This is a genomic window from uncultured Salinicola sp., from assembly GCF_937921195.1.
Classification (GTDB): domain Bacteria; phylum Pseudomonadota; class Gammaproteobacteria; order Pseudomonadales; family Halomonadaceae; genus Salinicola.
Genome location: NZ_CALFQK010000167.1, coordinates 57,672 through 100,439 on the forward strand (window position 1 = coordinate 57,672; position 42,768 = coordinate 100,439).

At 63.9% G+C, this 42,768-nt stretch carries 37 protein-coding genes (1 of these 37 cut by a window edge); 18 read left to right on the forward strand and 19 right to left on the reverse strand.

Going from position 1 to position 42,768, the window contains the following annotated elements; translation table 11 throughout:
- Positions 1-826: the 5' portion of a glutamate--tRNA ligase gene (gene gltX / locus Q0602_RS19225; protein WP_298846823.1), read on the reverse strand. The gene continues 653 nt to the left of window position 1, outside the view; only the first 826 of its 1,479 coding nucleotides appear in the window; it begins with the start codon at positions 824-826; its stop codon lies beyond the left edge, outside the window.
- A gap of 287 nt (positions 827-1,113) precedes the next feature.
- Here gltX and Q0602_RS19230 point away from each other — a divergent pair, with 287 nt between their 5' ends.
- Complete coding sequence (locus Q0602_RS19230) at positions 1,114-1,722, forward strand: helix-turn-helix transcriptional regulator (RefSeq protein WP_295039577.1); 609 nt, start codon at positions 1,114-1,116, stop codon at positions 1,720-1,722.
- A 167-nt stretch (positions 1,723-1,889) separates the two neighbouring features.
- A complete protein-coding gene (locus Q0602_RS19235; RefSeq protein WP_298846827.1) occupies positions 1,890-2,090 on the forward strand; it encodes a hypothetical protein in 201 nt (66 codons plus the stop codon).
- Positions 2,091-2,197: 107 nt separating this feature from the next.
- Here Q0602_RS19235 and Q0602_RS19240 read toward each other — a convergent pair whose 3' ends face one another.
- Entirely contained in the window at positions 2,198-3,391 is a 1,194-nt protein-coding gene (locus Q0602_RS19240) for an MFS transporter (protein ID WP_298846830.1), read from the reverse strand.
- 551 nt (positions 3,392-3,942) lie between these two features.
- Here Q0602_RS19240 and Q0602_RS19245 point away from each other — a divergent pair.
- From Q0602_RS19245 to putP, 5 genes are all read left to right on the forward strand, one after another.
- Positions 3,943-4,371, forward strand: a complete 429-nt coding sequence (locus tag Q0602_RS19245) for a hypothetical protein (RefSeq protein WP_295039573.1) — start codon at positions 3,943-3,945, stop codon at positions 4,369-4,371.
- A gap of 355 nt (positions 4,372-4,726) precedes the next feature.
- Positions 4,727-5,098: a hypothetical protein gene (locus tag Q0602_RS19250; RefSeq protein ID WP_295039571.1), complete on the forward strand. Its 372-nt coding sequence runs from the start codon at positions 4,727-4,729 to the stop codon at positions 5,096-5,098.
- Between the two features lie 24 nt (positions 5,099-5,122).
- The gene (locus tag Q0602_RS19255) at positions 5,123-5,893 is read left to right on the forward strand and encodes a helix-turn-helix domain-containing protein (protein ID WP_295039569.1); all 771 of its coding nucleotides are present in this window, start codon (positions 5,123-5,125) and stop codon (positions 5,891-5,893) included.
- 165 nt (positions 5,894-6,058) lie between these two features.
- Positions 6,059-9,250 carry a bifunctional proline dehydrogenase/L-glutamate gamma-semialdehyde dehydrogenase PutA gene (gene putA / locus Q0602_RS19260; RefSeq protein ID WP_298846836.1) on the forward strand — a complete coding sequence of 1,064 codons (3,192 nt, stop codon included), beginning with the start codon at positions 6,059-6,061 and terminating at the stop codon, positions 9,248-9,250.
- 230 nt (positions 9,251-9,480) lie between these two features.
- Complete coding sequence (gene putP, locus Q0602_RS19265) at positions 9,481-10,971, forward strand: sodium/proline symporter PutP (RefSeq protein ID WP_295039562.1); 1,491 nt, start codon at positions 9,481-9,483, stop codon at positions 10,969-10,971.
- A 76-nt stretch (positions 10,972-11,047) separates the two neighbouring features.
- Here the strand turns inward: putP and Q0602_RS19270 are convergent, their stop codons facing one another.
- On the reverse strand, positions 11,048-11,440 hold the full coding sequence (locus tag Q0602_RS19270) for a GtrA family protein (protein WP_298846838.1): 393 nt from the start codon (positions 11,438-11,440) through the stop codon (positions 11,048-11,050).
- The gene (locus Q0602_RS19275) at positions 11,437-12,441 is read right to left on the reverse strand and encodes a glycosyltransferase family 2 protein (RefSeq protein ID WP_298846848.1); all 1,005 of its coding nucleotides are present in this window, start codon (positions 12,439-12,441) and stop codon (positions 11,437-11,439) included. Before Q0602_RS19275 ends, Q0602_RS19270 begins: the two co-directional genes overlap by 4 nt.
- A 253-nt stretch (positions 12,442-12,694) precedes the next feature.
- On the opposite strand from Q0602_RS19275, the gene Q0602_RS19280 reads away from it, so the two are divergent.
- Positions 12,695-13,249, forward strand: coding sequence for an OmpW family outer membrane protein (locus tag Q0602_RS19280; RefSeq protein ID WP_298846851.1), 555 nt, complete (start codon positions 12,695-12,697; stop codon positions 13,247-13,249).
- A gap of 87 nt (positions 13,250-13,336) precedes the next feature.
- On the opposite strand, the gene Q0602_RS19285 is transcribed toward Q0602_RS19280, so the two are convergent.
- Positions 13,337-13,663 carry a YqcC family protein gene (locus tag Q0602_RS19285; RefSeq protein WP_295040533.1) on the reverse strand — a complete coding sequence of 109 codons (327 nt, stop codon included), beginning with the start codon at positions 13,661-13,663 and terminating at the stop codon, positions 13,337-13,339.
- 204 nt (positions 13,664-13,867) lie between these two features.
- On the opposite strand from Q0602_RS19285, the gene Q0602_RS19290 reads away from it, so the two are divergent.
- The 4 genes from Q0602_RS19290 (at position 13,868) to Q0602_RS19305 (ending at position 16,834) form a co-directional block, all read left to right on the forward strand.
- Positions 13,868-14,881: a DUF3549 family protein gene (locus Q0602_RS19290; protein WP_298846856.1), complete on the forward strand. Its 1,014-nt coding sequence runs from the start codon at positions 13,868-13,870 to the stop codon at positions 14,879-14,881.
- 4 nt (positions 14,882-14,885) lie between these two features.
- The gene (locus Q0602_RS19295) at positions 14,886-15,323 is read left to right on the forward strand and encodes a RimK/LysX family protein (protein ID WP_295040529.1); all 438 of its coding nucleotides are present in this window, start codon (positions 14,886-14,888) and stop codon (positions 15,321-15,323) included.
- A gap of 50 nt (positions 15,324-15,373) precedes the next feature.
- On the forward strand, positions 15,374-16,282 hold the full coding sequence (gene rimK / locus Q0602_RS19300; protein ID WP_295040527.1) for a 30S ribosomal protein S6--L-glutamate ligase: 909 nt from the start codon (positions 15,374-15,376) through the stop codon (positions 16,280-16,282).
- 111 nt (positions 16,283-16,393) lie between these two features.
- The gene (locus tag Q0602_RS19305) at positions 16,394-16,834 is read left to right on the forward strand and encodes a hypothetical protein (RefSeq protein WP_149437627.1); all 441 of its coding nucleotides are present in this window, start codon (positions 16,394-16,396) and stop codon (positions 16,832-16,834) included.
- Positions 16,835-16,862: 28 nt separating this feature from the next.
- Here Q0602_RS19305 and Q0602_RS19310 read toward each other — a convergent pair whose 3' ends face one another.
- The 7 genes from Q0602_RS19310 to Q0602_RS19340 form a co-directional block, all read right to left on the reverse strand.
- Positions 16,863-17,555: an ElyC/SanA/YdcF family protein gene (locus tag Q0602_RS19310; RefSeq protein ID WP_298846862.1), complete on the reverse strand. Its 693-nt coding sequence runs from the start codon at positions 17,553-17,555 to the stop codon at positions 16,863-16,865.
- A 123-nt stretch (positions 17,556-17,678) separates the two neighbouring features.
- Positions 17,679-18,248 (reverse strand): putative Fe-S cluster assembly protein SufT, encoded by a 570-nt coding sequence (sufT, locus tag Q0602_RS19315; RefSeq protein WP_298846910.1) that lies wholly within the window; start codon positions 18,246-18,248, stop codon positions 17,679-17,681.
- 46 nt (positions 18,249-18,294) lie between these two features.
- Complete coding sequence (locus Q0602_RS19320; protein ID WP_295040520.1) at positions 18,295-19,536, reverse strand: cysteine desulfurase; 1,242 nt, start codon at positions 19,534-19,536, stop codon at positions 18,295-18,297.
- A 1-nt stretch (position 19,537) separates the two neighbouring features.
- A complete protein-coding gene (gene sufD / locus Q0602_RS19325) occupies positions 19,538-20,875 on the reverse strand; it encodes a Fe-S cluster assembly protein SufD (RefSeq protein WP_298846914.1) in 1,338 nt (445 codons plus the stop codon).
- A complete protein-coding gene (gene sufC, locus Q0602_RS19330) occupies positions 20,872-21,624 on the reverse strand; it encodes a Fe-S cluster assembly ATPase SufC (RefSeq protein WP_149437619.1) in 753 nt (250 codons plus the stop codon). The genes sufD and sufC overlap by 4 nt, the downstream gene beginning before the upstream one ends.
- 74 nt (positions 21,625-21,698) lie before the next feature.
- The gene (gene sufB / locus Q0602_RS19335) at positions 21,699-23,141 is read right to left on the reverse strand and encodes a Fe-S cluster assembly protein SufB (protein WP_298846920.1); all 1,443 of its coding nucleotides are present in this window, start codon (positions 23,139-23,141) and stop codon (positions 21,699-21,701) included.
- Between the two features lie 108 nt (positions 23,142-23,249).
- Positions 23,250-23,729 carry an SUF system Fe-S cluster assembly regulator gene (locus Q0602_RS19340; RefSeq protein WP_298846923.1) on the reverse strand — a complete coding sequence of 160 codons (480 nt, stop codon included), beginning with the start codon at positions 23,727-23,729 and terminating at the stop codon, positions 23,250-23,252.
- 643 nt (positions 23,730-24,372) lie between these two features.
- Here Q0602_RS19340 and Q0602_RS19345 point away from each other — a divergent pair.
- The 6 genes from Q0602_RS19345 to Q0602_RS19370 all read left to right on the forward strand — a co-directional run bounded on the left by Q0602_RS19345 (position 24,373) and on the right by Q0602_RS19370 (position 34,548).
- On the forward strand, positions 24,373-25,785 hold the full coding sequence (locus Q0602_RS19345) for a UDP-glucose/GDP-mannose dehydrogenase family protein (RefSeq protein WP_298846926.1): 1,413 nt from the start codon (positions 24,373-24,375) through the stop codon (positions 25,783-25,785).
- Positions 25,786-25,943: 158 nt separating this feature from the next.
- On the forward strand, positions 25,944-27,896 hold the full coding sequence (locus Q0602_RS19350; RefSeq protein ID WP_298846929.1) for a glycosyltransferase: 1,953 nt from the start codon (positions 25,944-25,946) through the stop codon (positions 27,894-27,896).
- 27 nt (positions 27,897-27,923) lie between these two features.
- A complete protein-coding gene (locus Q0602_RS19355; protein ID WP_298846932.1) occupies positions 27,924-29,375 on the forward strand; it encodes an HlyD family efflux transporter periplasmic adaptor subunit in 1,452 nt (483 codons plus the stop codon).
- Between the two features lie 82 nt (positions 29,376-29,457).
- A complete protein-coding gene (locus Q0602_RS19360; RefSeq protein ID WP_298846935.1) occupies positions 29,458-30,360 on the forward strand; it encodes a polysaccharide lyase in 903 nt (300 codons plus the stop codon).
- Positions 30,361-30,388: 28 nt separating this feature from the next.
- Entirely contained in the window at positions 30,389-31,690 is a 1,302-nt protein-coding gene (locus Q0602_RS19365; protein WP_298846938.1) for an alginate lyase family protein, read from the forward strand.
- 104 nt (positions 31,691-31,794) lie between these two features.
- Entirely contained in the window at positions 31,795-34,548 is a 2,754-nt protein-coding gene (locus Q0602_RS19370; protein WP_298846941.1) for an SEL1-like repeat protein, read from the forward strand.
- A gap of 114 nt (positions 34,549-34,662) precedes the next feature.
- Here Q0602_RS19370 and Q0602_RS19375 read toward each other — a convergent pair whose 3' ends face one another.
- From Q0602_RS19375 to miaA, 7 genes are all read right to left on the reverse strand, one after another.
- Positions 34,663-35,955, reverse strand: a complete 1,293-nt coding sequence (locus Q0602_RS19375; protein WP_295038819.1) for an adenylosuccinate synthase — start codon at positions 35,953-35,955, stop codon at positions 34,663-34,665.
- A gap of 88 nt (positions 35,956-36,043) precedes the next feature.
- Positions 36,044-37,225 carry an ATP phosphoribosyltransferase regulatory subunit gene (locus Q0602_RS19380; protein WP_298846945.1) on the reverse strand — a complete coding sequence of 394 codons (1,182 nt, stop codon included), beginning with the start codon at positions 37,223-37,225 and terminating at the stop codon, positions 36,044-36,046.
- A 280-nt stretch (positions 37,226-37,505) separates the two neighbouring features.
- Positions 37,506-38,471, reverse strand: coding sequence for a protease modulator HflC (gene hflC, locus Q0602_RS19385; protein ID WP_298846948.1), 966 nt, complete (start codon positions 38,469-38,471; stop codon positions 37,506-37,508).
- Positions 38,471-39,700, reverse strand: a complete 1,230-nt coding sequence (gene hflK, locus Q0602_RS19390) for an FtsH protease activity modulator HflK (RefSeq protein ID WP_295035728.1) — start codon at positions 39,698-39,700, stop codon at positions 38,471-38,473. Before hflK ends, hflC begins: the two co-directional genes overlap by 1 nt.
- Positions 39,701-39,894: 194 nt before the next feature.
- Positions 39,895-41,217 carry a ribosome rescue GTPase HflX gene (gene hflX / locus Q0602_RS19395; protein ID WP_295035722.1) on the reverse strand — a complete coding sequence of 441 codons (1,323 nt, stop codon included), beginning with the start codon at positions 41,215-41,217 and terminating at the stop codon, positions 39,895-39,897.
- Between the two features lie 14 nt (positions 41,218-41,231).
- Positions 41,232-41,483, reverse strand: coding sequence for an RNA chaperone Hfq (hfq, locus tag Q0602_RS19400; RefSeq protein ID WP_110600638.1), 252 nt, complete (start codon positions 41,481-41,483; stop codon positions 41,232-41,234).
- A 127-nt stretch (positions 41,484-41,610) separates the two neighbouring features.
- On the reverse strand, positions 41,611-42,519 hold the full coding sequence (gene miaA / locus Q0602_RS19405; RefSeq protein WP_298846959.1) for a tRNA (adenosine(37)-N6)-dimethylallyltransferase MiaA: 909 nt from the start codon (positions 42,517-42,519) through the stop codon (positions 41,611-41,613).
- Positions 42,520-42,768 lie beyond the last annotated feature (249 nt).

Sequence of the window (42,768 nt, forward strand, 5' to 3'; positions counted from 1 at the left end):
AGTTGGTGACCGCCTGGGGTAGAAATCCCATCCGGCGGTAGTAGTTGATCGACGTCGGGTTCTTGCGCTTGGACAACTTCGACTTGTCCGGGTTGCGCAGCAGCGGCATGTGGCACAGTTGCGGCATCGGCCAGCCGAAATATTCGTACAGCAATTGATGCTTGGGCGCGGAGTTGATCCACTCCTCGCCCCTGAGGACATGAGTGATCCCCATCAAGTGGTCGTCGACCACATTGGCCAGGTGGTAGGTCGGCATTCCGTCCGACTTCATCAGGATCTGCGCATCGACTTGCGCCCAATCGACCTCTATCTCCCCGCGAAGCATGTCCTGGACGACACAGACACCCTCGGAAGGCACCTGCATGCGGATGACGTAGGGATAGCCCCCCGCTTCCCGTTTGCGCTGCTCGTCCGGATCCAGCGCCAGATCTCGCGGTTTCAACGCAAGATGCAACCCTGCCGCCCTTCGCTCTTCACGGAGTGCGTCCAGCTCTTCGCTGGTGCGGTAGCACTTGAAAGCGTGCCCGCTCTCGAGCAGGCGTTCGGCGTGCTGGGCATAGATGGCGCCGCGCTCACTCTGTCGATAAGGGCCATGAGGGCCACCGACATCCGGCCCTTCGTCCCAATCCAGACCCAGCCAGCGCAGGGAGTCGAGAATCATGTTCTCCGATTCGGCAGTGGAGCGCTGACGATCGGTATCCTCGATTCGCAAGACGAACTGCCCGCCATGCAGGCGAGCGAAGCAGAGATTGAAGAGTGCGATATAGGCCGTCCCGACGTGCGGGTCGCCGGTGGGCGAAGGCGCGATGCGCGTGCGTACCGTCATGAATTCCATTCCGTTGATGAACGAGCCACGTGATTGTACGCCTTCCCGAGGGGTGGCTGCAGCGCTTGCTGCCCATTCAGGAGGTCGGGAGCGGCCCCCAGAGGAAGATCGTCGGCAGCCCGGGGACGCGCCGGCGCGTTGAATTTGCGCCTTGACGATTCGCGCCGCTGGCCCAACGCTCTGTCCGAAAAACTAGACAAACATATGACAACAAGCTCGCAACCCGAAACATACTTCGGCATTGAGTGGATATCCTCACAGCACCAATACGCAGGCGAGATTCATGGATGGACGGGTTAGGACCACGAATCAAACAACTCCGCCTCCAGGCAGGCATGAGCAAGGCCGCACTGGCGAGACGAGTGGGCGTCTCTGACGTCACGATTTCCTACTGGGAGTCAGGCACCATCAAGCAGATCGGGCATGAGCGTCTCGTGGCCCTCACGTCGGCGCTGAACTGTTCGATCAAACAGCTGCTCGATGATGACTCTCTCAGCGCCATGGCGGTCGGCTCCCAGGCGTCGGGTAGAGCCGTCATGAGCCTCCATTCGCATCTGGCGGCTCCCTGGGAGCAGCAGGGGCCGGAGCCGGACGCCATGTCCACGCTGCAGATGCTGACCCAGGACTGTCATCTGGTGACGCCTGCGGAAAACGAATCGTTCGATTTCTTGTTCGAGGGCGATCTGGCTGCCATCGTGGCGTGCGACAAGTTCCAGCAGGACGGCCTTTATCTGCTCGAACGGGAAGGGATCCTGCAGATTCAGTACCTCGAACACCTGGCCTCCGGCAGAATGCGGGTCAGCGGAGAGCAGCTTCACGGCGTGACCGTGGAGAGCGTTCGTCATCCGCCGTTTCGCATCGTCGGCTACGTCAGGGCACGCTGGAGCCGTCAATGACGGCCGGCTCGCCGGCGCCGACACGGTGAGCCCCAGGCCCGTCAGACCTTGCATTTCCGGCGCTCGGCTATACAGTTGACATCAGACTATCGTCTAACGCCTCTTGCCCCGTACGCCACGGGTAGAGGAGTGGGTAAGGACCAGACATCACGGTGAAGGAGAACCCGATGGAAATGTTTACGGTGACAAAATCCGAGAGTTCGTTGATGGCGTGCTGTCGCGCCTGTGGCCACGAGCAGCCGCTGACGCTGGCCAGTTCTGACGCCGAAGAGCAAATGGCGGTCAGCATCAAGTGCGAGCGCTGCCCCAGTGAGGATGCCTACGTCGCCGTTCCCGGCTCCGCTTCCACTACCGTCGAGACCGTCTGACCCTCGCACCGACTCTTGACACCCCACCTGCGGGAACTGCTCCGGAGGCCTGAGACAGGCGGCCAGGCCTCCTTCCGATCTAGTCGGTCGACTCGGCCCTGCCGGACTCAACCGTACCGGCGCTGCTGCCGATAGGCGAAGAAGAACACGACCAACCCCCCTGCCGCCGCCGCCGCCCCCACATAGCCAGTCGCGGTCCACCCCAGTCCTGCGCCGATGGCCATGCCGCCGAGCCATGGCCCCAGCGCATTGGCCACGTTGAAGGCAGCGTGGTTCGAAGCGGCGGCCAGCGTCTGGGCATCCGCCGCCACATCCATCAGGCGTGTCTGCAGTGCCGGTGAGAGCGATACCATGGTACCGATCGCCACACAGATCGGCAGTATCGACCACAGCGACTGCGCGGCCAGCGGAAAGAGCAGCAGGATGACGATGCACCAGACCAGCAACCAGCCGACGCCCTTGAGCTGCATGCGATCGTACAATTTTCCGCCGACGATATTGCCGACGATGGCACCGGCGCCAAACGCCGCCTGGGCCACGGGAATCCAGTACGGCGATACCTGCGTCACGTTGACGAGGACCGGCGCCAGATAGCTGAAGACGCAGAACATGCCGGCGAAGCCGATGGCACCCACACCCAGCGTCAACCAGACTTGCGAGCGCTTGAGTGCCGTCAGCTCCTGCGCCGGACTATTGCGCTTCTCCTGTCGGTTCAACGGCAGATAGATGAACACCAGGACGACCGTCAAGACGGCGATGCCACCCACCAGCGCAAAGGCCAGGCGCCAACTCATCATCTGGCTCAGCCAGGTGGCTAGCGGGTTGCCTGCCAGCATGGCGATGGTCAGGCCGGACATGACCCGGCTCACCGCCTGCGCGCGCTTGTGCGGGGGAACGAGCGATGCCGCGACCAGGGAGGCGACGCCGAAATAGGCGCCGTGCGGCAGTCCGGAGATGAAGCGAAAGATCATCAAGGTGTGATAGTCGAGCGCCAAGGCGCTGGCGATATTGCCGAGAGCGAAGAAAGCCATCAGCATCAGCAGAAGATGACGGCGATAGAAGTGGGCCCCCATGACGGCGATCAGCGGCGCGCCCACGACGACACCCAGCGCGTAAGCGCTGATGACGTTACCCACCTGCGGCTCCGAGATGCTCAACGCCCTGGCCACGTCCGGCATCAGCCCCATGATGGTGAACTCGCCAACGCCAATGGCGAACCCGCCCACGGCAAGCGCCATCTCTATCAACAGCGCATGTCGCCGGGAGGGCTTGATAGCCCCGGTCGAGTGATCATCGGCCACGAGCATCTCCTACTTTAGTCGAACAAGATTGGCTGCAATTATTCACGTCAGCCAGCGGTATGGGAACCGCTGCCCGGCAATATTTTCGATGGCCCGGCGGCCAATCCGGAATCGGTACCCAGCTGGCAGAAAGAGGAAGCGCCGAGATTGCGTCCTGGCAGCAATACGTTGAGCTTTCGATGTCCAAAGCCGAACGTTTGTATGAAACTTGAACTTTAATATTAAAGTAGAAATATCTTAACGAATTGCTCGAATTGCACTGCCGCACAATTCGCTGAACGACGCGAGATGCCGCCCGCCCCGCTGCCCTCGTTTCCAGTTCGAAAGTCGAAATTACAGTTTTAAAACCGGGAATCCGCTGAAAAATCAGCCAAGAGGCGCCGATTGTCAGGCGAAAACGTTGCTGGTGACGCCTCATGCAGAACGGGTGTGACCCTATACGAACTATGCATCTATCGATGAGCAGGTCTATGTTAATCTTATCATTGGAGTATCAAGCTAGAGTTGAATCGCGTCATTTCATAACATTAATTAAATTCATGACAAAAACGATGACTTCCATAACTCATGCTCATGTCGTTCAGGCGATGGCCGGCTGGCTTGCCAGCAATGGCTATCGATGTGAAGCCAACCGCCTTGGCACCCGCTCGGAAATCGATCTCGAAGCGACGTCGGTGTTCGGCCAGAAGCGCCTCATCGTCGATTGTCGGGGAGAGCTCAGCGTCGAGGCCGGTCAGGATCCCTGGATGGAGATCACCCAGGCCTTCTTTTATCTCATCCGGGACAGCGAGATGCCGGATGATCAGACCCAGGTATCGCTGGCCCTGCCGGACACCACGGACTTTCGCCGCCGGATGGCAGGGATGAAGGACTTCTGTCTACGCCAGGGCGTCACCGTGTTCTGGGTGGCCGAGACCGGCCAGGTCAGGCAGTGGACCGAAGATGCGCCATTCACCGCAAGCGCCAAGGCACTACCTTGATGGGTACGGTTCCAGAACTCGGCGTGAGAGCTTCGGCGGTTCCCGTCCGAGGGGAACTTTTCCATCGACAAACACTCTCAAGGGTCAAGAGATACTGAATAGCAGTCGCTATGCGGATTCTCGAGCTTACTGCAATGATCGTTATCGCCGCGCTCTGCGCGGCGATTTTTTTGTCTGAATGGCGGCCTCACGAGACAGAATCGGCTCCGTTTTCCCGGGCTCGCCCCATCGCCGGCACCCGTAGCACAGGCACCAGGTGGGCACGAGTTGCCGAGAACCGCTTCGGCAGACCTATGGGGGCCGCCGCGGCCAGCGTGTTAAACTATGCCGGTTGCCGCGCATCCGGAGCATCTGCATGCCACTTTTCTTCGTGGTCTTCCTCATCTGCCTGCTGATCAGCCTGGCCACCGTGGCTGCGCTGATGCTATCGCGCACTCCACGTTATCGAACACAGGCGCAGGATCTTCTCGACCTTTTCGACGCGGTACTGGACAACCGCGCCAGCGAAGCGCGCTGGCACACCTTGATCGGCTACCCGATCCGACACGATGCCTACCTGGAGAATCTGCGCCGCCGCAGCCAACACCTGATGGAAACTCACGGGCGCCCCTGGCAGGCCGCCCAGGGCGGGTCGCTCTTTTCCCGCAGTGGTCGGGAAGAACTGGCGGCATTGCGCGATCACCTGGCTGCCCACCAGGCGCTCCAAGGGAGCGAGTATCATGCCTGAGCCAGCCATGCCGCGGCGAACACCATGACCGATATCATCCGGCTGGCGCCGCTCGACAACGCCATCCACCACCACCACCACGACTATCACCAGATCGTGATCGGGCTGTCCGGTTACGCGGAGTTCGAGATCGCCGGCCAGGGAGGGGTCGTGGCACCGCTTTCCGGTTGCCTGGTCCCCGCCAATATCGAACATTACTACGAGGGAATCGGGGACAACCGTCAGCTGATCATCGACCTGCCGGACGACGCCTCCCCCCTGACCGGCATGAACCGGCCATCGAGGGCCCTGTTCGACCGTCCCGGCTACTTTTCTCTCGATGAATCGCTCCAGCACTATCTGCAGTTCCTGATCCACGAAATGAGCCAAGCCAGTCACGCGCCAGGGGATCTGCTGGTCACCACCCTGCTCAGTTCACTGCGTGCCCGCCTCGGCGCGACCCTGGCTTCGCCCCCATTGGCGAGGCGAAGCGGTCGATCGCTCGACGTCCAGCGACTCGAGCAGTTCGTCCTCGAGCGGCTGGACCAGCGCCTGAGCGTATCCGACCTGGCCCGTCTCGCCTGTCTGAGCGAAGCGCACTTCGCCGAGCGCTTTCGCGAACAGACCGGCATCACACCCTATCAGTTCGTGATGCGGCTGCGATTGAACCGGGCCCGTGAACTGACCATGTTGACCGACATGCCGCTCGCCGATATTGCGGAACGCACCGGATTTGCCAATCAAAGCGCCCTGAGCAACGCCTTTCGCCGTCGCTATGGCCATCCGCCCATGCAGTTGCGACGCCCCTCTCGCTAGCGCGATGACCCGGCCTTTTTCGCAAATACCCCCGGATAATTGGCAAGTACCGTCGCCCTGTTTCACGATAGAGTCAGCCACCACTCCTTTTCCATTGGCGCAGTTCACCGCACGCTTCCGGCGAGCGGCCACCATCGCCAACGCTGATTATCATGGGGTTCAACAATGCTAAAAGCCGACCAAATGCTGGACGCCGCCACCTGGCAGACCTCGCTGGAGGCGCTGTTCGCCAGGATCAGCGACCACTATATCGTTGACGAGGAAGCCTACCTGGGCGAGCTGTGCGCCATGCTGGACGCCGACGAGGCGGATTTCGCCCGCATCGGTGACAAGACGGCGCAACTGGTTCGTGATGTTCGCACCATGGACACGGCCGTCGACTCCATCGACGAGCTGCTCCAGCAGTACAGTCTCGACACCCAGGAAGGCGTGCTGCTGATGTGCTTGGCCGAGGCGCTGCTGCGTATCCCCGACAAGGCCACCGCCGATGCGCTGATCGAAGACAAGCTGGGCGTCGCCGACTGGAAACGTTACCTGGGGCAGAGCGAGTCCTGGTTCGTCAACGCCTCGACCTGGGGCCTGCTGATGACGGGCAACGTCATCCAGATGGACAAGCCACGGGAAGGCAAGCCGGCCAACTTCATCAACCGCATGGTCAATCGCATGGGCGAGCCGGTCATTCGCAGTGCGATGTACCAGGCGATGAAGATCATGGGACAACAGTTCGTACTGGGTCGCACGATCGACGAGGCGCTCAAGCGTTCCAGGCCGCTGTTCAACAAGGGCTACACCTACTCTTACGATATGCTGGGCGAGGCGGCCCGTACCCGCCAGGATGCCAAGCGCTATTTCGACGACTACGCCTCGGCGATCCGCCAGGTGGGCGAGACCAGCCTCAAGCTGGACGCCAGCACGCCGGCCCCGTCCGTCTCGATCAAGCTCTCCGCACTGCATCCGCGCTACGAGTTCGGCCGCCGCACCCAGGTTCTCGACGAACTGGTAGGCACCGTCAAGCAGCTGGTCGAGATGGCTCGGGAGCGTCATGTGGCGCTGACCGTCGACGCCGAGGAAGTGGACCGTCTCGAACTCTCGCTGGAGGTCTTCCGCGCCGTCTTCGAAAGCGATGTCTGCCGCGGTTGGGGCCACTTCGGCCTGGTGGTCCAGGCTTACGCCAAGCGCGCCCTGCCGGTACTGCACTACATCAATCGCCTGGCGGACCAGCAGGGTGACGAAATTCCCCTGCGCCTGGTCAAGGGCGCGTACTGGGATACCGAGATCAAGGAGTCGCAGAAGCTCGGGGTCGATGGCTATCCGGTCTACACCCGCAAGGCCTGTACCGATGTCGCCTATCTCGCCTGCGCCCGGTTTCTGCTGTCCGAGAACACCCGCGGCCGCATCTTCCCCCAGTTCGCGACCCACAACGCCCACACCATCACCACCATCCTCGAGCTGGCCAACGATGCTGGGCGCGCGTTCGAATTCCAGCGTCTGCATGGCATGGGCGAAGCCCTCTATGACGCCGCACTGACGCGAGCGCCACAGGGCACCTACTGCCGCATCTACGCCCCCGTCGGCGCCCACAAGGACCTGCTGCCCTATCTGGTGCGTCGCCTGCTGGAGAATGGCGCCAACTCGTCGTTCGTCCATCAACTGGTCGACCCCCGGGTCCCGGTGGAGTCGCTCTGTGTCCATCCGGTGGCAACGCTCAAGCCCTATCCGACCTTCGCCAACACCAAGATTCCGTTGCCGAGGGACATCTACGGTCCGGCACGCAAGAACTCCAAAGGCGTCAACTTGAACATCAACAGTGAATACCAGCCGCTCGTCGATCGCATGGCGGAGTTCATGGATCGGGAATATCACGCCAAGCCGCTGCTGGGCGTCGACATCGCCGACGACGAGAGCCAGCGTCAGCGAGTCACCAGCCCCTACGACCGCCGCCAGGCGGTTGGCAGCGTGCAGTGGGCGACACGCGAGCAGGCCCAACAGGCCGTCGACATCGCCTGGCAAGCCTTTCCCCGCTGGAGCGAGACGCCGGTCGACGAGCGCGCGGCCATTCTCGAGCGTCACGCGGACCTGATGGAGACCCATCTGGCGGAGTTGATGACGCTCTGCTCACGCGAGGGCGGCAAGCTGCTGACCGATGGGGTCGACGAGATTCGCGAGGCGGTGGATTTCTGTCGCTACTATGCCGCCCGCGCCCGCGAGCTGTTCGCCGAACCGACCGTGCTGCCGGGGCCGACCGGAGAGTCCAACGAACTGATGATGAGCGGCAAGGGCGTGTTCGCCGCGATCAGCCCGTGGAACTTCCCCGTCGCCATTTTCACCGGTCAACTGGTGGCCGCCGCCGTGGCCGGCAACAGCGTGCTGGCCAAACCCGCCGAGCAGACCTCGCTGGTCGCCAACCGCGTGATCGAACTGCTGTACGAAGCCGGGATGCCCCGGGACGTGGTGCAGCTCCTGCCCGGCGATGGCCCCACCGTGGGCAGCGTGCTGAGCAGCGACCCGCGGATTACCGGCGTGGTCTTCACCGGCTCCACCGATACCGCGCAGATCATCAACCGGGCACTGGCGGCCAGGGAAAACGCCGCGCTGCCCACGCTGATCGCCGAGACCGGTGGCATGAATGCGATGATCGTCGACTCCACCGCCCTGCCCGAGCAGGTCGTCGCGGATGTCGTCCACTCGGCTTTCCAGAGCGCCGGCCAGCGCTGCTCCGCCCTTCGCGTCCTCTATCTGCAGGAAGACATCGCCGACCGGGTCATCGAGATCCTGCGCGGCGCCATGGAGGAACTGCGGATTGGCGACCCCCGGGATCTCGGCACCGACGTCGGCCCGGTCATCGACGAGGACGCCCGCAAGGGCCTGCTCGCGCATGTCGAGAAGATGCAGGCCGAGGGGCGCCTGCTGGCCGAGGCCAGGCTCGACCCGGCACAGACCGACAACGGCACCTTCGTCGCCCCCATGGCCTTCGCCATCGACGGCATCGAATCGATGCAAGCCGAGCAGTTCGGCCCCCTGCTGCACATCGCCCGTTATCGTGCCGACCAGCTCGAGGAGGTCATCGACGCCATCAATGCCAAGGGCTACGGCCTGACGTTCGGCGTCCACAGCCGCAACGAGAACTTCACCAACCATGTCGCCAGTCGCATCCGCGTCGGCAACGTCTACGTCAATCGCGACATCATCGGCGCTGTCGTCGGCGTGCAGCCATTCGGCGGGCAGGGTTTCTCCGGCACCGGCCCGAAGGCAGGTGGACCGCACTATCTGTTGCGCTTCGCCACGGAGAAGACGCGCACCATCAACACGGCTGCGCTGGGGGGGAATGCTTCGCTGCTCGCGATGGGAGACGAGTGACTTCCACTCGTCGACAACAACGACAAGCCGAAGGGAGCTCTGCATGATCGCAAACAACACCAACAGGGGGACAACGCGCGCGCTCGCCAGTCGCGATGCGCCCCACCCGTGCTCCGGCCTGCCGGCGTGTCCAAGGCCGGTCGGCAGCGCGGCGGATCAGGTGACTATCTGACAACCACCTAACAACCAACTAACAACTCTCTAATAATTAAGAGAAAGGAGACGTCCCTATGGCTATCGGTGTCTGGATAAGCCTCATCGCCTACTTCGTGCTCATGATCGCCATCGGCCTCTACGCCATGCGCACTTCCACCGCCACTTCCGAGGATTACATGCTGGGCGGAAGAACGCTCAGTCCCCAGGTCGCGGCCCTGTCGGCCGGCGCTTCGGACATGAGCGGCTGGTTGCTGCTGGGACTGCCCGGGGCGATGTTCGTCTCCGGCCTGGGCTCGGCCTGGATCGGGATCGGCCTGTTCGTCGGTGCCTTCTTCAACTGGCTGCTGGTCGCGCCACGGCTGCGCGAGCAGACCGTACACTACGGTAACGCCATCACCATTCCGGCGTTCCTGGCCAATCGCTTCCCGACCCGCGCGCTGTCGCTGCGCACGGTCTCGGCCATCGTCATCGTGGTGTTCTTCTCGGTCTACACCGCCTCGGGCCTGGTGGCCGGCGGCAAGCTGTTCGAGAGCGCCTTCTCCGGCGTCATCGATATCGGCGGGCTCAGCGACTACGCCACCGGCGTGATCCTCACCCTCGGAGTGGTGCTGGTCTATACCGTGGTCGGCGGCTTCCTGGCGGTGAGTATGACCGACTTCGTACAGGGCTGCATCATGATGCTGGCGCTGGTGATCATGCCCGCGGTGGTGCTCTTCGGCGAGGGCGGCGGCGGCTTCAGCCAGGCCCAGCAGACGCTCAATCAGGTAGACCCCACCCTGCTCTCCTGGACCGACGGTCTGACCATCGTCGGCTGGCTCTCCGCGGTCACCTGGGGCCTGGGCTATTTCGGCCAGCCCCACATCATCGTGCGCTTCATGGCGATTCGCTCGGTCAAGGACGTGCCCACGGCACGTAACATCGGCATGACTTGGATGTTCATCTCGCTGGTCGGCGCGATCTCGGTCGGCATCTTCGGCCGCGCCTATGCGATCCGCAACGGTCTCGAGGTGCAGGACCCGGAGACGATCTTCATCATCCTCTCCAACCTGCTGTTCCATCCGCTGATCACCGGGTTCCTCTACGCGGCGCTGCTGGCGGCGATCATGAGCACCATCTCCAGCCAGCTGCTGGTGGCCTCCTCATCGCTCACCGAGGACTTCTACCGCCTGTTCCTGCGCAAGGAAGCGAGCGAGAAGGAGACCGTCACCATTGGTCGTCTGAGCGTGGTCGCGGTCGGCCTGGTAGCAGCGATCATCGCCTCCAATCCCGACTCCCAGGTACTGGGTCTGGTCAGCAACGCCTGGGCCGGCTTCGGCGCCGCCTTCGGCCCGCTGATCCTGCTGTCGCTGATGTGGTCGCGGACCAACGGCGCCGGCGCCATCGCCGGCATGGTGGTGGGTGCGCTGACGGTGATCGTGTGGATCGCGCTGGGCTTCAGCAACTCGTTCCTGGGCGGCCCCGGCGTCTACGAGATCATTCCCGGCTTCATCGCCTCCTTCATCGCCATCGTGGTGGTGAGCCGCATGACCAACGACGCCGGCGAGTATCGTCAGATCACACGCTGAGCGCAGCTCGACCGACAAGATCGAGGGCTCCTGCGGGAGCCCTTTTTCGTGCCTGCCACCGCGCGGGCACCGGGGCTCAGCGGGGATGCTCGCGAAAGGCCCACAGTCTCGAGCCGATGTAGGTAATCACCGGCACGGTGAGCGTCGCGATGCCGATGGCCCAGAACCCCGAAATTCGGGTCGAAGCCAACAGCACGGCCAGGACGCCGTTATTGAGGACGAATCCCGAAAGCGCCAGCGCGAAGAAGCGCCTGGCCTTTCCCCGACGCCGAAACGTCAAGCGTCGGTGACCGATCAGCGAGATCTGGAAGGCGACCAGAAAGCCGCACAGGTTGACCAGGAACTCCGACAGCGCCGGCCACAGGGCGCTGAGAACGGCCGCGACCGACAGATGCGCCGCCGTCGCGACACCCCCCACCAGCCCGAACCGAGCGGCGGTCTTCGCCTCGCGCTTGAGTCGACGCTTCACGAGGCGTCGGACATGTCGTCGACCCGGCCTTCCCTGCCGGTCGGGCTCTGTTCGGCGACCAGGCTGTCCTCGGCGACCAGATAAAGCGGTCGCTGCTTGGTCTCGATGAAAAGACGCCCGACGTACTCGCCCAGGATACCGACCGACAGCAGCTGCATGCCGCCAAAGAACAGGATCGCAGTCATCAGGGAGGCATAACCCGGCAGGTCATTGCCCACCACGATCACCCGTCCGACGAGAAGCAGGATATAGACGAAGGCGAGCCCTGCGATGACCGCGCCGAAGTACATCCAGATACGCAGTGGCCAGGTAGAAAAGCTGACGAAACCGTCTATGGCGAAATTCCACAACTTCCAGAAGTTGAACTTGCTCTCCCCGCTCTCCCGAGCCGGCCGATCGTAGGAGACACCGATGGAGCGATACCCCGGCCAGCTGAACAGGCCCTTCATGAACCGGTTGCGCTCGGGCAATCGCTTGATGGCCTCCACCACGCGACGGTCCATCAGCCGGAAATCCCCCGCGTTGCTGGGAATGTGCGTTTCGGCCAGGCGGTTGAAAAAGCGATAGAAAAGGCCGGCGTAGGCGCGCTTGGCCTGCGTATCCTCGTCTCGGGAGCCACGAATGCCGTAAATCATGTCGTAGCCCTCCTCCTGCCACAGACGGACGAATTCCAGAATCACCGCCGGGGGATCCTGCAGATCGACATCCATGGGTACGACGGCATCTCCCCGCGCGTGATCGAGGCCGGCGGTCATGGCGGCTTCCTTGCCGAAATTTCGCGTCAAGGACAGCACCCGAACCCGAGGGTCGCTGGAGGCGCTCCTGCGGAGTCTCTCCAGCGTTCCATCGGTAGAACCGTCGTCGACGAACAGTATCTCCAGCGCCGGCAGCCTGTCACCGAGCTCACGGTCCACCGCCTGCAGGAACCGGTCGATCGCATCCTCCTCGTTCATGACCGGCACCACGATCGACAACATCCAATCCTTTCGGTGTCTCTCCACGGAAGCTCCTCTCCTCGGTCGGTGTCGTCGGCTTATCTGGATTGGCGACGTCATCCATCAGCGACTAGGGTAATCCTAGCGGTAGAAAGGCGACTGCGCACAGCCAGGCGTATACGCTACCGGAATGTAAAAAAACGCTGTTTCAAAATTTTACTGGACATAAAAAACACCGTTTCCTATCATAGCGACGTTGTCTCATAGAATGTGAAGGCCGGTAACACGGCTTCATGATGAAAGAAAGGGAGTACTTATCATGACCAAGACCAAACTGTTTTCCGCAATGGTAGTTGCCGGCGCTTGCGCATTCGGAACTCAAGCCGCATTCGCCTACGGCGCTGGCGACTTCTACGGCCGCCTGGGCGTTGCCAAGACCGACGTTGACACCGGTTATACCGATGACAATGACAAAGGCGCCTATCTGGGCCTGGGTTACATGGTTCACGACAAGATCGGCGTCGAGCTGAACTCCATGACCGAGACCAAGGTCCACGCCGAAGGCGGCACCTTCAAGCAGGTTCCGATCAACCTGATGGCGCAGTACTATCCGCTGGGTGGTCTCGATTCCCGCGTTCAGCCTTACGCCGGCGTCGGTGTCAACTACACCACGTTCTCCGACGAGAGCGGTGTCGGTAGCGTCGACGACTCCTGGGGCGCAGCAGGCCAGCTGGGTGTCGATCTGAACGTGACCGACAACTTCGGCTTCAACGCCTTCGCCCAGTACACCGATGTCAGCGCCGACATCAGTGGCGGTCGCGACATCGACCTCGACCCGGTCACCGTCGGTGCCGGTGTCACCGCCCGCTTCTAAGCGAACGGCGGTTGGTATCGAAAACCGGGCCCTCGGGCCCGGTTTTTTGTGCTTCGGATTCGGCGAACGGCACTCGACCGTGACCGGTCACGCCAGGGTGACGATACGATCGACAGCGGCAAGTTCACGGACCACCGGATCTCTTCTCGCCGCGGGCTCGTCCTTGAGCCAGACCTCCATTGCCGGCGCCACGGCGCAGGTCGCGGGCAGGGTGGCACGGGCATCGACCAGAGCCTGGAGACGAGCGATGAAGACATAACGCAGCCATTGCGGCATCGACATGGTATCGACACAAAATGGCTGCTGGCTCTCGAACGCCGACGGTTGCGGTCGCGATGCCTCCCACAGGCCGACCTCCATCAACGTCGCTTCCAATTCACGCAAGGCGTGAGCCAATCTGTCGTGCGAGGTCATTCTTCCTCCTGTCATGGTGGGTGTGGAAACTTTTCCGGTTGCTCACAAAAAACCTGAAGGAGCCTGTGGATAAACTTGGGACACCTACCCCGACGTGGCGTAATACATGTCTCTGAGCCGGCTGATCAATTTTTGGCCAGGACCTATCCAGCGCCATCGCGGCAAGTTACAGTGCGCGCCTCGATGGAGACGGCGACCTTTATCATGCAAACGCTCAGCGATTTCTTCTCGGGCAGCGGCGCGGAGGTCGTGTTATCGACCCTGGGCCGTCGCGTCAACCCCATGCCGCAGGCCTCATTCGCCGCATTCGAACGGGAGCAGGCGCCCTGGCCGCTACCCTGGAACGGCCGTGCCCAGGTAGCTTGTGCGTTGCGCTGGCCCGAACTCGAGACGGATCCGGCGATCTGGTTCCTCGCTCTCCCCTTGGACGAGCAGGGCCAACTGGTGCCCGCCCCGCGCGACGAGTTCCTCGATCGCCTGCTGCAGACCCTGAGCGCACGAGCGGCGTCTGCCAACGGCGAGCCGGCGCCAGACAACCTGATGCAGGACAACCCGCTGGCCTTCGAACCGGAGCTACACCAGAGGGCGCTGCTGCATGCTCGCCTGTCTCGTCATTTCGGGCAACCTCCCTCGGCCTTCTCCGACATGACACGCCGCTATCTCGTCGGCGACGAGTCGCTCGACTGGCAGATGCTGGGTCTCCAGGGGCTGGCCGACCAGGTCGTCGCCGAGGACCCGGCGGTAACCAGCGCGCTGGTCGAGAGATTCGACACCATGCCGCGGGAGGTGATTCTAGCGCTGTGCTACCTGCTGGAACATGGCGACACCCCGGACGAGTTGCTGCCCACGCTGTGGAGCATGCTCGAGAGCGCTCGCGAGAGGCGGGACATCGAAGCCTTCTGCGCCCTGTTGAGAGCCCTGCTGGGCAGCGAGGATGCCAGAGTCGGCGGCTGGCTGGATCGCATCCTCGACGACGACGCCCTGATGGCCGCCGACTGCCTCGCCGCGATTGCCGCCCGCGGCTGGCACCATCTCGAGCACGAAGCCCGCCTGGAACGGTTTCTGGAGCGTCTGGCGGAGAGCCCGGAGGCCGACTTTCGTCCCGTCGTGCGTGATTTGGCATTGATCCCTCGCCTGCGGCTGCCCATATTGATGATGCTACGTCAGGCGCCGATGGACTCCTCCCTAGGCCGGTTCGTCAGACAATGGAACGCATGATTTCATGAAAGCAATGCCCTATCAGGCCCAGGCGATCATCGGCCGCCGCGAGATGGTCACGCTTCCCGACCTGCAGATGACACTCTGCTGCAAGGCGGACACCGGCGCCCGCACCTCGGCGTTGCATGCCGAGCAGATCGAGCCCTACGAGGAGAATGGACATCCCTGGGTCCGATTCATCACCCGGTCGAGCGGGCAACCCATCGCGCACCACGAATGCCAGCTGCCGCTGCACGACCGACGGAGAGTCAGAAGCTCCAACGGCCAGCAAGAGTGGCGCTACGTCATCCGCACCCGCCTCGTCCTGGGTAGCCTGGACTTCCCCATCGAACTGACCCTGACCGATCGCAGCAACATGCGTCACCCCATGCTGCTCGGAAGACGCGCCATGCGCCGGCTTCTGGTTGCTCCGGGCGCCGCGTTCCTTCACGGTGAGCCCTGACGTCTCTCTCGCTGCCGCCATCACAACCCACGCCCCGGAGCCTTTCGCGCATGCATATCGGCATCTTGTCACGCAATCGCAACCTCTACTCGACGCGCCGCCTGATCGAGGCCGCCGAGCAGCGTGGCCACAGTGTCAGAGTCGTCGACACGCTGCGCTGCTACATGAACATCGCGTCGCATCGCCCCTCGATTCACTACAAGGGGGCGGAACTCGAATCCTTCGACGCCATCGTGCCGCGCATCGGCGCGTCGGTGACCTTCTACGGCTGCGCCGTACTGCGCCAGTTCGAGATGATGAGTACCTACGTCCTCAACGACTCGGTCTCCATCACACGCTCCCGCGACAAGCTGCGCTCGCTGCAGCTGCTGTCGCGCAAGGGACTGGGGCTCCCGGTGACCGGATTCGCCCACTCACCCGACGACATTCCCGACCTGATCACCATGGCCAAGGGCGCCCCGCTGGTGATCAAGCTGCTGGAGGGAACTCAGGGGATCGGCGTGGTCCTGGCGGAAACCAATCAGGCCGCGGAATCGGTCATCCAGGCCTTCATGGGGATGAAGGCGAACATCATGGTGCAGGAGTACATCAAGGAGGCCAAGGGCGCCGATATCCGCTGCTTCGTCATCGGCGAAAAAGTCGTGGCGTCGATGAAGCGCCAGGCCGCCGATGGCGAGTTTCGCTCCAACCTGCATCGTGGCGGCACTGCCAGCGTCATTCGGATCACTCCGGAGGAACGCTCCACCGCCATTCGGGCCGCCAAGGCCATGGGGCTGGCCGTGGCGGGTGTCGACCTGCTGCGCTCCAACCACGGCCCGGTGATCATGGAGGTGAACTCCTCTCCCGGCTTGCAGGGTATCGAGACGGCGACCGGCAAGGATATCGCGGGGCTGATCGTCGAGCATCTGGAGAAAAATGCCAGCACGCCGCGCAAGGCGCCGCCGAAGCCCAAGGGCTGAATGAGAAGAAATCCGACAAATAGCCGGAAATGCTAAATTTTTCTGCCCCCAGGGGTAGCAAAACAGTGTTTCCGGCCGCACAATTTGTGTCACCTCAGGAGGTGGCCGCACATGTTTCTCGACAATCGCCAAGTGGCGATGGACAGCGTGCTCGAAGCGCTGGCCGATAGTCTCGACTATTTTCAGGACAATCTCGATCGCCTGCGCCCGGCGCTGCGTAATGCCCTGAAACCCCATTACGAGGAACGTGGGGCTGCCATGCGCGAGCTACAGCAACTGGTGCGCGAGCATCTCGACATCCTGCCACGGGACGCCGACGTCGAGCGCGACGATTACCTCTGGCTCTGGAGTCGCATCAAGAGCTTCGTCGGCAACGACAGCGCCGTGCTGCTGGGGGAACTGCTCGAGCAGGAGCGCGTTCTGATGCAGGCGCTGGGCACGGCCTTCACCCACCCCCTGCCGGAAGCCCTCGAACCGACGCTGGAACGCTGCTGGAAAAATTGCCGCGCGCTGATCCGGGAAATCAACAAGCTTCAGCAGCGCCAGCGCTAGGCGCGGGTGAACGGCGGCCCCGCCGCATTCATGACGACAGCCGGATCGGCTCGAAGGGCCCGAGGAAGTACGGTTCGCGCCCCCACAGATAGAGATCCCCGAACGTCGCCGCACGCGCCAGCCACTCTCTCAGGCGCAGCCGCCACTCCCCCTTGATGCCGTCGTCGGGCACGGCGCATCCGGTGGACTCGATGCCCAGCGCGTCGGCGATGAAAAGCGCGCGTGGTAGATGCCAATCCTGTGAAATCAGCATCAACCGGTCGGCGCCGAAGACCTCCTTGGCCCGAACGACGCTGTCGAACGTGCTGAAGCCGGCATAGTCGAGGGTCATGTTGGCATCGTCGACGTTACGGTGCCGCAGGGAGCGCCACATGCTGATCGGTTCGTTGTAGTAGCGCGTGCGATTGTCGCCGGAGAGAAGCAGGTGCTGGACGCGGTGCAGCCGCAGTAGCTCCGCCGAGGTCTCCACTCTGGCCTGATAGTAGGGGTTGGAACCACCCTGGCGTAGCCACTGCGCGGTACCGAAGACCAGGCCGACGGGCTGCACCGCGCACAGCGGCACCTCATGCTCGATGCGGGCGTGGGTTTTCTGCAGTATCCAGAGATTGATCACCACGATACTGACGGCCAGCAACGACAGGCTGGCCAGCAGCGCCTTGAGCAGGCCCTTCAGCAGCCAGAACATGGGGAAGAGCAAGGTCGGTGGACGGGAAGTGGCCACTGAAGGCCCCTCTCGGAAATCCGGTGGCGCGTTGAGATGTCGATCAGCATATCGCGTTCGTTGCTCTGCCAGAAACCGGCTGTGCAAGCCGGGAACGTTCGTCAGGCTCCGTCTGTAAAGTCCCTAGAACATTCCCAGTTCAAGACGCGCCTCTTCACTCATCATCTCACGGCTCCAGGGGGGATCGAAAACGATTTCCACGTGGACCTTGGAGAACTGCGGCGCACCCAGAATCTTGCGGCGGGCGTCTTCGGCGATGACATCGCCCATCCCGCAACCCGGCGCGGTCAGCGTCATGCGGATGGTCACCATGCACTCGCCGGTGAGCAGGCGTTCGATGCGACAGCCGTAGACCAGCCCCAGATCGACGATGTTGACCGGTATCTCCGGATCGAAACAGGTCCGCAGTTGCGCCCAGACGAAAGCTTCCATCTCCTCTTCGCTGGCGCCCGGGTCCAGCGTGGGACGCTCGAGCGCCTCGAGACCCAGCGCATCGAGGTCATGCCCTTCGATCAGATAGAGACGCCCTTCGTGGCTGACGCTGACCGAGCTGCCCTTGGCTTGCATCACCACGACCGAGCTGTCCTCGACCAGCGTGACCGTCTTGCCGAACGGAATCGAGATGGCATCGACATCACGCTGCAGCGGCATCTCCTGGCCCTTGTAGACCTGGCTTAGGGGATCCATCGTCACTCCTGACAGAATTGCCGGCCCGAACAGGCCGGGAGCCAGAGCCGGCTCACCGCAGCATACCCAGCACGCGCTGCAACGCCTCGACGAAGGCATCGACCTCTTCCGGCGTGTTGTAGACCGCCAGAGAGGCCCGACAGGTCGCCTCGACACCGAAATGATTCAACACCGGCTGGGCACAATGGTGCCCGGTGCGAATCGCCACGCCCAATTGGTCGATCAACAGCCCGATGTCCTGCGCATGCGCGCCATCGACCACGAACGAGATCACGCCCGCTTTTCGCGGCGCGGTGCCGATGATTGTCAAGCCGTCGATCCGTTCGAGCTTCTGGGTGGCGTGATCCAGCAGCCACTGTTCCCAGGCCGCCAGACGTTCGATACCGAGCGCGCTGACCCAGTCGAGGGCCGCGCCCATGGCGATCACGTCGGCCACCGACGGCGTACCGGCCTCGAAGCGATGCGGGACGGCGGCGAACTCGGTACCGCGCTCGAAGGAGACGCGCGAAATCATCTCCCCGCCACCCTGCCAGGGAGGCATGGACTCGAGAATGGACGCCTTGCCATAGAGCGCGCCGGCCCCCATGGGCCCGTACACCTTGTGTCCCGAGAAAGCGTAGAAGTCGGCATCCAGGGCCTGCACGTCGACGGCCTGATGCGGCACCGCCTGGGCGCCATCGACCAGAATCAGGGCACCGTGGGCGTGGGCGTCACGCGCCATCTCGGCGATGGGGTTGATCGTGCCCAGCGCGTTGGAGACATGGTTGACGCAGACCAGCCTGGTCCGCTCGCCCAGCAGCTCGCGATAGGCCTCCTGATCGAGCACGCCTCGTGCATCGACCGGGATGACCCTGATCACGATACCCAACTCGCGCTCGAGCAGTTGCCAGGGCACGATATTGGAGTGGTGCTCCATCAGCGACACCACGACCTCGTCGCCGGCACGCAGATTGGCCCGCCCCCAGCTGTTGGCCACCAGATTGATCGCTTCGGTGGTCCCGCGGGTGAAGACGATCTCGCGCGGCTCGAAGGCGTTGAGGTGCCGCTGTACCGTCGCGCGCACGCCTTCGAAGGCGGCGGTCGCCTCGTCGGCCAGGGTGTGCAGGCCGCGGTGGATATTGGCATTGTAGCGACGGTAATAGTCGCCAAGACTGTCGATGACCGCCACCGGCGTCTGGCTGGTCGCGGCGTTGTCGAGATAGATCAGGGGCTTGCCGTGGACCTCCCGCTCGAGAATCGGAAAGTCCCGGCGTACCGCCGCCAGATCCAGCGTCAGATCGGTGATCGACGTCATGTCACGCCTCCTGAATCGCCTCGGCGGTTTCGACCAGATCCGCCAGATTGAAGCGCTCCGGCAAGCGGCCGGCAACGGCCCGCTCGACGCGCTCGGCGATGACGTTGAGCCGCACCTTGTCCATCACCTCGCCCACGAAGGCAAGGGTCAGCAGCGCCCGCGCCATCGGTTCGTCGATACCGCGACTGCGCAGGGCATAGACGGCCTCCTCGTCGAGCTGACCGGTCGTGGCGCCGTGGGAACACTTGACGTCGTCGGCGTAGATGACCAGTTCCGGCTTGGTGTCGATCTCGGCGCGGTCGGACAGCAGCAGGTTGGCGTTGTTCTGGTACGCCTCGATCTGCTGCGCGTCCTGCTTGACGAAAACCTTGCCGTTGAACACGCCATGGGCCCGGTCATCGAGAACGCCCTTGTAGTTCTCGTTGGAGAATGTCCGCGGCGAGTTGTGATTGACCAGGGTGTGATTGTCGACGTGCTGGCGTCCCTGGACGAAGAACAGCCCATTGTAGGCGGCTTCGGCACCCTCGCCATTGAGATCGGTCACCAGGTCGGTGCGTACCAGCGCCCCGCCGAGGTTGAGGTTGTACGAGTTGAAGCGGCTGTCGCGACTCTGGTCGACGTGAATGCTGGCCACGTGCAGATCCGTCAGTGCGGCTTCCTGGAGCTTGTAGTGATTGATGATGGCTCCGCGATCGAGCAGCACCTCGGTCACCACGTTGGTGAAGTTGGCGGCTTCGGGTTCACCCGAGTAGTGCTCGATGACCGTCGCTTCACTGCGGGCGCCCGCCTCGATCAGCACCCGGGGGTGGCTCATCACCGCCTGCCCGCCGGCACGGGACAGCAGCAGCACGTAGATCGGCTTGTCGACCACCACGCCGGGGGCGAGGCGCACGATGGCACCTTCGTCGGCAAAGGCGGTGTTCAATGCGGTAAACGGGGAAAAATCGACGCCGGCCAGACGCCCGAGAGCGCCCCCCACCGCTTCATGATTGGCGGAGACGGCCTGCGATAGCGCTTCCACCTGGACGCCATCGGGCAGACCCTCGAGCTCGGAGAGTTCCGCGCTGAACAGGCCGTCGACCAGCACCAGCCGGTAGGCATCGATATCCAGACGCTGCGCCTCGAAGTGGGCGCCATCGAATGTGGCGTCGGTCGCCAGCGCGAAGTCGCCTTCGGCGATACGGCGCACGTCCGTATACTTCCACGCTTCATCACGCCGCGTGGGGAAGCCCATCGCCTCGAATCGCGCAGCGCCGGCCTGACGACGTGCCGCGACCCAGCTCGGGTCGTCCGCACGACGCTGGGTCAGACGCTCGAGAAAGCGTTCCGGTGCACTCATGCAGCAGACTCCTCCAGCACCCAATCGTAACCACGGGCTTCGAGCTCCAGCGCCAGCTCCTTGTCGCCGCTCTTGACGATGCGGCCATCGACCAGGACATGGACGCGATCCGGCTCGATATGATTGAGCAGGCGCTGGTAGTGGGTCACCAGCAGGATGGCGCGATCGGCGCTACGCAGCGAATTGACCCCGCTGGCCACGACCTTCATGGCGTCGATGTCGAGACCGGAATCGATTTCATCGAGCATCGCCAGTTTCGGTTGCAGCACCAGCATCTGAAGGATTTCGTTGCGCTTCTTCTCGCCGCCGGAGAAACCTTCGTTGACCGCACGCTGCAGGAAGCTCGGGTCCAGCTTCATCTCGGCGCTCTTCTCGCGCACCAGCTTCATGAACTCCGGCGCCGGAATCTCGCCCTCGCCCCGTGCGGCACGCTGCGCATTGAGCGCGGCCTTGAGCAGATAGATGTTCTTGACCCCGGGAATCTCGATCGGGTACTGAAAGCCCAGCAGCAACCCGGCACGAGCACGTTCCTCGATCTCCATCTCGAGGACGTCCTGGCCCTCGAAGAGAATGGTGCCCTGGGTCACTTCATAGCCGTCCTTGCCGGCGATCACGGCCGACAGCGTCGACTTGCCCGCACCGTTGGGCCCCATGATGGCGTGAATCTCGCCGGCGTTGATGGTCAGGTTGAGGCCCTTGAGGATCGCTTTGTCCTCGACCGTGACATGAAGATCTTTGACTTCGAGCATGTGAAACCCTTGATACGAGAGAGGCCGTCGACGCAGCCTCCCGAAATTGGATGACTTGGGCGATGGGTCGCGAATCAGCCCACCGACCCTTCCAGCGTGACATTGAGCAGTGCTTCGGCCTCGACGGCGAACTCCATCGGCAACTCCTGGAAGACGTCCTTGCAGAAGCCGTTGACGATCATGCTGACGGCATCCTCCTCGTCGATCCCACGGGCGCGACAGTAGAACAGCTGATCGTCGGCAATCTTGGAGGTGGTCGCCTCATGCTCCACGGTCGCGGTGCTGTTGCCGATCTCCTGGTAGGGGAAGGTGTGCGCACCGCACCGGTCGCCGATCAGCAGCGAATCACACTGGGTGTAGTTGCGCGCGCCCTTGGCCCGCGGCCCGATCTTGACCAGCCCGCGATAGGCCTGATCGCTGCGGCCGGCGGCGATCCCCTTGGCGACGATCGTCGAGCGGGTGTTCTCGCCGATGTGGATCATCTTGGTGCCGGTATCCGCCTGCTGGCGGCCGTTGGTCACCGCCACCGAGTAGAACTCGCCGATGCTCTCCTTGCCGCGCAGCATGCAGGAGGGATATTTCCAGGTGATCGCGGAGCCGGTCTCGACCTGGGTCCAGCTGATCCGGGAGCGATCGCCGCGGCAGTCGCCACGCTTGGTGACGAAGTTGTAGATGCCGCCCTTGCCGTCCTCGTCCCCCGGATACCAGTTCTGAACGGTGGAGTACTTGATGTAGGCGTCTTCCAGCGCCACCAGCTCGACCACCGCCGCGTGCAACTGGTTCTCGTCGCGCATCGGCGCGGTGCAGCCCTCGAGGTAGGAGACCTGGGCCTGCTTGTCGCAGATGATCAACGTCCGTTCGAACTGCCCCGTATTGGCGGCATTGATCCGGAAATAGGTGGAGAGCTCCATCGGGCACTTCACGCCTTCCGGCACGTAGACGAAGGAGCCGTCGGTGAACACCGCGGAGTTCAATGCCGCGAAGTAGTTGTCCGCCTGCGGCACCACGGTGCCCAGGTATTGACGGACCAGTTCCGGATACTCGCGAATCGCCTCGGAAATGGAGCAGAAGATCACGCCCGCTTCGTGGAGCTTTTCCTTGAACGTCGTGGTCACGGACACGGAGTCGAACACCGCATCGACCGCGACCCCCGCCAGCGCCGCCCGTTCATGCAGCGGGATCCCCAGCTTTTCGTAGGTCTCCAGCAGCTTGGGATCCACCTCGTCCAGGCTCTGCGGGCGATCTTCCGGCTTCTTGGGCGCGCTGAAGTAGGAGATCGCCTGATAGTCGATCGGCGGGTACTCCAGGTGTGCCCAGGAGGGAGGCGTCATCTTGAGCCACTGATGGTAAGCCTCGAGGCGCCACTCCAGCATCCACTGCGGCTCGCCCTTTTTCTGGGATATGAAGGCGATCGTGCTTTCATCCAGGCCGGGCGGCACGGTATCGCTTTCGATGTCGGTCACGAATCCCTGCTTGTATTCGCGACGGACCAACTGCTCCATCTCTTCGCTAGCCATGGTCTTCTCTCCTCTCCACCGAGAGCCTTATGACGAAGGCACGATCCCGGGCGGGACCAGGAAGCAACGAACCGTCACCACCGCTGGTCCTGCCATTGCCGCGCCTTCTTAATGTTCGCGCAACGCCTCGCCTGCCGAGGGAAGCGTCACGCTTTGAATGGGTAGCTGCACTGGCAGCTTGAGCGGACTGGACTGCGCGAGGTGCGCCAAGGTGACACCGTCGAGCAGGGTGCGTATGGCCTGCGACACCCGCTGCCAGTTGCCGGCGACGCCACAGGTGTCGAGCAACTCGCAGTCGCCGTCGGCATGGCTGCATTCGGTCATGCCGATCGGCCCCTCGATCGCGGCGATGATGTCGCTGGCCGTGATGTCAGACGGTGAGCGGGACAACACGTAGCCGCCGTGGGAACCTCGGCGGGACTCGAGCAATCCGCCCTTGGACAGCATCTTGAGGGTCTTCCCCACCGTGGGATGGGGCAGTTTCACACGCGCCGCCAGTTCCGACGCGGTATGCGCATGATCGGGGTCACGCGCGATCTGCGCCATGATCACTGCCGCATAGTCCGTCAATTTCGATAGCTTCAGCACGCCTCGATGCCCTCTCGACCCTGACAGTCTCCATATAGGACCATTTTAGTCCTCTTTATATACGCTGTGAACCCTTACCGACGCATGGCTCGCCATTCTCCGAGCGGTTCGCTCTCTTCTTTCCGAACAACCGTCATTCAAATCCGCTCGAGGACGTCGCCGAATCTCGCAATGACATAAAAATACAAAACGAAACGCCAAGAAACTTCGTTTTCAGAAATACACGCTAAGAAGCTTTTCGATACTCAGGGCGTTTTTCGGCGAGCGTCCGCCGTTGGCATTCGGCAACAAGTGGTGTCTGCGTAAAGACACGCCCTGTGCAATGGAGCGACACGAAAATCGCACGTCCTTTTACATGAGATTTTCCTGAATTGCCTCCTCGCCACTTCGAACCTACCGTTGTCCCACCCTTTCGGAAACGCTGTTTGTCATCGGCTGTAACACCCATCGCCGATGGGACAGTACGGATGTCACGGAACACAAGGCCAAACGGTCCCCCTCATCTTCCGGACACCTGGCAAGGGAGCGCGGGGGCCACGGAGCGATATCAAGAATCGGCAACTCCACCTCGGTGGCGCGGTGAATGCCGACGGCCAGATCACGAAATCTGGTCACGATACGAATATCAGCAAGGAGAGCGATCATGCGGATCACCATCTTTGGAACGGGCTATGTCGGCCTGGTCACAGGCACTTGCCTCGCCGATGCCGGGCATGAAGTCATGTGCATGGACGTGGATCAGGACAAGATCAACGGCCTGAAGAGCGGCGTCGTACCGATCTACGAACCGGGCCTGGAGGCGTTGATCAAGCAGAACGTGGCGGACCAACGGCTGCTGTTCACCACCGACCCGGTCGAGGCGGTCAATTTCGGGACGCTGCAGTTCATCGCCGTCGGCACGCCGCCGGACGAGGACGGTAGCGCCGATCTCAGATACGTACTCAACGTGGCCGACACCATTGCCACCCACATGCAGGCGTACAAGCTGGTGATCGACAAGTCCACGGTACCGGTCGGTACGGCGGACCACGTGTCGGGGACCATTGCCCAGCGACTGCGGCAGCGCGACGTGGATATTCCCTTCGACGTCTGCTCGAACCCGGAGTTTCTCAAGGAGGGCTCGGCCGTGGAGGATTTCTCCCAGGGTGCACGCATCGTGGTCGGCTGCGACTCACCCCGCGTGGAGCCGCTGATGCGCGAGTGCTACGCGCCCTACAACCGGCGTCAGGAAAAGCTGATGTTCATGGACATCCGCAGCGCCGAGCTGACCAAGTACGCTGCCAACGCCATGCTGGCGACAAAGATCAGCTTCATGAACGAGATCTCGAATCTGGCGGAACGGCTCGGTGCGGACATCGAGAACGTGCGCCGGGGCATCGGCAGCGATCCGCGCATCGGCTACAGCTTCATTTATCCAGGCTGTGGCTATGGCGGCTCGTGTTTCCCGAAGGACGTGCAGGCATTGGCGCGCACCGCCAGCGATGTCGGCTACGAGGCCGAACTGCTCGACGCGGTCGAGTCGGTGAACAACCGCCAGAAGACCCACCTGTTCGCCAAGCTTTCCCAGGCGCTCGATGGGGAACTGCGGGGCAAGACCATCGCCATATGGGGGCTGGCCTTCAAGCCCAACACCGACGACATGCGCGAAGCCCCGAGTCGCACACTGATGGAGGCGGTCTGGGCCGCCGGCGGCAAGGTTCGCGCCCACGATCCCGAGGCCATGGATGAGTGCCGACGTATCTACGGCCAACGCGACGACCTGGAACTGACCAAGCGCCGGGACGATACCCTGGAGGGCGCCGACGCCCTGGTGATCTGCACCGAATGGAAGGCCTTCCGCACGGTCGACTTCCGCCGCCTGCGGGAGCGGCTCACCACCCCGGTGATCATCGACGGACGCAACCTGTTTGATCCCGAGAGCGTGCGCGCCGCCGGCCTGCTCTATTTCGCGGTGGGTCGTGCCGACTCGCTGCGCATCGCCCAGCCTGTCGCCGTCGCTACCGCAGCGGCATCACCGGCCGAGCGAACGAGCCCGAGCGTCGCCTACACACTCTGATAACCGCCCCGTCGGCGACTGACGTCGCCGACCCCTCGACCCTCATGACGTTCCCGATCGGTGCCACTGCATTGATCAGGGGGACTTCGTGTCTGCGCGCCTGACGCAAGGACTCGGGTCGAGGAACGCAACCCAGGAACGACTCCAGGGACAACCCGATGAGCCACATCCACTACACCCGAGCCAGACCCAGCAAGGCATCGGTGGCGACCGAAGCCACGGTCATGCTGCTGCTCGCCACGCTGGTCCTGCTGCTGGTAACGCATCTGCCGGACGAGGTCTTCCATCCCGGGTCGAAGAGCTTCCTCTTCGCCGTGGGCTTGATCGGCGCCTGGCGCTACTCGTGGTGGTTCGTCCAGGCGATCCGGTCGGTCTGGTACAACCGCCGCATGTTTCCACGGCTACGGGCGGAGGCCGATGCCGTCGGTGCCAACGAAACCCCGGACGCCCTCTATATCCTGTGCACATCGTTTCGGATCGATACCGAAGTGACTTTCGCCGTCTATGACGCGCTGATCCGGGATGCGGCCGACTACGGTGTGCCGACCACGCTGTTCGCCGCCATCGCCGACCGCAGCGACGTCGACATCATCGACCAGGTCATGGACGAGCATGGCTGGCCCGCCAATGTCAGCGTTCGCTACATGTTCCAGAAAGGCGACGGCAAGCGCTCGGCCATGGCCGAAGTCTTGCGAGCCATCTCGCGCTGCATGCCGACGCCCCGCTCGTTGCTGGTCAGCATGGACGGCGACATCCGCATCGAACCGGGGACGCTGGAACGCTCGCTGTCGTTCTTCCTGGCCCGGGAAGACCTGGGGGCGATCACCACCAACAACAGCGCCGTCGTCATCGGCAACGACATGACCAAGGAGTGGTACGACCTGCGCTACGCCCAGCGTCATCTGGTGATGAGCTCGACCGCGGTCTCCGAACGACTGCTGGTGCTGACCGGCCGCTACAGCGCGTTTCGTGCCGACCTCGCCACCGAGCCGGAGTTCATCGAACTGGTCGAGAACGATCACGTCGAGCACTGGCGCTTCGGCAACTTCAAGTTTCTCTCCGGCGACGACAAGTCGACCTGGTTCTGGCTGCTCAAGCATCGCTGGAAGATGCTCTACCTGCCCGACGTCCATGTCACCGGTTTCGAAGAGCTGCCGGATCGCCGGCGGTTCTTCAAATCGACGCAGGACCTGATGCGTCGCTGGTTCGGCAACATGCTGCGCACCAACGGCCGGGCCATCGCCCTGGGGCCGAGTCGGATGGGGTGGTTCACCTGGTGGAGCCTGGTCGATCAGCGGCTATCGATGTGGACCACGCTGATCGGCCCGACCATCGCCATCCTGCTGACGCTGTTCGTGCGCCCCTCATTCATCTTCGCCTATCTGCTGTGGATCGTGATGACACGTGGTCTGACCAGCCTGGTGCTGGCTTGGCAGCGGGGCCGCTGGAGCGCGCTATGGGTGCCGATGCTCTACTACAACCAGCTCAGCGGGGCGGTTCTCAAGACCTACGTCAGCTTCCGCTTCAATCGACAGCGGTGGTCGCGCCAGGGCATTTCGGCGGGCGAGCCCGACGATCCACGCGCCGCGCGCCGTCAGCGCCTGGGCGGCCATCTCATCCACACCCTCTACTCCGGTGCGCTGGTGTTCGCACTGGCCGTCTTCGGCGGTGTCATGGCACCGGCAGATCGTCTCTCGGTCGCGGCGCTGGTTGGCGCCAGGCCGGCGTCGACCGACGCCGACGACAACCGCTGGCTGGCACTGGCGCTCGCCGATGTGCCGCAGGATGGCAGCGTGCAGCTGCCGTCGGGGCACTTTCGCATCGATAGTGGCTTCAACGCCGCCGTCGCTTCACTGGACAGGGTCCGAGGCACCGGCATCCACGGTCATGGCGATCCCGACCACCCGAGCATCCTGCAGATCGACCCAGGTCTGTCCGATCAGATCACTTCAGGCGATACCACGCTCGCCAGCGCCGGCCGGCTGCAGTGCAACGAACGGCGCCCCTGCCGGCTCCGGATCGGCGGACACGACATCCGTTTGACGGAGCTGTCGTTGTCGCTGGGCGAACGCCGCGGAGAAAACAAGGCACTGGCCCAGAACCGCCAGTAAACCAGGGATTTACAAGGAGACTCATGCATGACAGATCACCATCAGGATCCGGAGCAGTTGCGCCACGAGCGCCGCGACGAACGCCGCCATGTGCGGGTCGCCATGCCCTTTCACGTACGTCTGGGCGATGGTCATGTGGTCAAGGGTCATGACCTCTCGCTGGGAGGCTTTTCCGCCGAGACCTCGATGCATTTCGAGCGCGACCGCGAGATTCCCGTCGCGCTGATGCTGGCCGCCAGCGGCATCGAATTCGCGCTTCCCGCCATGGCGCGTCCGCGGCGCGAGATGGGCGAGGGTCGCCGACAGTGCATCGCTTTCGAGTTCACGCGGATGGAGCCCCGCCAGCGCGACATCCTGCGTCGGGTGATTCGCGCCCAGATGAGCGGACGCCACGTCAGCCTCGACGGCCTGGTCGACCCGCAGGATTCCCAGACGCCCCGCAAACGACAGGGCAACGTGGCGACGCCGGCCACCAAGCCGAAGCGCCGCGTCCCCATGTTCCGCTATCTGGCACTGCTGGTCGCCGCCGGCGTGCTGACGGCTGCCGTCGCCGCGACCGTCTATCGCAACGTCTTCCTGATCGAGCCCAGTTTCGCTGCAGTGACTGCGCCGCGCACCGACATCCTCGCCCCCGGCGCGGGCCAGTTGAAGGATCTCGATCTCAAGGCCGGTGACAAGGTCGAACGCGACCAGCCGCTGATCGACGTCAACAACGCGGAGCTGCAGAACGACCTGCTGCTCTCCCAGGCCTCGTTCGACTACAACGAGCGACTGATCGAAAACCTGCAGCAGAGTCTCGACAACGCCGGCAACAGCAAGGTCAGCGTCGCCACCTCGTCCAATCCGTCGGGCGGCGAGCTGGGCTACGAAACCCTGTCACCGGCAATCGCCAGAACCCGTGTCGAACAGTTCGAGACCGCACGCGACTACGAAAGCTCGCGCATCGACGCCTACAAGGCGCGGGTCTCGGCCAACACCATCTACAGCCCGTGTGACTGTGAGGTCGCCTGGGCGCTGAGCGCCGCCGGTGGCACCTACGTCAACGAGGGCGACCGGGTCATGACCCTGGTCAGCACCCACGACAACGACGTCATGGTCGAGGCGCTGGTGCACATGGACGACATCGGCGATATCGAGAATCACCAGCAGGCTTACATCGCCCTGCCCAACGCGTCGGAGCCCATTCCCGCTCGCGTGCGTAGCGTGGCGCTGGACGTCGAGCGCCAACCTCGCGCCGGTTTTCCGGACTGGGTCCGGCAGCAGCAGAACGTGGCCAGCGTGCTGCTGGTGCCGGAGGCGCCGCTACCGGCCAGTGCGGTCGGCACGCCGGTCGACGTGCGCTTCACCGAGGCACCGATGCTCGATACCGCCGCCGAGTGGAGCTATCAGGCCGGCCGGGCAATGTTCCAGGGCGTGCAGTCGCTCTGGGGACGCGCCGCCGACGGCATGACCCAGGGCCTGAAGAGCGCGATGAACTGATCGCATGGCACATCGGTCATGCCACCGCCACCGATCCGACGCGATACCCATCGCAAGGCACCCATCGCCCAAGGAGACGAACATGATCCTGTCCCGACTCGAAGACCTCCAACGCCGCCTGACGAGCCCGTTGAGCGCGGCCATTGTGACCGCCGGCGCGCTGGCGCTGACCTCGCTGCCCGCCCTGGCGGCCAGCGACGATGCGCTCGCCAAACCGCGGGTCGGTGCCTGTTCGTCGCGTTACGCACCGGTGCAGACCCTGACCCTGGATGCAGGGGCCAAGGCCGACCCGAAAACGTGGGTCGCAGATGGCCTGGGCGGCCAGCGTCGCTGGGGCGAGCAGAACCTGCAGGTCCTGGATCGCGCCGACAGCGGGCTGGATTCACCCGCCCTGCGGGTCCACTACCCCGCCGGTACCTCCTCGCCCAGCGATGCCGAAGAGGGCGGGGCCGGTTTCGTGATGCCTGTCCCCGCGCTGCGCCAGGCCGATCGGGCCTGTCTGCGCTATCGGGTTCGCTTCCCATCCGGCTTCGCTTTCGTCAAGGGCGGCAAGCTGCCGGGACTCTACGGGGGCGACGGCCCCACCGGCGGCGACGAGGTCACCGGCAAGAACGGCTTCTCGATGCGCTTCATGTGGCGCAAGCAGGGCCAGGGCGAGCTCTACGAATACATCGTCAACAAGGACGCCGACTACGGCGAATCGGTGGGCCGCGGCCTGTGGCACTTCACACCGGGCCAGTGGGTCACCGTGGAGCAGGAGATCGTGCTGAACGACCCCGATCGCCGGAACGGTGTTGCACGTGTCTGGATCGATGGCCAACCGACACTCGAGCAGCAAGGCATCGTCTATCGCACGACGGATGACGTGCACATCGACGGGCTGATGTTCTCGACCTTCTTCGGCGGCCATGGCAGCGATTGGCGCACGCCAAGGAACCAGACCGTCGATTTCGCCGACTTCACGCTGATGACCCCCAAGGCGTGATCGATCCTTCGACAGGGAGTCGACTTCCATGAACCGGATCTCAACCGCGGGCCGCTTCGGTCTGCGCCACGGCTTCGTCCTGCTACTGGGTCTGGCGGCGATCGGTCCGCCGCCGTCGACGCAGGCGGCCGAGGCGACCCACGACAAACCCGCCCAGCCGAGCCAGACCAGCCAGGCGAGTCGGACGATGAGTTACGCCGAGCGTCAGAAGCTGGATCTGTCGGAATACACGGTCACCGATCCGGAGGCCTCCTATTTCGACGTTCAGGCACGAATGGCGCTGCTGAAGCGCACCGATAACGACCTGCTGCAGTACAACCGGGATCAATTGATGCACGGTCCCAGCTGTCGTCAGGAGCTCTCCAAACCGACGCTGGACAGCGTGATCCGGATTCCCGGCTATTACCCCCAGCCCAAGGCCTGGGAGCTGGCCTCCGAGCCGCTGTTCGACTTCGAGGACACCGTCTCCAATCTGGCCGGGGCCTACGTGGCCTCCAGCGACGACTACTACGCCGACTGCCTGGTCCGGTTTCTGGACAAGTGGGCGACTCACGACGCCTTGAGCCGTTTCTACTATGACCGTCTCGAGCCCCAGGGCTGGTACTCGACGGAGTCGATGATGTTCGCCGCGGCGATGGCCTATTCGATCGTGCGTCCGGTCGTCGCGGACAAGCACCCGGAGGCGATCGAGCGCATCAATCACTGGCTCAACGCGCTGGCCCACAAGCACTCCGCCATTCAAGGCGGGGAGCCGAGCTGCTGCAACAACCACTTCTACCGCCGGGCGCTCTACGCCAGCATGATCGGCGTGCTGACAAACGACGATGAGCTGTTCCAGTTCGGCATCAGCGCGATCTACTCGGCGCTCCACGACCTGACGCCCCGTGGCGCCCTGCCCCACGAGATGGCTCGCGGCCGCCGCGCCAGCCACTACCAGAATTACGCCCTGCTCTATCTGGTCAACATCATGCAGGTGGCCTATCGCCAGGGCTACGACCTGTTCGACTTCGAGTACCGCGGCCACACCCTCGACGACGCGGTCCAGTTTGCCCTGGACACGTTCGACGATCCGGCGGCGCTGGGGAATCTGGCGACCCACGCCCAGTACTACGACTTCCTCGACGACGAGCAGTATCTTGCCTGGATGGAGATCTATCTCAGTCATCGCGATGACGACCGAGTCGCCCACTACGTCAGCCAGAAGCGGCCCGTCGACAACCGCAGCGCCGGCGGCTACGTCACCTTCTATTTCATGGACCCGCAGGCACAGCCCCGCGCACTGCCGGAACCCGAGAGAACGGAACTCGCCGCCTTCGAGCCCGACACCTGACGCCGCCGTCGCTCCCCGACATCCACATTCGAGCTGCGGACTCGACCCATGACCATTCCTGGCCCGCTTCAGGGACGAAGGCCGGACCAGAAGGAGACAAGCAGATGACGATACCGACGCCCGACGCCACGCCTTTCCTTTCCAAGACGCGGCGCCGCTCCGGCAGCCGCTTCATGCTGGGCCTGGCATCGGTGGTGCTGCTGACCGCCTGCGCGAGCCAGCAACCCGCCCAGACCCAACCGATCGCAGCCCAGGACCGTGAGCTGTTCGCGCACCACTACATCGAGTCGATGCCCTCCACCGACTGGAATCGGGTGGAGTACATCCGCAGCCTCGAAACCAGGGGGCAGAGCCTCGAGGCCATCGAACTGCTCGAGCCAATGGCGCGGACGCATCCCGAGGCCAGCTACGAACTGGCCAGAATCTATGACGACGGCGAGGGCGTTCCTCGCGATCCCGCCCTCGCCGCCCAATACTATCGCCGGGCGGTTCCCTATGCGTTCAGCGGCCTCGACAATGCCTCGTTGAAGCTGGGTCGACTCTACCGCACCGGCGACGGCGTCAAGCGCGACCCGGCGCTGGCGTGGAACCTGTTTCAGCAGGCCGTGGATCACGACGGCAACCCCGGCGCGCGCATCGAACTCGCCGAGATGCAGCTCTCCGGCGAGGGGGTGCCGAAGGACATCGACGGGGCCCGCGGGCAGTTGGAGAAGGCCGCGGCGCAGAACGAGCCCCGCGCCCTCCAGACGCTGGCCGAGAACTACGCCCCCGGCGGCGCTTTCGGCAACGATCCGGGCCAGGCCCGCGCCTACGCCGAACGCTACGCCCAGGCGATGACGCCCCGTGCCGAGAGCGGCGATGTCGGCGCGATGCTGGCGCTGTCGCGTCTCTACGCCGAGGACGGCCTGCTCCCCCAACCGACACGCCAGCGGCAGTGGCTGCGCCGGGCCGCCGACAGCGGCGATCCCCAGGCGCTGGCGGCCGCCGGCCACCTGCTGGTGACGCAGCGGGATCCCGCCAGCGGGATGGAGATGCTCCGACGTGCCGCGGAGTCCGGCAATGGGGATGCCGCCTACTGGCTGGGGCAAGCCTACCTCGGCGAGGGTCGGGTCGAGCCCGACCCGGAGCTGGCCGAAAAGTGGCTTTCGGAGGCCGTCGGCCGCGGCCAGCGCGATGCCGCCCGCACCCTGGGCCAGGCCTACCTGACGGGCGATGTGCTGGCGACGGATCCCCAACACGGCATTCGCTTGCTGACACGGGCGGCGCAGCAGGACGACGCCTATGCGCTGGCGCTGCTTGGCAGCGCCTACCTCGACGGCGACAAGGTCCAGGTCCAACCGGCACAGGGCGTCGACTATCTCGAACGCGCCCACGAACTGGGCCACCCCTACGCCACGGCGCGCCTCGGCCAAGCCTATCTCCAAGGAGAGGGCATACCGGCCGATCCGGTGCGCGGCGTCTCGCTACTGACCGAGGCAGCCGACCAGAACCAGAGCGGTGCCGCACGCACCCTGGGGATCGCCTATCTGGACGGGAAAGGACTCCAGCACAATCCGGCCAAGGCCCGGCAGTGGCTGGGCCGGGCCATCGAGCAGGACCCCGACGACACCACCGCCAAGACCCGGCTCGGCCAGGGCATGCTCGAGGGCAAGCTGTCCGGCAACGCCCGGCAAGGTGTCAAGCTGCTCGAGCAGGCCGCCAACCAGGGCGATGCCTACGCGATGGTCGTACTCGGCAGGGCCTATCGCGACGGGGTCGGCGTTCCGCCCGACCTCGGTCACGCGGAACGCTGGCTTCAGCGCGCCGCCCGCGCCGGCCACCCTTCCGCCCAGCAGGCACTGGCGCGTACCTATCGTGCCAGCGGTGAGCAGGGCAATATCGACGACCTGATCCGTGCGGCGCGGATGGGGCAAGTGCCGGCCATGGCGGACCTGGGCCGGGCCTATCTCGGTGGACGGGGCGTGCGAGTCGATTACGCCAGCGCCAGGAAATGGCTGTCACGCGCTGCCGAAGAGGGCCATCCCGGTGCCACCGCCTCCCTCGGTCGCCTGTATGCCGACGGACTGGGCGTCGGCGTCGACAAGGCGCGCGCCGCCGGCTACTTCGAACGCGCGGTCGCCGCCGGCCACGTGGGGGCCGAGGCGGATCTCGGCGAGCTGCTGCTGCGCGGCGACGGCGTAGCGGCCGATCCGCAGCGCGGCGTCAGGCTGTTGGCTCGGGCCGCCAATGCCGGCCACGGCTCCGCCGGCGTGACGCTGGGCGAAGCCTACCTCAACGGCACCGGTGTCGCCGCCGACCCCGCCAGAGGCGTGGGCTACCTGGAGCGAGCGGCACAGCGCGGCGACGACAATGCCCAGCGTCTGCTGGGACAGGCCTATCTCGAGGGCAAAGGCGTCGATCAGGACCCGACGCGGGCCGTCGAGTGGCTGTCTCGCGCGGTCGACAACGGCAACGCCTCCGCCCAGGCTTCACTCGGTACGGCCTATCTGGAGGGGCAAGGTGGCATCGCCCAGGACGTGAATCGCGGCGAACGCCTGCTGACCGCCGCCGCCGAAAGCGGCCATGCCGGCGCCGAAGCGGCCCTTGGCCGAGCCTATCTCAGTGGCGACGTGCTGCCGCGCGATCCACACAAGGGCGCCAAACTGCTGGTCGAGGCCGCACGGCAGGGGCATCGGTCCGCCCGCGTGTCGCTGGCTCAGGCCTACCTCCAGGCGCGAGGCGTGGAGTTCGTCAACCAGCAACAGGCGATGATCTGGCTCGACGGGGTGATGGAGAGCGACAGCGAAACCGCCATCAGGACGCTGCAGGATCTGCTCGAGGATCCGGCTATCGCCGACGCTGCAGGCAAGCCCTCCTAGGGCGCGCAATGTGCCGGTCCGGCATCGACGCCACCCCGACCCACCCCACCCAACGACGAGACCCGCTGCCAGGCAGCGGGTCTCGTCGTTGGGTGCAGCACGCAGCGCGGGCAATCAGTCGAATGGATTGCGCAGCACGATCGTCTCGTTGCGGTCGGGGCCGGTGGAGATGATATCGATCGGGGTCCCCACCTCCTTCTCGAGAAAAGCGATATACGCCCGCGCATTCGCCGGCAGGTCATCGACGCTGCGCGCGCCGATGGTCGACTCGTTCCAGCCCGGCAGATCGTGATAGAGCGGCTCGATCACCTCGTACCCCTCGGAGTCGACGGGATTGTCGATGGTCTCGCCATCCTTGCTGCGATAGCCGACACAGACCCGAATGTTCTCGAGACCGTCGAGGACGTCGAGCTTGGTCAGGCAGATACCCGATACCGAGTTGATCTGCACCGCATGGCGCAGCGCCACGGCGTCGAACCAGCCGCAGCGGCGCGCCCGCCCGGTGGTGGCGCCGAACTCGTGGCCCTTCTCCGCCAGATGCCGGCCGAACTCGTCGAACAGCTCGGTGGGAAACGGACCGGACCCCACCCGGGTCGTATAGGCCTTGGTGATGCCCAGCACGTAGTCGAGATAGAGCGGCCCCACGCCAGAGCCGGTCGCGGTACCGCCGGCGGTCGTGTTGGAGCTGGTGACGTACGGGTAGGTACCGTGATCGATGTCCAGCAGCGAGCCCTGGGCGCCCTCGAACAGAATGTTCTCGCCGGACTTGCGGATGTCATGCACCAACGAAACCGTATCGCAGACCATCGGCCGCAGCTCTTCGGCAAAGGCCATTGCCTGATCCAGCACTTCCTGGAAGTCGACCGCCGGCTCACCGTGATACCGGGTGAGCACGAAGTTATGGTAGTCGAGCACCTCGCCCAGCTTGGAGGCAAAGCGCTCACGGTGCAGCATGTCGCCGAGACGAAGGCCACGTCGCGCGACCTTGTCCTCGTACGCCGGGCCGATGCCGCGACCGGTGGTGCCGATCTTGGCGATCCCGCGGGCCTTTTCGCGCGCCTGGTCGAGGCGGACGTGGTACGGCAGGATCAACGGGCAGGCAGGCGAGAGCCGCAGGCGCTCGCGCACCGGCACGTCCTTGGCCTCCAGCTCCTTGATCTCCTCGATCAGCGCTTCCGGCGACAGCACCACACCGTTGCCGATCACGCAGATCTTGTCGTCGCGCAACACGCCGGAGGGGATCAGGTGCAGTACCGTTTTCTCACCATCGATCACCAGCGTGTGGCCGGCGTTGTGTCCGCCCTGGAACCGCACCACGGCACTGGCAGACTCGGTCAGCAGGTCGACGACCTTGCCCTTGCCCTCATCGCCCCACTGAGTACCCAATACGACTACGTTCTTGCCCATTGCTCTCGTCTCTTGATCAACCCGTCGCGATCCCGTCGTTCGTCGCGATCCATTCGCTGTCACCCGGTCGGCGTCTCGCCGTCATCGGTCAAGCCAGCGGCTCGGTACGCCACTCTCCCTCCTGGAGCACCAAATGGCGATTGCATCGGTGTGCACCCGGACCGGTCCGCTGGTCGGGCAGTGCCTGGATCACGCGCTCTCCCTGTGCCCTCAGGCGATTGATGGCGTCATTCAGCGCCGCATCCTCGCGGTTCGGCGCCCAGATGCCATTGGTTGGCGGCTCGCGCTCGGCCAGGGTCGCCAACTGTTTGAGATCCATGGAAAAACCGGTAGCGGGACGGGCTCGACCGAACGCCTTCCCGGTATCGTCGTAGCGCCCACCCTTGCTCAGCGCCTGACCGTATCCCGGCACGTAGGCGGCAAACACCATCCCGGTGTGATACTGATAGCCACGAAGCTCGGCCAGATCGAAGTAGAAAGATACCTCAGGGTGCTCGGCCACCACACCGCGATGCAACCGCACCAACTGGTCGAGCGCTTCACGCACGGCTTCCGGCGCATCGGCCAGGGCCAACCTGGCGTGCTCGAGAATCTCCGCGCCGCCATGCAGTCTCGGCAGTTCGCTGAGCATGCGCGCCAGCTTGGGATCGGCGACGTTCGCGGCCACCAGTTCGTCGATGACGACGTACGCCTTGCGCTCGATGGCATCGAAGAGCGCCCGCTCGACGTCTTCGCTCCAGCCGATGCCGCGCACCAGCTCGCGATAGATCGCGATGTGGCTCAGCGCCAGGTGCGTCTCCCGCGCGCCCGCCGCCGCGAGGCTGGAGAGCGCCAGCCTCAGCACTTCCACATCGGCGTCCAGGCCGGCGTGCCCGAACAGCTCGACGCCGACCTGCATCGGACTCCGGCCACCCTGGTGCTTGTCCGCCTGAGCGCGCAACACGGTCGTGCAGTAACAGAGCCGGACCGGCCCCTGGCGCTTCAGCGAATGGGCATCCATGCGCGCCACCTGCGGCGTGACATCGGCGCTGGCCCCCATCATCCTGCCGGTCAACTGATCGGTCAGCTTGAACGTCTGCAGATCCAGGTCGGTGCCGGTGCCCGTCAACAGCGAGTCGAGAAACTCGACCGGCGGTGGCATGACGAGGTCGTAGCCCCAGCGGTCGTACAGGTCGAGCAGCGTCCGACGCAACTCCTCCATCCGGGTTGCCTGCGGCGGCAATATTTCATCCATGCCGTCGGGAAGCAACCAGCGGTCAGCGATCGTCATGAGCTTGTCCTGCCAAGCGGTGGTTCGGTGGTGATCGGGTGCCAAGGCGAGCTTGCGCGCTCCCTTGCCCACCCCGTGATAGTCGCGGCCGAAGCGCCATGAGGCGTGGCCACGCGGCGCATCCCAGACTCGCCTGACTCGTCGTGGCCGAGCGTGATGACACGGATACAGCCCGCACAAAAAAGCCGGGCGATACCCGGCTAGGCGATATTACCACGAAACGCCCGCGGAAAAATCCCGCGGGCGTCCGTTTTCCCGCACTATTCGCGGCTGTCGCGGCTCACGGCGCCGAGGTCCCGTCAGGGGTCGGATTTTTCAGGTAACGGAAGAAGTCGCTGTTGTCGGGACTCAACACCAGCAGGTCCTTCCCTTCGCCACTGAAGCTGTCGCGATAGGCCTGCATCGAGCGGTAGAAGGAGAAGAAATCCGGTGCCTGCTGGTAGGCGCTGGCGTAGATCTTGGCCGCCTGGGCATCGCCTTCACCCCGGGTGGTCTCCGCTTCCTGGCGCCCGTTGGCCAGAATTTCCTGACGCTGACGGTCGGCATCGGCACGAATCGCCTCCGCCTGCTGGGAGCCCTCCGCACGATAGGTTCGTGCTGCCTGCTCGCGCTCCGAGTTCATCCGCTCGTAGACGGCCTGGGTCACCTCGGGAGGCAGCTCGATGCGCTTGACGCGAATGTCGAGAATATGGACACCAAGTTCGTCGCGCATGGCCTGATCGAGCTGTTGTACCGGCTCCACCATCAGCTCTTCCCGGGCGCCCTCGACGGTATCGGGTCCCTTGTTCTTGCCCGGCAGCCCCTTGTCCTTACTTTCGGCAGCGATCCGCTCCTGAATGATGGAGGACATTTCGGTCTGACCGAACTTGTTACGCAGCGCCTCGTCGGTTCGCGGCGCGATCAGGTTCTCGGCGACCTGGATGTTGCCCCGCGTCGCTTCGTAGAACTGCTGCGGATCGGCGATCTTCCACTTCACGAAGGAGTCGACGATGACCGCCTTGGAGTCCGCGGTCAGATAGCGGGTCGCGCTGGAGTCCACCGTCTGCACTCGCACATCGAAGATGCGAACCGTGTTGAAGACCGGCAGCTTGAAATGCAGACCGGGGCCAATTTCGTTTTCGATCACTTCGCCGAAACGCAGCTTGATGGCGCGTTCGGTCTCGTTGACGACGTAGAAGCTGGCGCTGGCGAACCATGCCAGCAACGCCAGGACGATGACGCCAATCAGGGCGCGGTTATTAAACATTAGCGACCCTCCCGCAGGCTGGAACTACGCGTCGGCTGCTGCGAGCCACTGTTCATGTGATCGACTACCTGACGTGATATCTGTTCGAGCTGTTGCATGCTCATCGACGAGGAATCGCTCTTGCCACCGGCATTGCCGCCCGCCTGCATCTGGTTGAGCGGCAGTACCGTCACGGCATTGCTGTCGCCCAGGTCGACGAGCGCCTTCGGCGTATTGCTCAGCACCTTGCTGATGGTTTCCAGATAGAGGCGTTGCCGGGTCACGTCCGGTGCCTGGCGATATTCGCCCAGCAGCGAGTTGAAGCGATTGGTCTGGCCCGTGGCATCCGACACGATGGCCGCCTTGTAGCCGTTGGCCTCCTCGACCAGACGCTGCCTCTGCCCCTTGGCCTCGAGCACCACGGCCTGGCTGTATGCGTTGGCCTGGTTGATGGAGCGCTGGCGCTCCTCGCGGGCACGGATGACGTCGTCGAAGGCGTTCTGGACCTGATCCGGCGGCGCCGTCGACTCGACGTTGACCGTCTGCAGGCGCAGGCCAGTTCCGTAGGCGTCCATGTAGGCGGTCAGACGGTCGAAGATACGCTGCCCCAGCCGATCACGGCCGGTGGTCAGGATCTCCTGCAGATGCATGTTGCCCACTTCCTGGCGCAGGGCCGAGTCCATTGCGTTCTGCAGCGTCATTTCCGGTTCGTTGACGTTGACCAGGAAGGCATGCGCATCGCTCACCACGTACTGGGTCGACACGCTGACGCGAACGATATTTTCATCGCTGGTCAGCATCGAGTCCGTCTGGGTGGCGGAACGGATGCTGGTCACGTTGACGTTGTCCACCCGATCGATGATCGGCGGATTCCAGTGCAGGCCGGGATTCAAGGTGTCGGTGTACTTGCCGAGGCGGAACACCACGCCGCGCTCGGACTGGTCGATCAGGTGGAAACCCGAACCGGCCCAGATCACGACCGCGACGATCAGCACCAGGATCGGCAGCACGAACGGGTTGCGCTTGCCGCCACCGCCGGAACCCTCGCCACCGCCGGAACCGGAGCGCTTGCCGCGCCCGCCCAGCAGCCGATTGATCTTGTCCTGAAATTTCTTCAGCGCCTCATCGAGGTCCGGCGGCCCCTGATTGCCACCACCGTTGTTGCCACCATTACCACTCGGGCGCCGGCCCCCTCCGCCGCCCCAGGGGTCCTGCTGGTTATTGCCACCACCAGGCTCATTCCAAGCCATACCTAGTCTCCAATGATGCAGTCAAAGCGTTGCGTCAGGCCAAAGCATTACGCATGGCATCGGGAGCGTGAGCCGCCGTGGCGTTGCACTCGCGTGCAAAGGGCTTGTTCGAACTGACATCGAACCCTCGTTACCCTGCATCGTTCGGGCCCGACTCTCGGACCACGAAGCTCCCCTGCGTCGTTTTTCTCACCTCAAACCCGTTCCCAATCGGCAACCGGTGTCTTTTCCGAGGTGGGTAGATAATCGTCGGCGCGTTCGCCCAAGCGAGCCATCATCTGCATAAACTCCCGCCGGGGCAAGCGAATCTCCAGATTCGAACGCCCTTGTTCGTCGAACGCTTCGTCTTGCACCGCCTGCAATTCGTGCAGCGCCGCCCGTAGTCGACCCTGCTCGGGTGTCAGCGTCAAGCGGATATCCAGGATATCCTCGGCCAGCCACTCGCCGAGTGCCTCGCGCAGCAGCTCGAGCCCCTCGCCATCGCGCGCGGAGAGCCAGACGACTTGAGGGAATCCATGCTCGTCGCGCTCGATGCGCGGCGATGTCCCCAACAGGTCGATCTTGTTCATCACCAGCAGTCGGGGCACTTCGTCGGCGTCGATCTCCGCCAGCACGCTGTCGACCTGGGCGACATTGAGTTCGCGGTCGGGGTCGGCGGCATCGATCACATGCACGATCAGGCTAGCCTCGGTGGCCTCCTGCAGCGTGGCCTGGAACGCCTCGACCAGCTTGTGGGGCAGGTGTCGAATGAACCCCACCGTATCCGCCAGCACCACATCGCCGACGTCCGGCACGTCGAGCCGCCGCAGGGTCGGGTCGAGAGTCGCGAACAGCTGATCGGCGGCATACACCTCGGACGCCGTGATCGCATTGAACAGGGTCGATTTGCCAGCGTTGGTGTAACCCACCAGCGATACGCTGGGGACCTCTGCCCGCGCCCTGGCCCGACGGTTCTGGTCGCGCTGCTTGCGCACCTTCTCCAGCCGCCGGTGGATCGACTTGATCCGTCCACGCAGCAGGCGGCGGTCGGTCTCCAGCTGGGTTTCACCCGGGCCACGCAGACCGATACCGCCTTTCTGGCGCTCGAGGTGCGTCCAGCCTCTCACCAGTCGCGTGGACATGTATTCGAGCTGGGCCAGTTCGACCTGGAGCTTGCCTTCATGGGTTCGCGCGCGTTGCGCGAAGATATCGAGGATCAGGCCCGTTCTGTCGAGCACGCGACACTTGAGCGCACGCTCGAGGTTACGCTCCTGGGAGGGAGACAGGGCATGATTGAAAATGACCAGTTCGGCATGATGGGCCTCGAGCGCGGCCTTGACCTCGTCGAGTTTGCCACTGCCGATGAAGGAACGAGGATCGGGACGGCGTCGACTGCCCTGAATCAGGGTAGCCGACTCCGCCCCGGCGGAGCGCACCAGTTCCAGGAGTTCACCCGGATCTTCGCGCTCCTGCTCGTCCTGAAAGTCCACATGGACCAGAATCGCCGTTTCGCCGGCGTCGGGACGTTCGAAAAACAATCACAACCTCTCGATTAGCTATCGAGTCCGGGCGCTGCGTTGGGATCCTGCGGCGGCAACCGGACGTTACGGGACGGCACGACCGTCGAAATGGCATGCTTGTAGACCATCTGACTGACGGTGTTGCGCAGCAGGATGACGAACTGATCGAACGACTCGATCTGTCCCTGCAGCTTGATGCCGTTCACCAGAAAAATGGAAACCGGGATGCGCTCCTTGCGCAGAATGTTCAGGTACGGATCCTGAAGGGACTGTCCTTTGGACATGTTGCTCTCCCTAATACTGTTATGAGTAGTGCTGTTTTAGTTGGGCGGCGATTCGTTCTGACTCGGCATCACACCGGCGGCATCGCTTGCCGCGAGTATAGGTCTCGACGAAGCCCGCCATTTTACGCTAACTGCCGTGCTCACGCACGATTTTCGCAATCCGCTCGTCCACGTTCGATCCGCAGCTGTCGACCCAGTGCAGATCGGGCCAGCGCCGCAACCAGGTCAGCTGACGCTTGGCCAGTTGACGCGTGGCGGCGACGCCACGCTCACGCAGCGTGTCGAGACCGTAGGCACCTTCGAGATGCTCCCAAGCCTGCCTGTAGCCGACGCTGCGCATCGATGGCAGATCCGCGTGAAGATCGCCTCGCTGTTTCAATGTAGCCACTTCCGAGACAAATCCACCAGCCAGCATGGCATCGAAACGCCCAGCGATGCGTTCGTGCAGCACGCTGCGCTCGGCAGGCGCGAGAGCTATGGACAACAGCCGCCAGGGAAAGTTTTCACGCTGCTGGCGCCGCCAGTGCTCGGAGAGCGTCACCCCACTCAGCCGGAACACTTCCAGCGCCCGGATCAGGCGTTGCCGGTTGCGCGGGTGAATCGCCTCGGCGGCCTGCGGGTCCACCTGGGCGAGCTCCGCGTGCAGGGCCTCGTACCCTTCGCGCTCGCCGCGCTGGCGCAGCTGCTCGCGCAGTGTCGGATCGGCTTCCGGCATGGTCGCGACCCCGTCGATGAGACGCTTGGCGTACATCATCGTCCCACCCACCAGCAGCGGCATTTTGCCGCAGGCGCTGATTTTCTCCATCTCGGCCAGCGCGTCGCGGCGGAAATCGGCTGCGGTATAGATCTCTGACGGGGCGCGAATGTCGATCAGACGATGCGGCGCCCGGGCCAGCTCGGCCGACGACGGCTTGGCCGTGCCGATGTCCATGCCCCGGTAGACCATGGCGGAATCGACGCTGATCAGTTCGGCCCCCAGCCGTTCGTGCAGTGCGATGGCGCTGTCCGTCTTGCCCGCGGCGGTGGGACCGAGCAACAGAATCGCCAGCGGTCGGTCGTCTCGGCGCGAACCCGCTGGCACAGAAAAATCGGAACTGGCGGCGTCCACGCGGTCACTGCCCCCGGAGAAACAGCTTGTCGAGCTGTGCCATCGACATCTCGGTCCAGGTGGGACGGCCGTGATTGCACTGCCCGCTGCGCTCGGTTCGCTCCATGTCCCGCAGCAGCGCGTTCATCTCCGGCAGCGTCAGCAGCCGGTTGGCGCGCACGCTGCCGTGGCAGGCCA

Bases quoted from the DNA above. Each gene is read 5' to 3' on its own strand.
- Q0602_RS19355 (WP_298846932.1), top strand. From the start codon at position 27,924: ATGACAGATCACCATCAGGATCCGGAGCAGTTGCGCCACGAGCGCCGC.
- hflK (WP_295035728.1), bottom strand. From the start codon at position 39,700: ATGGCTTGGAATGAGCCTGGTGGTGGCAATAACCAGCAGGACCCCTGG.
- Q0602_RS19290 (WP_298846856.1), top strand. From the start codon at position 13,868: ATGCAAACGCTCAGCGATTTCTTCTCGGGCAGCGGCGCGGAGGTCGTG.
- Q0602_RS19360 (WP_298846935.1), top strand. From the start codon at position 29,458: ATGATCCTGTCCCGACTCGAAGACCTCCAACGCCGCCTGACGAGCCCG.
- Q0602_RS19230 (WP_295039577.1), top strand. From the start codon at position 1,114: ATGGACGGGTTAGGACCACGAATCAAACAACTCCGCCTCCAGGCAGGC.
- sufD (WP_298846914.1), bottom strand. From the start codon at position 20,875: ATGAGTGCACCGGAACGCTTTCTCGAGCGTCTGACCCAGCGTCGTGCG.
- rimK (WP_295040527.1), top strand. From the start codon at position 15,374: ATGCATATCGGCATCTTGTCACGCAATCGCAACCTCTACTCGACGCGC.
- Q0602_RS19380 (WP_298846945.1), bottom strand. From the start codon at position 37,225: ATGACGATCGCTGACCGCTGGTTGCTTCCCGACGGCATGGATGAAATA.
- Q0602_RS19345 (WP_298846926.1), top strand. From the start codon at position 24,373: ATGCGGATCACCATCTTTGGAACGGGCTATGTCGGCCTGGTCACAGGC.
- hfq (WP_110600638.1), bottom strand. From the start codon at position 41,483: ATGTCCAAAGGACAGTCCCTTCAGGATCCGTACCTGAACATTCTGCGC.
- Q0602_RS19255 (WP_295039569.1), top strand. From the start codon at position 5,123: ATGACCGATATCATCCGGCTGGCGCCGCTCGACAACGCCATCCACCAC.
- putP (WP_295039562.1), top strand. From the start codon at position 9,481: ATGGCTATCGGTGTCTGGATAAGCCTCATCGCCTACTTCGTGCTCATG.
- hflC (WP_298846948.1), bottom strand. From the start codon at position 38,471: ATGTTTAATAACCGCGCCCTGATTGGCGTCATCGTCCTGGCGTTGCTG.
- Q0602_RS19320 (WP_295040520.1), bottom strand. From the start codon at position 19,536: ATGACGTCGATCACCGATCTGACGCTGGATCTGGCGGCGGTACGCCGG.
- Q0602_RS19235 (WP_298846827.1), top strand. From the start codon at position 1,890: ATGGAAATGTTTACGGTGACAAAATCCGAGAGTTCGTTGATGGCGTGC.
- putA (WP_298846836.1), top strand. From the start codon at position 6,059: ATGCTAAAAGCCGACCAAATGCTGGACGCCGCCACCTGGCAGACCTCG.
- Q0602_RS19285 (WP_295040533.1), bottom strand. From the start codon at position 13,663: ATGACCTCGCACGACAGATTGGCTCACGCCTTGCGTGAATTGGAAGCG.
- Q0602_RS19375 (WP_295038819.1), bottom strand. From the start codon at position 35,955: ATGGGCAAGAACGTAGTCGTATTGGGTACTCAGTGGGGCGATGAGGGC.
- Q0602_RS19280 (WP_298846851.1), top strand. From the start codon at position 12,695: ATGACCAAGACCAAACTGTTTTCCGCAATGGTAGTTGCCGGCGCTTGC.
- Q0602_RS19350 (WP_298846929.1), top strand. From the start codon at position 25,944: ATGAGCCACATCCACTACACCCGAGCCAGACCCAGCAAGGCATCGGTG.
- Q0602_RS19365 (WP_298846938.1), top strand. From the start codon at position 30,389: ATGAACCGGATCTCAACCGCGGGCCGCTTCGGTCTGCGCCACGGCTTC.
- sufB (WP_298846920.1), bottom strand. From the start codon at position 23,141: ATGGCTAGCGAAGAGATGGAGCAGTTGGTCCGTCGCGAATACAAGCAG.
- Q0602_RS19245 (WP_295039573.1), top strand. From the start codon at position 3,943: ATGACTTCCATAACTCATGCTCATGTCGTTCAGGCGATGGCCGGCTGG.
- Q0602_RS19305 (WP_149437627.1), top strand. From the start codon at position 16,394: ATGTTTCTCGACAATCGCCAAGTGGCGATGGACAGCGTGCTCGAAGCG.
- Q0602_RS19295 (WP_295040529.1), top strand. From the start codon at position 14,886: ATGAAAGCAATGCCCTATCAGGCCCAGGCGATCATCGGCCGCCGCGAG.
- Q0602_RS19370 (WP_298846941.1), top strand. From the start codon at position 31,795: ATGACGATACCGACGCCCGACGCCACGCCTTTCCTTTCCAAGACGCGG.
- Q0602_RS19250 (WP_295039571.1), top strand. From the start codon at position 4,727: ATGCCACTTTTCTTCGTGGTCTTCCTCATCTGCCTGCTGATCAGCCTG.
- sufC (WP_149437619.1), bottom strand. From the start codon at position 21,624: ATGCTCGAAGTCAAAGATCTTCATGTCACGGTCGAGGACAAAGCGATC.